At 70.7% G+C, this 56786-nt stretch carries 50 protein-coding genes and 1 riboswitch (2 of these 51 only partly in view); of the genes, 34 read left to right on the top strand and 16 right to left on the bottom strand.

The window, feature by feature from the left end:
• The 3 genes from ABZ725_RS23170 to ABZ725_RS23160 form a co-directional block, all read left to right on the top strand.
• A protein-coding gene (locus ABZ725_RS23170; RefSeq protein WP_358804468.1) for a FadR/GntR family transcriptional regulator crosses the window boundary here: on the top strand, positions 1-792 show its 3' portion. It extends 96 nt beyond the left edge of the window; only the last 792 of its 888 coding nucleotides appear in the window; the start codon falls outside the window, past its left edge; the stop codon is at positions 790-792.
• Positions 793-1219: 427 nt separating this feature from the next.
• Positions 1220-2764 carry an RNA polymerase sigma factor gene (locus ABZ725_RS23165; protein WP_351909555.1) on the top strand — a complete coding sequence of 515 codons (1545 nt, stop codon included), beginning with the start codon at positions 1220-1222 and terminating at the stop codon, positions 2762-2764.
• A 133-nt stretch (positions 2765-2897) separates the two neighbouring features.
• Entirely contained in the window at positions 2898-3764 is an 867-nt protein-coding gene (locus tag ABZ725_RS23160) for a serine protease (RefSeq protein ID WP_358804467.1), read from the top strand.
• Positions 3765-3902: 138 nt separating this feature from the next.
• Here ABZ725_RS23160 and ABZ725_RS23155 read toward each other — a convergent pair whose 3' ends face one another.
• A complete protein-coding gene (locus ABZ725_RS23155; RefSeq protein WP_328479314.1) occupies positions 3903-4133 on the bottom strand; it encodes a hypothetical protein in 231 nt (76 codons plus the stop codon).
• Between the two features lie 443 nt (positions 4134-4576).
• Here ABZ725_RS23155 and ABZ725_RS23150 point away from each other — a divergent pair, with 443 nt between their 5' ends.
• From ABZ725_RS23150 to ABZ725_RS23125, 6 genes are all read left to right on the top strand, one after another.
• The gene (locus ABZ725_RS23150) at positions 4577-6697 is read left to right on the top strand and encodes a DNA topoisomerase IV subunit B (protein ID WP_358804466.1); all 2121 of its coding nucleotides are present in this window, start codon (positions 4577-4579) and stop codon (positions 6695-6697) included.
• 492 nt (positions 6698-7189) lie between these two features.
• Positions 7190-7714, top strand: a complete 525-nt coding sequence (locus ABZ725_RS23145; protein WP_358804465.1) for a DUF1453 domain-containing protein — start codon at positions 7190-7192, stop codon at positions 7712-7714.
• Positions 7711-8862, top strand: coding sequence for a histidine kinase (locus tag ABZ725_RS23140; protein WP_358804464.1), 1152 nt, complete (start codon positions 7711-7713; stop codon positions 8860-8862). The genes ABZ725_RS23145 and ABZ725_RS23140 overlap by 4 nt, the downstream gene beginning before the upstream one ends.
• Positions 8859-9542, top strand: coding sequence for a response regulator transcription factor (locus ABZ725_RS23135; RefSeq protein ID WP_358804463.1), 684 nt, complete (start codon positions 8859-8861; stop codon positions 9540-9542). Before ABZ725_RS23140 ends, ABZ725_RS23135 begins: the two co-directional genes overlap by 4 nt.
• An 81-nt stretch (positions 9543-9623) precedes the next feature.
• Complete coding sequence (locus tag ABZ725_RS23130; protein WP_358804462.1) at positions 9624-10202, top strand: DUF485 domain-containing protein; 579 nt, start codon at positions 9624-9626, stop codon at positions 10200-10202.
• Positions 10199-11791 (top strand): cation acetate symporter, encoded by a 1593-nt coding sequence (locus ABZ725_RS23125; RefSeq protein WP_351909569.1) that lies wholly within the window; start codon positions 10199-10201, stop codon positions 11789-11791. Before ABZ725_RS23130 ends, ABZ725_RS23125 begins: the two co-directional genes overlap by 4 nt.
• Before the next feature lie 46 nt (positions 11792-11837).
• On the opposite strand, the gene ABZ725_RS23120 is transcribed toward ABZ725_RS23125, so the two are convergent.
• Positions 11838-12530, bottom strand: coding sequence for a response regulator (locus ABZ725_RS23120; protein WP_358804461.1), 693 nt, complete (start codon positions 12528-12530; stop codon positions 11838-11840).
• A 162-nt stretch (positions 12531-12692) separates the two neighbouring features.
• Between ABZ725_RS23120 and ABZ725_RS23115 the strand changes: the two genes are divergently transcribed.
• The 3 genes from ABZ725_RS23115 to ABZ725_RS23105 all read left to right on the top strand — a co-directional run bounded on the left by ABZ725_RS23115 (position 12693) and on the right by ABZ725_RS23105 (position 15490).
• Positions 12693-13508: an ABC transporter ATP-binding protein gene (locus ABZ725_RS23115; RefSeq protein WP_358804460.1), complete on the top strand. Its 816-nt coding sequence runs from the start codon at positions 12693-12695 to the stop codon at positions 13506-13508.
• Positions 13498-14361: an ABC transporter permease gene (locus tag ABZ725_RS23110; RefSeq protein WP_358804459.1), complete on the top strand. Its 864-nt coding sequence runs from the start codon at positions 13498-13500 to the stop codon at positions 14359-14361. The genes ABZ725_RS23115 and ABZ725_RS23110 overlap by 11 nt, the downstream gene beginning before the upstream one ends.
• Before the next feature lie 67 nt (positions 14362-14428).
• On the top strand, positions 14429-15490 hold the full coding sequence (locus tag ABZ725_RS23105; protein ID WP_358804458.1) for an ABC transporter substrate-binding protein: 1062 nt from the start codon (positions 14429-14431) through the stop codon (positions 15488-15490).
• 79 nt (positions 15491-15569) lie between these two features.
• Here ABZ725_RS23105 and ABZ725_RS23100 read toward each other — a convergent pair whose 3' ends face one another.
• The 6 genes from ABZ725_RS23100 to ABZ725_RS23075 all read right to left on the bottom strand — a co-directional run bounded on the left by ABZ725_RS23100 (position 15570) and on the right by ABZ725_RS23075 (position 21535).
• Positions 15570-16250 (bottom strand): response regulator, encoded by a 681-nt coding sequence (locus ABZ725_RS23100; protein ID WP_351909579.1) that lies wholly within the window; start codon positions 16248-16250, stop codon positions 15570-15572.
• The gene (locus ABZ725_RS23095; RefSeq protein WP_351909581.1) at positions 16247-17917 is read right to left on the bottom strand and encodes a sensor histidine kinase; all 1671 of its coding nucleotides are present in this window, start codon (positions 17915-17917) and stop codon (positions 16247-16249) included. Before ABZ725_RS23095 ends, ABZ725_RS23100 begins: the two co-directional genes overlap by 4 nt.
• A 129-nt stretch (positions 17918-18046) precedes the next feature.
• Positions 18047-18991 (bottom strand): sucrase ferredoxin, encoded by a 945-nt coding sequence (locus tag ABZ725_RS23090; protein ID WP_358804457.1) that lies wholly within the window; start codon positions 18989-18991, stop codon positions 18047-18049.
• 138 nt (positions 18992-19129) lie between these two features.
• Complete coding sequence (locus ABZ725_RS23085) at positions 19130-20386, bottom strand: citrate/2-methylcitrate synthase (protein ID WP_358804456.1); 1257 nt, start codon at positions 20384-20386, stop codon at positions 19130-19132.
• A 76-nt stretch (positions 20387-20462) separates the two neighbouring features.
• On the bottom strand, positions 20463-20702 hold the full coding sequence (locus ABZ725_RS23080; RefSeq protein WP_351909587.1) for a hypothetical protein: 240 nt from the start codon (positions 20700-20702) through the stop codon (positions 20463-20465).
• Between the two features lie 275 nt (positions 20703-20977).
• Positions 20978-21535, bottom strand: coding sequence for a DUF6082 family protein (locus tag ABZ725_RS23075; RefSeq protein WP_358804455.1), 558 nt, complete (start codon positions 21533-21535; stop codon positions 20978-20980).
• Between the two features lie 324 nt (positions 21536-21859).
• Between ABZ725_RS23075 and ABZ725_RS23070 the strand changes: the two genes are divergently transcribed.
• Positions 21860-22930: a GTP-binding protein gene (locus ABZ725_RS23070; RefSeq protein ID WP_358804454.1), complete on the top strand. Its 1071-nt coding sequence runs from the start codon at positions 21860-21862 to the stop codon at positions 22928-22930.
• Here ABZ725_RS23070 and ABZ725_RS23065 read toward each other — a convergent pair.
• Positions 22927-25383 carry a DNA topoisomerase IV subunit A gene (locus ABZ725_RS23065; RefSeq protein WP_358804453.1) on the bottom strand — a complete coding sequence of 819 codons (2457 nt, stop codon included), beginning with the start codon at positions 25381-25383 and terminating at the stop codon, positions 22927-22929. The genes ABZ725_RS23070 and ABZ725_RS23065 overlap by 4 nt on opposite strands.
• Before the next feature lie 277 nt (positions 25384-25660).
• Here ABZ725_RS23065 and ABZ725_RS23060 point away from each other — a divergent pair, with 277 nt between their 5' ends.
• From ABZ725_RS23060 to ABZ725_RS23045, 4 genes are all read left to right on the top strand, one after another.
• Complete coding sequence (locus tag ABZ725_RS23060; protein ID WP_358804452.1) at positions 25661-27004, top strand: pitrilysin family protein; 1344 nt, start codon at positions 25661-25663, stop codon at positions 27002-27004.
• A complete protein-coding gene (locus ABZ725_RS23055; RefSeq protein ID WP_358804451.1) occupies positions 27001-28389 on the top strand; it encodes a pitrilysin family protein in 1389 nt (462 codons plus the stop codon). The genes ABZ725_RS23060 and ABZ725_RS23055 overlap by 4 nt, the downstream gene beginning before the upstream one ends.
• Positions 28390-28613: 224 nt before the next feature.
• Positions 28614-28780, top strand: a riboswitch (cyclic di-AMP (ydaO/yuaA leader).
• Positions 28781-28791: 11 nt separating this feature from the next.
• Positions 28792-29535 (top strand): M23 family metallopeptidase, encoded by a 744-nt coding sequence (locus tag ABZ725_RS23050; RefSeq protein WP_351909599.1) that lies wholly within the window; start codon positions 28792-28794, stop codon positions 29533-29535.
• A gap of 188 nt (positions 29536-29723) precedes the next feature.
• On the top strand, positions 29724-30419 hold the full coding sequence (locus tag ABZ725_RS23045) for a GntR family transcriptional regulator (protein ID WP_351909601.1): 696 nt from the start codon (positions 29724-29726) through the stop codon (positions 30417-30419).
• Between the two features lie 149 nt (positions 30420-30568).
• Here ABZ725_RS23045 and ABZ725_RS23040 read toward each other — a convergent pair whose 3' ends face one another.
• Positions 30569-30850 (bottom strand): HPr family phosphocarrier protein, encoded by a 282-nt coding sequence (locus ABZ725_RS23040; protein ID WP_351909603.1) that lies wholly within the window; start codon positions 30848-30850, stop codon positions 30569-30571.
• 178 nt (positions 30851-31028) lie between these two features.
• Here ABZ725_RS23040 and ABZ725_RS23035 point away from each other — a divergent pair, with 178 nt between their 5' ends.
• From ABZ725_RS23035 to ABZ725_RS23020, 4 genes are all read left to right on the top strand, one after another.
• Positions 31029-33842, top strand: a complete 2814-nt coding sequence (locus tag ABZ725_RS23035) for a GNAT family N-acetyltransferase (protein WP_358804450.1) — start codon at positions 31029-31031, stop codon at positions 33840-33842.
• Positions 33843-34328: 486 nt separating this feature from the next.
• On the top strand, positions 34329-34925 hold the full coding sequence (locus tag ABZ725_RS23030; RefSeq protein ID WP_358804538.1) for a DUF5998 family protein: 597 nt from the start codon (positions 34329-34331) through the stop codon (positions 34923-34925).
• Positions 34925-36115: a nucleotide pyrophosphatase/phosphodiesterase family protein gene (locus ABZ725_RS23025; RefSeq protein WP_358804449.1), complete on the top strand. Its 1191-nt coding sequence runs from the start codon at positions 34925-34927 to the stop codon at positions 36113-36115. Before ABZ725_RS23030 ends, ABZ725_RS23025 begins: the two co-directional genes overlap by 1 nt.
• A gap of 106 nt (positions 36116-36221) precedes the next feature.
• Positions 36222-36869, top strand: coding sequence for a thymidine kinase (locus ABZ725_RS23020; protein ID WP_351909609.1), 648 nt, complete (start codon positions 36222-36224; stop codon positions 36867-36869).
• Between the two features lie 22 nt (positions 36870-36891).
• Here ABZ725_RS23020 and ABZ725_RS23015 read toward each other — a convergent pair whose 3' ends face one another.
• Positions 36892-37695 (bottom strand): VOC family protein, encoded by an 804-nt coding sequence (locus ABZ725_RS23015; protein WP_358804448.1) that lies wholly within the window; start codon positions 37693-37695, stop codon positions 36892-36894.
• Positions 37696-37915: 220 nt separating this feature from the next.
• Here ABZ725_RS23015 and ABZ725_RS23010 point away from each other — a divergent pair, with 220 nt between their 5' ends.
• Entirely contained in the window at positions 37916-38767 is an 852-nt protein-coding gene (locus ABZ725_RS23010) for a sulfurtransferase (protein WP_358804447.1), read from the top strand.
• A gap of 118 nt (positions 38768-38885) precedes the next feature.
• Here ABZ725_RS23010 and sepH read toward each other — a convergent pair whose 3' ends face one another.
• From sepH to ABZ725_RS22995, 3 genes are all read right to left on the bottom strand, one after another.
• Positions 38886-39923, bottom strand: a complete 1038-nt coding sequence (gene sepH, locus ABZ725_RS23005; protein ID WP_351909615.1) for a septation protein SepH — start codon at positions 39921-39923, stop codon at positions 38886-38888.
• A 469-nt stretch (positions 39924-40392) separates the two neighbouring features.
• Positions 40393-41712: a D-arabinono-1,4-lactone oxidase gene (locus ABZ725_RS23000; RefSeq protein WP_358804446.1), complete on the bottom strand. Its 1320-nt coding sequence runs from the start codon at positions 41710-41712 to the stop codon at positions 40393-40395.
• Positions 41672-42910 (bottom strand): MFS transporter, encoded by a 1239-nt coding sequence (locus ABZ725_RS22995; protein WP_358804445.1) that lies wholly within the window; start codon positions 42908-42910, stop codon positions 41672-41674. The genes ABZ725_RS23000 and ABZ725_RS22995 overlap by 41 nt, the downstream gene beginning before the upstream one ends.
• 272 nt (positions 42911-43182) lie before the next feature.
• On the opposite strand from ABZ725_RS22995, the gene ABZ725_RS22990 reads away from it, so the two are divergent.
• Positions 43183-44310, top strand: coding sequence for a ferrochelatase (locus tag ABZ725_RS22990; protein WP_358804444.1), 1128 nt, complete (start codon positions 43183-43185; stop codon positions 44308-44310).
• Positions 44311-44318: 8 nt separating this feature from the next.
• Positions 44319-45134, top strand: coding sequence for an inositol monophosphatase family protein (locus ABZ725_RS22985; RefSeq protein WP_351909623.1), 816 nt, complete (start codon positions 44319-44321; stop codon positions 45132-45134).
• 72 nt (positions 45135-45206) lie between these two features.
• Here the strand turns inward: ABZ725_RS22985 and ABZ725_RS22980 are convergent, their stop codons facing one another.
• On the bottom strand, positions 45207-45380 hold the full coding sequence (locus ABZ725_RS22980) for a hypothetical protein (RefSeq protein ID WP_351909625.1): 174 nt from the start codon (positions 45378-45380) through the stop codon (positions 45207-45209).
• A gap of 423 nt (positions 45381-45803) precedes the next feature.
• On the opposite strand from ABZ725_RS22980, the gene ABZ725_RS22975 reads away from it, so the two are divergent.
• The 4 genes from ABZ725_RS22975 (at position 45804) to ABZ725_RS22960 (ending at position 49386) form a co-directional block, all read left to right on the top strand.
• Positions 45804-46457, top strand: coding sequence for a response regulator transcription factor (locus tag ABZ725_RS22975; protein WP_003993508.1), 654 nt, complete (start codon positions 45804-45806; stop codon positions 46455-46457).
• A gap of 6 nt (positions 46458-46463) precedes the next feature.
• Positions 46464-47714, top strand: coding sequence for a HAMP domain-containing sensor histidine kinase (locus ABZ725_RS22970; RefSeq protein WP_351909627.1), 1251 nt, complete (start codon positions 46464-46466; stop codon positions 47712-47714).
• Between the two features lie 396 nt (positions 47715-48110).
• Positions 48111-48407, top strand: a complete 297-nt coding sequence (locus ABZ725_RS22965) for a DUF4193 domain-containing protein (RefSeq protein WP_003993510.1) — start codon at positions 48111-48113, stop codon at positions 48405-48407.
• A 13-nt stretch (positions 48408-48420) separates the two neighbouring features.
• Positions 48421-49386, top strand: coding sequence for a hypothetical protein (locus ABZ725_RS22960; RefSeq protein WP_358804443.1), 966 nt, complete (start codon positions 48421-48423; stop codon positions 49384-49386).
• A gap of 75 nt (positions 49387-49461) precedes the next feature.
• On the opposite strand, the gene ABZ725_RS22955 is transcribed toward ABZ725_RS22960, so the two are convergent.
• A complete protein-coding gene (locus ABZ725_RS22955; RefSeq protein ID WP_358804442.1) occupies positions 49462-49926 on the bottom strand; it encodes a DUF3093 domain-containing protein in 465 nt (154 codons plus the stop codon).
• 58 nt (positions 49927-49984) lie between these two features.
• Between ABZ725_RS22955 and ABZ725_RS22950 the strand changes: the two genes are divergently transcribed.
• The 6 genes from ABZ725_RS22950 to ABZ725_RS22925 all read left to right on the top strand — a co-directional run.
• The gene (locus ABZ725_RS22950; RefSeq protein ID WP_351909633.1) at positions 49985-50569 is read left to right on the top strand and encodes a PaaI family thioesterase; all 585 of its coding nucleotides are present in this window, start codon (positions 49985-49987) and stop codon (positions 50567-50569) included.
• Entirely contained in the window at positions 50566-51117 is a 552-nt protein-coding gene (dut, locus tag ABZ725_RS22945) for a dUTP diphosphatase (protein WP_358804441.1), read from the top strand. Before ABZ725_RS22950 ends, dut begins: the two co-directional genes overlap by 4 nt.
• Position 51118: 1 nt before the next feature.
• Entirely contained in the window at positions 51119-51895 is a 777-nt protein-coding gene (locus ABZ725_RS22940; protein WP_351909637.1) for a DUF3710 domain-containing protein, read from the top strand.
• Between the two features lie 267 nt (positions 51896-52162).
• A complete protein-coding gene (locus ABZ725_RS22935; RefSeq protein WP_358804440.1) occupies positions 52163-53341 on the top strand; it encodes an alginate lyase family protein in 1179 nt (392 codons plus the stop codon).
• 261 nt (positions 53342-53602) lie between these two features.
• Positions 53603-56155: an ATP-binding protein gene (locus ABZ725_RS22930; RefSeq protein ID WP_358804439.1), complete on the top strand. Its 2553-nt coding sequence runs from the start codon at positions 53603-53605 to the stop codon at positions 56153-56155.
• Positions 56149-56786, top strand: partial view of a response regulator gene (locus ABZ725_RS22925; protein ID WP_358804438.1) — the 5' portion only. Its footprint extends 79 nt past the window's final position; only the first 638 of its 717 coding nucleotides appear in the window; it begins with the start codon at positions 56149-56151; the stop codon falls past the right edge of the window. The genes ABZ725_RS22930 and ABZ725_RS22925 overlap by 7 nt, the downstream gene beginning before the upstream one ends.

Raw genomic sequence — 56786 nt, 5'->3', positions numbered from 1 at the left:
GCCCCGGCGGCCGACCGCGTAGGAGCCCCCGTCTGGGAGGCCGCGGACCCCGAGCTGGGCCGTGTGGGCCGCCGTGCCGCAGGCAGCCGCGGACGCGGACTGCACGGCCAACTCGTCCAGCAACTGGGTCAGATGATCGTCTCGGGCGACCTTGGCGCCGACCGGCCACTGGTTCCCGAGGAGATCGGCCAGCGGTTCGAGGTGTCCCGCACCGTCGTCCGTGAGTCGCTGCGTGTCCTTGAGGCCAAGGGCCTGGTCAGCGCCCGGCCGAACGTCGGCACGCGTGTGCGTCCCGTGAGCGACTGGAACCTGCTCGACCCGGACATCATCGAGTGGCGGGCCTTCGGTCCCCAGCGTGACGATCAGCGGCGCGAGCTGAGTGAGCTGCGCTGGACGATCGAGCCGCTCGCCGCCCGCCTCGCCGCCGGCCACGGGCGGGCCGACATCCAGCAGCGACTGTCCGACATGGTCGAGATCATGGCGCACGCCATGGGGCAGGGTGACGCGCTCACCTACTCCCGCGCCGATGCCGAGTTCCACTCGCTGCTGATCCAGCTCGCGGGCAACCGCATGCTGGAGCACCTTTCCGGGATCGTGTCGTCCGCCCTGCAGGTCTCCGGTGGCCCGGTCACGGGCTGTGACCGACCGAACGACGCGGCGCTGGGGCATCACGGCAGGATCGTCGACGCCCTCGCCGCGGGCGACGGCACGGCGGCCGAGACGGCCATGCGGCAGCTGCTCATCGTGCATCCCGAGGTGGAGCGCGTCGTGCCGGCGCCGCGCGAACACTGACCGCACCCCGTGGGGGGACGGTCCGGGGATGCCTTCCCCCTCCCGCGCCGTTCTCGGCCGTTTCGCCCGCACTCCCGTCGGACCCCGCAGCACCCGTCCCGGGTCTGCGGGGTCCGACGGTCGAAGTGGCGGGATTCGGTTGCGAAGGTCCGGGTAGGTGTCACGGGTGACCTCCTATGCTCGTGTCTGACCGTTTTTGGGCGCTTACGGGGTGTGACTCGGGCCACGAAGATTGGGCGTAACGCTTGTGGAAACAACGCGATGACCTAAGAGGTAACAGCCGCAGAGGGAATACGGACGCCGTTCAAGGCGCTGTGCATCCTCCCGGCCCCCGCCCGCGCCGTCGGCCCACCCCGAGGCCGGTGGTCGGCTCTCGTCCGCTTGGACGGGGCCGGAAGCCGTTTTCCAACGTTCCGAGAGGTTGTTCGTGTCGGCCAGCACATCCCGTACGCTCCCGCCGGAGATCGCCGAGTCCGTCTCTGTCATGGCGCTCATTGAGCGGGGAAAGGCTGAGGGGCAGATCGCCGGCGACGATGTGCGTCGGGCCTTCGAAGCTGACCAGATTCCGGCCACTCAGTGGAAGAACGTACTGCGCAGCCTCAACCAGATCCTCGAGGAAGAGGGTGTGACGCTGATGGTCAGTGCCGCGGAGCCCAAGCGCACCCGAAAGAGCGTCGCAGCGAAGAGTCCGGCCAAGCGCACCGCCACCAAGACGGTCGCCGCGAAGACGGTGACGACGAGGAAGGCCACCGCCACCACCACGGCCGCCCCTGCCGTACCCGCTGTGGACGACCCCGCAGACGAAGCCGCCCCCGCCAAGAAGGCTGCTGCCAAGAAGGCGACGACCGCCAAGAAGGCGGTTGCGAAGAAGACCGTCGCCACCAAGAAGACGGTGGCGGCCAAGAAGACCACCGCCAAGAAGGACGACGCCGAGCTGGTCGAGGAAGAGGCCCTCGAGGACGCTCCCAAGGGCGACGAGCCCGAGGGCACCGAGAGCGCCGGCTTCGTGCTGTCCGACGAGGACGAGGACGACGCGCCCGCGCAGCAGGTCGCCGCTGCCGGCGCCACCGCGGACCCGGTCAAGGACTACCTCAAGCAGATCGGCAAGGTCCCGCTGCTCAACGCCGAGCAGGAGGTCGAGCTCGCCAAGCGCATCGAGGCCGGTCTGTTCGCCGAGGACAAGCTGGCCAACGCCGACAAGCTCGCGCCGAAGCTCAAGCGCGAGCTGGAGATCATCGCCGAGGACGGTCGCCGTGCCAAGAACCACCTCCTGGAGGCCAACCTCCGTCTGGTGGTCTCCCTGGCCAAGCGCTACACCGGCCGCGGCATGCTCTTCCTGGACCTCATCCAGGAGGGCAACCTCGGTCTGATCCGCGCGGTCGAGAAGTTCGACTACACCAAGGGCTACAAGTTCTCCACGTACGCCACCTGGTGGATCCGTCAGGCGATCACCCGCGCGATGGCCGACCAGGCCCGCACCATCCGTATCCCGGTGCACATGGTCGAGGTCATCAACAAGCTCGCGCGCGTGCAGCGCCAGATGCTCCAGGACCTGGGCCGCGAGCCCACCCCGGAGGAGCTGGCCAAGGAACTCGACATGACCCCGGAGAAGGTCATCGAGGTCCAGAAGTACGGCCGCGAGCCCATCTCGCTGCACACCCCTCTGGGCGAGGACGGCGACAGCGAGTTCGGCGACCTCATCGAGGACTCCGAGGCCGTGGTCCCGGCCGACGCGGTCAGCTTCACGCTCCTCCAGGAGCAGCTGCACTCGGTCCTCGACACCCTGTCCGAGCGTGAGGCGGGCGTCGTCTCCATGCGGTTCGGTCTCACCGACGGTCAGCCGAAGACCCTCGACGAGATCGGCAAGGTGTACGGCGTGACGCGCGAGCGCATCCGCCAGATCGAGTCCAAGACCATGTCGAAGCTGCGCCACCCGTCCCGTTCGCAGGTGCTGCGCGACTACCTCGACTAGGTCGTAGCCGTACGACGCCGAAGGCCCGGCTTCCCGAGGGGAGCCGGGCCTTCGGCGTGGGCGCGCGGGTGCGGGGCATCGGACGCTGAATCACTCTGGGTGTTCATCGACCTCTCCAGAGTGAGGAGCGCGCATGCGTCGTCCCCTTGTCCGGGCCTTGTCCCGGCCGTTGATCCTGGTGGCCGCGTTGGTGGCCATACCGTTGGCCTCCGCCGCCCCGGCGGCCTCCGACGGCGTCGTCGTGGGCGGTTTCCCGGTCGACGTCTCCCAGAGCCCGTGGGCGGTCGCGCTGTCCAGCCGTGACCGGTTCGGAGGTATGCGCTCGGGGCAGTTCTGCGGAGGCGTGGCGGTCGGCCCGTCCACCGTGCTCACGGCGGCCCACTGCCTGGGCGAGGACGTCCTGGGAGGGCCGCCGGGGCAGGTGACCGACCTGAAGGTCGTCGCGGGCCGCACGGACCTGTACTCGGACGCGGGGCAGGAAGTCTCCGTGCGCAGTGTCTGGGTGAATCCGGGCTACGACAGTGCCAGCAATGCCGGGGACTTCGCCGTACTCACCCTTGCGGGGTCGCTTCCGGCGGCGGCGGTCATCGGCATGGCCGCGGAGGGCGATGCGGCCTACGAGCCGGGCGCGGACGCCGTCGTCTACGGCTGGGGGGACATCACAGGCTTCGGCGCGTACGCCCACAGCCTGAGGGCGGCTAGCGTTCATGTGCTGGCAGACGAGCTTTGCGAGCAGGCCTATCCCGCTTCGGCCGACGGCATGTACGTCGCGCGGAGCATGGTGTGCGCCGGAGAGATACGGGGCGGCCGCGACGCCTGCCAGGGGGACAGCGGGGGACCGCTGGTCGCGCAGGGCCGGCTCATCGGGCTGGTGTCGTGGGGCAGCGGCTGTGGGCGGCCGGGGAGCCCGGGTGTCTACACGCGGGTGTCCGATGCCGTACGGACGCTGAAGTGGGACGTCGCCACCCGAGGGTCCCGCCAGGCCCCTGGTGGTGCCTGAGCGGGTCTTCCCTCGGCGAGGCTGACGCCTTCAGTCGGGCCTTAGAGCCCGCAAGAGCGGGCGGCCGCCCCTTGGAAGCAGGGACGGCCGCCCGTGTACCGGCCTATGCCGGTTCTGGCTCGTCGTAGACGCGTCGGATCAGCGCTCTTCTTCGGACGAGGACGCCGGCACGGTCGTCAGCCGCTCCGTCTCGTCCTGTATCTCAGCGGCGATCTTCTTGAGTTCCGGCTCGAACTTGCGGCCGTGGTGGGCGCAGAAGAGCAGTTCTCCGCCGCTGAGCAGGACGACGCGCACGTACGCCTGGGCGCCGCAGCGGTCGCAGCGGTCAGCGGCCGTCAGCGGGCTCGCGGGGGTCAGAACAGTAGTCACGTCGCCTCTTCTCTAGCTCGACGAGCTGTCGTACCAGGGTCAACATCCAACCAGCCCCAAAACGTTCCCGCTCGTGGCTTCTCCTCGAAAAAATCTTTCCCGAGGTGGCCGTCTGCTGCCGGTTTGGCGGCGAATGTGCCGTATTGCGTGGTCTATGGCTTACGGTTTCGCGCTGTCGGTCATGGTTCGATCCTCCCGGCTGGATTGCCGGTTTGTTCATGAGGACGTGCCCGGAGCCTAAATGGTTCATGCCTCGAAGGGAACGTGATATGTACTTCACTCCATCGAGGGATCGAACATGCATGCGACGCTCGACTAGGGTGAGTTCAGACGAGGGTGGCGTTACAACGGCTCTACCAGGCCTCGGTACCCTCTTGGCGGCAACCCAAGCCGCGCCCTTACCCAGAAGGGCCCCAACTGAAATTCAGCGAGGAGCGAACCGCGTGACCGCCGAAACGTCCGTGCCGTCCACAGCGCTGCTGGCAGGAGCAGACCGGGACGGTTCCAACTACACCGCGCGGCACCTGCTCGTCCTCGAGGGCCTCGAGGCCGTGCGGAAGCGCCCGGGTATGTACATCGGCTCGACCGACAGCCGTGGTCTGATGCACTGCCTGTGGGAGATCATCGACAACTCAGTCGACGAGGCCCTGGGTGGTTACTGCGACCACATCGAGGTGATCCTCCACGACGACGCCTCGGTCGAGGTCCGTGACAACGGCCGTGGCATCCCCGTCGACGTCGAGCCCAAGACAGGCCTGTCCGGCGTCGAGGTCGTCATGACCAAACTGCACGCCGGCGGCAAGTTCGGCGGCGGGTCCTACGCCGCCTCCGGCGGTCTGCACGGCGTCGGCGCCTCCGTGGTCAACGCCCTGTCCGCCCGACTCGACGTCGAAGTGGACCGGAGCGGCAACACGCACGCGATCAGCTTCCGGCGAGGAGTCCCGGGCGCCTTCGCCGCGGACGGCCCCGACGCCAAGTTCGAGACGGGCGGCCTGCGGAAGATCAAGAGGATCGCCAAGAACCGCACCGGCACGCGCGTGCGGTACTGGGCCGATCGCCAGATCTTCCTCAAGGACGCCAAGCTCTCCCTGGAGCACCTCCACCAGCGCGCCCGCCAGACCGCGTTCCTGGTGCCCGGCCTGACCATCGTCGTCCGTGACGAGTACGGTCTCGGCGAGGGCGGCAGCAAGGGCGAGGAGTCCTTCCGCTTCGACGGCGGCATCAGCGAGTTCTGCGAGTACCTGGCCACCGACAAGCCCGTCTGCGACGTCCTCCGCTTCACCGGGCAGGGCACGTTCAAGGAGACGGTCCCGGTCCTGGACGACCACGGGCAGATGACCCCGACCGAGGTCACCCGTGAGCTCGGCGTCGACGTCGCCATGCGCTGGGGCACCGGCTACGACACGACCCTCCGGTCGTTCGTCAACATCATCGCCACGCCCAAGGGCGGCACGCACGTCGCGGGCTTCGAGCAGGCGGTCGCCAAGACGATGAACGAGGTGCTGCGCGCCAAGAAGATGCTGCGCGTCGCCGAGGACGACATCGTCAAGGACGACGCCCTGGAGGGCCTGACCGCCGTCGTCACCGTCCGGCTGGCCGAGCCCCAGTTCGAGGGCCAGACCAAGGAGGTCCTCGGCACCTCGGCGGCCCGGCGCATCGTGAACACCGTGATCTCCAAGGAGCTCAAGGCGTTCCTGACCTCCACCAAGCGCGATGACGCAGCTCAGGCGCGGGTCGTCATGGAGAAGGCGGTCGCCGCCGCACGCACGCGTATCGCGGCCCGGCAGCACAAGGACGCGCAGCGCCGCAAGACGGCACTGGAGTCCTCCTCCCTGCCCGCGAAGCTGGCCGACTGCCGCAGCGACGACGTCGAGCGCAGCGAGCTGTTCATCGTCGAGGGAGACTCGGCGCTCGGCACGGCGAAGCTCGCCCGGAACTCCGAGTTCCAGGCACTGCTGCCGATCCGGGGCAAGATCCTCAACGTCCAGAAGTCGTCCGTGACCGACATGCTCAAGAACGCCGAGTGCGGCGCGATCATCCAGGTCATAGGAGCCGGCTCGGGCCGGACCTTCGACATCGACGCGGCCCGCTACGGCAAGATCATCATGATGACCGACGCCGATGTGGACGGCTCCCACATCCGCACGCTGCTCCTGACGCTGTTCCACCGCTACATGCGGCCCATGGTCGAGGCCGGCCGGGTGTTCGCCGCGGTGCCGCCGCTGCACCGCATCGAGCTCGTCCAGCCCAAGAAGGGCCAGGACAAGTACGTGTACACGTACTCGGACCGCGAGCTGCGCGACAGGCTCATGGAGTTCAAGAGCAAGGGCATCCGGCACAAGGACTCGATCCAGCGCTACAAGGGTCTCGGCGAGATGGACGCCGACCAGCTGGCCGAGACGACGATGGACCCGCGCCACCGCACCCTGCGTCGCATCAACCTCTCCGACCTGGACTCCGCAGAGCAGGTCTTCGATCTGCTGATGGGCAACGACGTGGCGCCGCGCAAGGAGTTCATCTCCAACTCGGCGGCGACGCTGGACCGGTCCCGCATCGACGCGTAGCCGCTGCGCTCGGCCCGGACGGGGCGTCTGGGCCGAGGCTGGTGCTGGATCCGCAGGGTTCGACGAGAGCGTCGGTTCGGTGGAGCGGCCGGGGCGGCGGAATGGCCTGGGTGCGGAATGGCCCGGGTGACGGATGGGCCGGTCGACCGCGAGGCCGGGTCGTTACGTCTCCGGCGATCCGGCGATCCGGCGATCCGGCGATCCGGCGATCCGGCGATCCGGCGATCCGGCGATCCGGCGGCCGGCGGCCGGGCGAAGTGGGGCCCGGCGGCCTGGGTTTCCGGCCTCCGTCATCCGGTCGGCGGTCCCTCCGCAGGCCTGCGGGCAGTGGTGTTCGGCTGGGTTCTCCACCCGTGGGTGGAGAACCCCGGCCTGCGGAGATCCACCCATGATCCACCCCAGCTCCGATCTGCGGAGCGGCGCGTTTCCGTAGCGTCGAAGGCGTCGGCAGCGCTCGCTGTCGGCATCCCCTTCCCGCACACGGAGGCTGTGATGTCCGGGCTCGTCAACGCACTGGTGATCGTGGCCGTGGCCGGCCTTGTGATCGCGCGGCAGTTCCGTGCAAGCCGTATCGACACGGACCGGCGCTGGTGGCTCCTGCCCGGGATCCTGGCCGTCATAGCGCTGCGCGAGCCCGGCCTGCTCGACGCCCGTCACCACACCACGGCGGCCCTGGTCCTCGGTGCCGAACTGATCGTCGGCCTGGCCATGGGAGCCGCCTGGGCCTGGACCACCCGTATCTGGGTGGAGCCGGACGGCTCGGTGTGGAGCAAGAGCACCAAAGCGAGCGCGGCTGTCTGGGGCGCCGGCATCGGTGTGCGGCTGGGCCTCTTCGCGATCGGTGCGCTGCTGGGCATCCACCAGGACAGCTCGGCCCTGCTGCTTGCGCTCGCGGCCACCCTCCTGGTCCGCTCAGGTGTGCTGATCTGGCGTGCACAGTCCCTGTCCCAGGCTCCCGTCCACGCCACGGCGTACGGTGACCACGTGCCCCGGTCCACGTGGAAGGAGCACGTGTGACGCAGAACCTCTGGACCCGCTGGCCCTCACGGGAAGCGCTGGGGCCCAAAGAGCTCTCGCGGCCCAGGCGGCTGCTGGCCTGGGCCGTAAGGCTCCTGGTGCTGGGCGCGCTGCTGTGGGGCGCCTTCCACGACAGCCGCGTCCACGGGTGGGTCGCGCTCGCCGGGGCCGGCGGAGTGCTCGCGGCAGGCGGGCTGGCCTGGGCTTTGTTCCGGACCACGCTCGATCATCGGCTGTGGGCGTCGCTGGCACTCGCCCTCATGCTGCTGGCACTGGCGGCCGGGGTGGAGAGCGTCGGATTTCGCTCCGCAGCCATAGTCCTGTGGTGCGGGTGCGCCATCGCAGCACTGGAGCGACTGCCTCTGGGAGCGGCGGTGCCGACGGCCTCGGTCGGATTCGCCGCCTTCGCTGTGGTCAACGACGACCCGGGGCCGACCTCGGCCGCCATCATCGGAGGCATGGCGCTGGCCGGATACGCACTGCGCCTGGACGCCGAGGCCAGAGGCCACGCACAGCGGCTGCTCGCCCAGGAGCGGGCGGCGCGCGCGGCGGAGGCGGAGTCGGCCGCACTCGCGGAGCGTGCCCGCATCGCCCGGGAGATCCACGACGTCCTGGCCCACAGCCTCTCGGCGCAGCTCGTGCACCTGGAAGCGGCCCGGCTGCTGATCGAGCGGGGCGCGGGCCGAGAACAGGTCCTCGAACGCGTGGTGGCGGCACGCGGAATGGCCCGCGACGGTCTCGAGGAGACCAGACAGTCGCTGTCCGCGCTGCGCGGTGAACTGACGCCGCTGGAGGACTTCCTGACCGACCTCGTCCGTGCGTCCGAGGGTGCGGAGGTCACCGTGAAGGGTGAACGCAGACCGCTGCCGGTCGAGGCCTCGCAGGCAGTGCGCAGGGTCGCCCAGGAAGCCCTGACGAACGCCCGCAAGCACGCACCGGGTGCGAAGGTCTGCGTGCGACTGGAGTACAGCCCGCGTGAAGTCACCCTGGACGTGCGGGACTCGGGGGGTTCGCCGGGCGAACTCGCCGAGGCGGGAGGCGGGTACGGTCTGCTGGGCATGCGGGAGCGCGCCGAACTGCTGGGCGGATCGCTCGCTGCCGGACCGGAGGAGGAAGGCTTCGTGGTGACGCTGAAGGTGCCGCTGTGACGGAGGAGCCGGAGCAGAAGCCGGCCAGGGTGGTGGTCGCGGACGATCAGACGGTCGTCCGGGAAGGCATCGTGATGCTGCTCGGGCTCCTGCCGGGAGTCGAGGTCGTGGGAGCCGCAGGGGACGGGGACGAGGCGGTACGGCTGGTCGGCGAACTCGCTCCCGATGTGGTGCTGATGGACCTGCGCATGCCCCGCTGCGACGGAGTGGAGGCCACTCGGCGCATCCGTACGGAGCACCCCGGTACGCAGGTCGTGGTGCTCACGACCTACGCGGACGACGAGTCCCTGTTTCCGGCGTTGAAGGCGGGCGCGCGTGGATACCTCACCAAGGACGCGGGCGGGGAGGAGATCGTACGGGCGGTGCACAGCGTGCTGTCCGGGGACGCGGGGCTGTCGCCGAGCGTCCAGCGCAGGCTGCTGGAGCGTCTGTCGGCGCCCCAACCGGAGCCGGCAGAGCCTGCTGTGCCGCCCGACGGGCTGACGACACGGGAGGTGGAGGTACTGATCCTGATCGCCGACGGGCTCAGCAACCCGGAGATCGCGCGCCGGTTGAGCGTGTCCACCGCGACGGTGAAGACCCACATCAACAACATCTTCTCCAAGACGGGACTCAATGGCCGTGCCCAGGCGGTGCGTTACGCGTACGGGAAGGGGCTGGTACGGCCACCCAGGGGGTGAATCGGCCCGTCGGTCACCTGAAGGGGTGAAGCGTGCGGGGAACAAGAGTCGGGGATCTTCCCGTTCTGTCCATCCTTGGGCATGCAGTCAAGCAACGGTCGTGTCCGCGTCGACGGGGACGGCCCCGAGACCGGCGGCCCCACGCCACATGCCCGCCAATACCACCGAGGCCAGGGTCAGACGTTCCTCGACACACCAGGAGACGATCGCTACGAGGACCCGTGGTATGGTGCGCTCGCCTCGGGCTGGGGCGAGTCGGTCGGCGTAGGTGCGCCCGTGGCCGAGGTTCCGGAGGCACGTCGGGAGCGGGAGACCGGAGCCGTGGCGGCGGCACAGGTCTACCTCGAAGTGCAGCGCAGCGCCGCGTTCCAGGAGGTGCGCAGCCGGTACCGGCGGTTCGCGGTGCCCGCCGTCGCCGGGTTCTTCATCTGGTATGTGGCGTATGTCGTGACCGCCACGACCGCGCCCGACTTCATGGCGCGGCCGGTGGCGGGCGCGGTGAACGTGGCGTTGCTCGCCGGGCTCGGACAGTTCCTCAGCACGTTCCTGCTCACCTGGGCCTACGCCCGGCACGCACGGCTGCGCCGGGATCGCGCTGCGCTCGATCTGCGTTGGGACACCCAGGAGTTGACGCGTGAGGCGACGGGCGGTGCGTCATGACCGGCGACCACCAGACCCCGGCGTTGCTGCTGTTCAGTGTCTTCGTAGCGGTCACGTTGGGCATCACGACCTGGGTGAGCCGCAACCGGCACGGTTCGGAAGAGGAGTTCTATGTCGGCGGGCGGCTGTTCTCCCCGATGGAGAATGGTTTTGCCATCGCGGGCGACTACATGTCGGCCGCCTCCTTCCTCGGCATCTCCGGGCTCATCGCGCTCTTCGGGTACGACGGCCTGCTGTACTCGGTGGGCTTCCTTGTGGCCTGGCTGGTGGTGCTGTTCCTCGTCGCCGAACTGGTGCGCAACTGCGGGCGGTTCACACTCGCCGACGTGGTCGCCGCGCGGATGAGCGAACGGCCGGTACGGATCGCCGCGGGAACTTCCTCGGTCACCGTGTCCGTTCTCTATCTGGTGGCGCAGATGGTGGGTGCGGGCAGCCTGGTCGCGCTGCTCCTCGGGAACACGGGAGAGGCGGCGCAGTCCTGGGCGGTCATCGGGGTCGGCGCGCTCATGGTCATCTATGTGTCGTTGGGAGGGATGCGGGCCACCACATGGATTCAGATCGTCAAGGCGGTTCTGCTGCTGGGCGGCACCATCACGCTCACGGTGCTCGTCCTGGTGCGCTTCCACGGTGACTTCGACCAGTTGCTGCGCACGGCGGCCGAGCGCAGCGGGCACGGCGCCGCGTTCCTGGCGCCCGGGTTGAAGTACGGCGGGGACTGGACCGCACGCTTCGACTTCATGAGCCTGGGGCTCGCCCTGGTGCTGGGTACCGCAGGGCTGCCGCACATCCTGTCCCGCTTCTACACCGTGCCGACCGCGCAGGCCGCCCGGCGCTCGGTCGTCTGGTCGATCGGACTCATCGGCGGCTTCTACCTGATGACCATCGTCCTGGGCTTCGGCGCGGCGGCGATCGTCGGCCCGGAGGCCGTGCGCGGTTCGAACGCGGCCGGGAACACGGCGGTTCCACTCCTGGCACTCGACCTGGGGGGCGGCGCCGACTCCACGGGTGGAACGGTCTTGTTCGCGGTCGTGGCGGCCGTCGCCTTCGCCACCATCCTCGCCGTCGTCGCCGGAATCACGCTCGCCTCCTCGGCGTCGGTGGCACACGACCTGTATGCCTCCCTGCGTCGCCGCCAGGCCAAGCCCCGCAGCGAGGTCGCGGTGGCACGGGTCGCCGCCGTGGGCATCGGCGTGGTCGCGATCGCCCTCGGCCTGCTGGCCCGCGACCTCAACGTCGCCTTCCTCGTCGGGCTCGCTTTCGCCGTCGCCGCGTCCGCGAACCTGCCGGTCCTGCTGTACTCGCTGTTCTGGCGGGGCTTCACCACGCGGGGCGCGGTGTGGGCGGTGTACGGCGGGCTGCTCCCGGCCCTGGCGCTCGTCGTGCTGTCGCCGGTGGTGTCGGGCAGCCCAGAGTCGCTCTTCCCGGACGTGGACTTTCAGTACTTCCCGCTGCAGAACCCGGGCCTGGTCTCGATTCCGTTGGGCTTCCTGGCGGGCTGGCTCGGCACGGTCACCTCGGCCGAGGTCGCCGACGAGGCCAAGTACGCGGAGACCGAGGTGCGGTCACTGACGGGGGCGGGTGCCGCGTAGAAGTGTGGCTTCGCCGCCGTACTGCGCATCGGGTCCTGGCTCGCGGTTACGGCGCCACCCAGGCATAGCGGTGTTCCGGGCGGCCCGTGTCGCCGTACTTGAGGGAGAGGTGCAGGCGGCCGGCCTGTTCCAGGTGGCGGAGGTAGCGCTGGGCGGTGGAGCGGCTAAGGCCGGTCTCGGCGGCGACCTCATGGGCCGACAGCGGGTGGTTGGCTCGATGCAGGACGGTGCAGATCAGGTCCGTGGTCGGTTCCGAGTGGCCGCTCGGCAGGCCGGGCGAGGTCGCCGTCGGCGCGGTGCGCAGGGCGCCGAAGATGCGGTCGACCTGCTCCTGGCCGGCGATGCCGTGGCCGCCGACCCGGTCGACAGTGCGGCGCAGGGCGGCGTACGAGTCGAGACGCGTGCGCAGCGCCGCGAAGGTGAACGGTTTGACCAGGTAGTGCAGGGCGCCCAGCCGCATGGCGGTCTGCACCGTGGTGACGTCGCCGGCCGCTGTGATCATGATGACGTCGGTGCCGTGGCCCTGCTCCCTCATGCGGTGCACGAGTTCGAGGCCGGTCCCGTCGGGAAGGTAGTGGTCGAGCAGGACCAGGTCGATGTTCCCGCGCTGCACGGCGGCGAGCGCCTGGGCGGCACTGTGCGCGCGGGCGGCCACCCGGTAACCGGGAACCTTTCCCACGTACTTGGCGTTGATCTCGGCGACACGGAAGTCGTCGTCCACCACCAGGACGTCAATCATGGGGCCCTCTCTCCGTGGCGGCCAGGCGGGCGTTAAGCCTGTGTTTCGGCTTCGCTGTTGTAGCGCGCGCAGAACGAGCACAACAGGCTTTTGCAAGCAAAAGAAGCGCATGCGCCCACAAGACTGATGCTGTCTCGCCGGTCACCTCTACGGTCCCGGGCCATGAGCGCACACACCAGCCCCGCCATCGAGCTGCGGGGTGCGAGCAAGGTCTTCAAGACCCCGTCGGGAGCCCCGCACACCGCTGTGCGGGAACTCGACCTCACCGTCCGGCAGGGCGAGTTCGTGGCCGTCGTCGGACCGACCGGCTGCGGAAAGTCGACCACGTTGACCCTGGTCAGCGGATTGGAAGAGCCCACCCAGGGCGAGGTGCTGGTCGCCGGGCAGCCCGTGCGTGGCGTCGGCGACAAGGTCGGTTTCGTCTTCCAGCAGGACGCGACGTTCCCGTGGCGGACGGTCCTGTCCAACGTCATGGCGGGCCCCCGTTTCCGCGGTGTGCCCAAGGCGGAGGCGAGGCGCAGGGCCCGCGAATGGCTGGCCCGGGTCGGACTCACCGCGTTCGAGGACCGCTACCCGCATCAGCTCTCCGGCGGTCAGCGCAAACGCGTCGCGCTCGCCGCGACCTTCGTCAACGACCCCGAGATTCTGCTCATGGACGAGCCGTTCTCCGCGCTCGACGTGCAGACCAGGGCTCTGATGTCGGACGAACTCCTCGAACTGTGGGAGGGCACGGGCGCGTCCGTCGTCTTCGTCACCCACGACCTGGAGGAGTCCATCGCGCTGGCCGACAAGGTCGTCGTGATGACCGCCGGCCCCGCCACCGTGAAGCACGTCTTCGACATCGACCTGCCGCGGCCACGCAGGGTCGAGTCGGTGCGTCTGGAGCCGAGGTTCATCGAGATCTACCGCGAGATCTGGGAGTCCCTCGGTGAAGAGGTCCGCATCACCCGTGAAAGAGGTGCCGCCCATGTCGCCTGACGTTCTCGAGCCGCCGCTGGTCGACACGGTCAAGACGGCGGACCGCGCCCACTCACGCGCGCGTGCCGCACGCAAGCGCAAGGTCGTCGTCGCAGCGTCCCGCGTTCTGCTGCTGGTGGCCGTGCTCGCCCTGTGGGAGGCGCTCGCCCGAGCCAAGGTCATCGATCCGTTCAACTTCTCGATGCCCACGAAGATCTGGGACCAGATCTACACCTGGGTGACGCACGGGACCGCGCTCGGCTCCCTGGGCGAGCAGATCTGGTACACGCTCTACGAGGCGCTGCTCGGCTGGATCATCGGAGTGGTCACCGGTGTCGTGTGCGGTATCGCGCTCGGGCGGATCACCTTTCTCGCCGACATCCTTGGTCCATACATCAAGGTGCTCAACTCCATACCCAGGATCGTGCTGGCCCCGATCTTCGTGATCTGGTTCGGTCTCGGCCCGGCCTCGAAGGTCGCCTCGGCCGTCGTCCTGGTGTTCTTCCCGGTCTTCTTCAACGCCTTCCAGGGCGCCCGCGAGGTCGACCGCAACCTCGTCGCCAACGCCCGCATTCTCGGCGCGAGCGACCGCAGGGTGACGCTCCAGGTGGTCATCCCGTCCGCCACCTCCTGGATCTTCACCAGCCTCCACGTCAGCTTCGGCTTCGCCCTGATCGGCGCCATCGTCGGCGAGTACATCGGCGCGACCAAGGGCATCGGCCTGCTCGTCGCACAGTCGCAGGGCACGTTCAACGCGGCCGGCGTGTACGCCGCGATGGTCATCCTCGCCGTTGTCGCGCTGGCCGCCGAGGGGCTGCTGACCTTCGCCGAGCGCCGCATCTTCCGCTGGAAGCCGTCGGCCTCCGACAGCTGACCCGTCGTTGAACGATCCCCTCTCCTCCCCCTCCCCGCATCGCCTCTCACAAGGACGTGAACCCGCCATGCGCACAACCGTCAGATACACCGCCCTGGCAGCCGCCGGCCTGCTCGCCCTCGCCTCCCTCACCTCCTGCGCCAACGACGCGGCCAGTACCGCCTCCACCGGCTCCGACAGCAAGGGCGACGGCAAGGGCACGAAGGTCAAGATCATGGTCGGTGGCCTGGACAAGGTCATCTACCTGCCCGCCATGCTCACCCAGCGCCTCGGCTACTTCGACGCCGAGGGACTCGACGTCGAACTGTTGAGCGAACCGGCCGGTGTGCAGGCCGAGACCGCGCTCGTCTCCGGCCAGGTCCAGGGCGCCGTCGGCTTCTACGACCACACTCTCGACCTCCAGGTGAAGGGCAAGGAGGTGGAGTCCGTCGTCCAGTTCTCGCACGCGCCCGGCGAGGTGGAGATCGTCTCCACCAAGGCGGAGGGCGACATCGCCTCGCCCAAGGACTTCAAGGGGAAGAAGCTCGGCGTCACCGGGCTCGGCTCCTCGACCGACTTCCTCACCAAGTACCTCGCCGTGAAGAACGGCGTGAAGGTCAGCGAGTTCACCCCGGTCGCCGTCGGCGCGGGGCCGACCTTCATCGCGGCGCTCCAGCAGGGCGCCATCGACGGCGGTATGACGACCGACCCGACCGTGGCGACGATCCTGGACAAGAAGGCCGGCAAGATCCTCCTCGACATGCGGACCCCGAAGGGCTCCGAGGAGGCGCTCGGCGGACCGTATCCGTCGTCAAGTCTGTACATGCAGACGGACTGGGTCAACGGTCACAAGGACACCGTCCAGAAGTTGGCCAATGCATTCGTCAAGACGCTCAAGTGGATGTCCACACACAGCGCGAGCGAGATCGCCGACAAGATGCCGGCCGACTACTCGCAGGGCAACAGCATGCTGTACTCGGTGGCCATCCAGAACACCCTGCCCATGTTCACCAAGGACGGCGTGATGCCCCAGAACGGCCCCGAGACCGTCGAGAAGGTCCTCAAGGCGTTCAACCCGAACATCCAGAACGCGGACGTCGACCTGAGCAAGACCTACACGACCGAGTTCGTGGACAAGGCGACGGGCTGACGGTCGAGTAGGCGGCGGCCCCGCATCCGTATCCAAGGAAGGGGCACGGTTCCTTCCCCCGCCCCCAAGAACCGTGCCCTCAGGCGCGGGTCGCCCACACGTAACGGTGTTCCGGGCGGCCCGCGTCGCCGTATTTCAGGGTCAGGCGGGCCCGTCCCGTGCGCTCCAGGAGCTTCAGATAGCGCTGGGCGGTCTGGCGGCTCACCCCGGTCCGGTCGGCGATCTCCTGGGCCGACAGCGGCCCCTCGGCGTTCATCAGGGACTGCCGCACGAGTTCGGCGGTGGTGGGGGAGTGCCCTTTGGGCAGACCGGGCTCCGAGGAGGCGGACAGCGCGCCGAAGATGCGGTCGACGTCGGCCTGTTCGGCCTCGCCGCCGCCGTCGAGGGTGCGGCGCAGATCGGCGTACGCCTCCAGCTTGGCGCGCAGCCCGGCGAAGGCGAACGGTTTCACCAGGTACTGCAGGGCGCCCTGGCGCATCGCGGCCTGCACGGTCGAGACGTCCCGGGCGGCGGTCACCATGATCACGTCGGTCTGGTGGCCGCGCCGGCGCATCTCCTGGACCATCTCCAGGCCCGTCTCGTCGGGCAGGTAGTGGTCCAGCAGGACGAGGTCCAGGTGCGGCAGCAGCTCCAGCTGGCGCAGCGCGTCGGCGGCGTTGTGGGCCTCGCCGGCGACGTGGAAGCCGGGCACCTTTCCGACGTAGGCGGCGTTGACCCGGGCGACCCTGGTGTCGTCGTCCACGACCAGGACCTCGATCATCGGGACTCCTCCTCGACGGCGCTCTTCGCCGGTGCGGCGAGGGCGGGTTCCAGTTCGGGCTCCGTCAGCGCCTCGGGCAGGACGACGGTGAACTCGGCGCCTCCGCCGGCGGCCTCGCCGACCGTGGCGCTGCCGCCCTGCCGCTCGGCGAGCCTGCGCACCAGGGAGAGCCCGATGCCGCGCTTGCCGTGCGCGGGCGGCTTCTTCGTGGACCAGCCCTCGGTGAAGACCAGCTCGCGCTGCTCGGCCGGGATGCCGGGGCCGGTGTCCCACACCCGCAGTACCGCGGCCCGGCCGTCCGCACGCAATTCGATCTCCACGCGTGCGTGCGGTGTGCCCGCGACGGCGTCGAGCGCGTTGTCCACCAGGTTGCCGACGACCGTGACCAGCCCGCGCGGGTCGATCAGACGGTCGGGCAGCCGGGTCCGGTCGGAGACCCAGAGGGCGACCCCGCGCTCCGCCGCGACGGTCGCCTTGCCGACCAGCAGGGCGGCGAGCAGCGGGTCCTCGATCTTCTCGGTCACCTGCTCCGAGGTGGCCCGGTGATCGCCGACCACCTCCCCGACGAACTCCACGGCGTCGTCGTACATCTCCAGTTCGAGCAGCCCCAGCAGCGTGTGCATGCGGTTGGCGTGCTCGTGGTCCTGGGCGCGCAGCGCGTCGATGAGTCCGCGCGTCGAGTCGAGTTCGCGGCCGAGCTGTTCCAGTTCCGTGCGGTCGCGCAGGGTGGCCACGGCGCCGCCGTCGTCGGTCGGCATGCGGTTGACGACGAGGACCCGCTGTCCGCGGACGGCGATCAGGTCGGTGCCGGTCACCCGGCCGGCCAGGACGTCGGCCGTGCGTCCCTCGCCGAGCGCCTGGTCGGGCGCCTCGCCCACCACCTCGTTCCCGATGCCGAGCAGGCGCTGGGCCTCGTCGTTGAGCAGCCGGACGCGGCCCGCGCGGTCCAGGGCGACCACCCCCTCGCGGATGCCGTGCAGCATCGCCTCGCGCTCGGCGAGCAGCGCGGAGATGTCGGAGAACGCCAGGTCGCGGGTCTGGCGCTGGACTCGCCGGGAGATCAGCCAGGCGGCCAGCGCGCCCACGGCGAGGGCGCCTCCGGCGTAGGCGAACAGCCCGGGGATCGCGTGGATGAGGCGGGCCCGCACGCTGTCGTACTCGATGCCGACCGAGACGGCTCCGATGATCTTGTCGTCGGCGTCGCGCAGGGGCACCTTGCCGCGGGCCGAGCGGCCCAGTGTGCCGCTGTCGATCTCCATGACCTCCTCGCCGGCCAGGGCCTGGCTCGGGTCTGTAGAGACATGGCCGCCGACCTGCGCGGTGTCGGTGTGCGACCAGCGAGTGCCGTGCAGGTCCATCACCACGACGTACTCGGCGCCGCTGGCCTTGCGGATCCGCTCGGCCTCCCGCTGCACGGGTCCGTCGACCGACGGCTGCGTGCTCTGGAGGTCCTCGGCGATCTGCGGCACCGCCGCGGTGGTCTGCGCGATGGCGAGCGCACGGCGCATCGCCTGGTCGTCCAGCTGAGCGCTGAGCGGCGCGAGGAACAGCCCGGTCGCGAGCACCACGACTCCCGCGGCGATCGCCAGCTGCATGAGCAGGAGCTGCGAGAACATGCGCCTCGGCATTCCGAGACGCAGGCGACGGGCGGGGGGAGTGGGGCTCATACCCAAGAAGGTACGTGGGTGGGCGGGCGCAGCCGTAGGGGTGGGTGAGGTGGATCTCTTGACCGACTCAAGAGGAAACGGTTCGGCCGTGTCCGCGCGGGGCGTGATCGAACCGTGTGCGAGGGCGGCTCAGCCCGCCGCTGCCGAGCCCGCCAGTTCGTGCAGGGCCACCACGTCCATCCGCGCGGGTGAACCGAGCACCGACGTGCCGCAGCTTTCCGGCCGGGGCGGCTGCGCGGCGCCCTGGGCCACGACGACCTGCCAGTGACGTCCGTCCGTGTGCGCGACGGTCACCTCCCAGCGCGGAGCGCCGCCGGTGGTCCGCACGATGCTCAGCACCTCCGCCGCGTCCTCGCCGGTCGCCGCCCGCACGGCCAGCTCCGCCGCCTGGCCGGGCCGTTCCCAGGCCGAGCTCCCGCGGCACCCCTCCACGACGATCCGCCCCTCCTGGACCCCGTGCAGGACCTCCTTGACGGTGTGGGCCTCGGCGCGGCCGTACGCGTATCCGTGCGGCAGGACGAGCAGGGTGGGAGAGAAACGATGACCCCCCAGATGGGTGACCTCCCAGGCGCCCTGTACCCCCGAGGCGGCGAGCTCCGCGGCCAGCGGACGGCCGAGGAGCGCGCAGCAGCGGTCGCGCTTGCCGTTGGTGCAGACGAGGGCCAGGGGGTCGCCGGTGTGGGCCCGGCCCCGGAGGGCGCTGTCGAAGGTGTGGTGCTCGCCCCGGCCGAGGGCGGCCATGTCGAGGTCGAGCAGCCGTCCGGGGTCGGTGGTCGTGGCGCTGTGCAGCCAGATGTTGCCCGGCGTGGTGTGGGCCGCGTACACGTGCCGTACGGGCGGCGGCATGCCCGGGTCGGCGTGCCGGCCGGGGCGGCGGATGAGCGCGATACGCACCCCCGTGTCCTTCGCCGCCGCCTCCAGGGCACGGCCCAGCGCCGGGTCGAGGTGGCTCGAAGTGAGTGCATCGGCTCCCCACGGACCGGGCTGCTCCAGCAGGAGCCAGGTCCTGGCGGTGGCCGCGGTGCCGGAAATGGGCTCGTCGAGGTTCCGCGAGACGGTCGCGCACGTACTCACAGAGGTGAGCCTAACCTGACTTGACGGCCGGCGACTTCCTATCGCGCCTGTGGAACGCTGTGGAGTCGCCGGGCCCGGGCTGTGCGTGCCGGCCGCACCCGAGGTCACACCGCGCGCGGTCCGGCCACCGCAGGATGCCTACTCCGGCAAGGGCTGTGGTGGCTTAGGGCCCACGTAGTGGCCGCTGGGCCGCATCCGCAGGGGGCGCTCGCCGTACTCCTCCAGGGCGTGGGCGATCCAGCCCGCCGTACGGGCGACGGCGAAGATCGTCTCGCCGGCCGAGGACTCCATGCCGCAGGACGCGGTGAGGACGGCGAGCGCCAGGTCCACATTGGCGTGCAGCGGTGCATGGCGGGCGGTCGTGGCGACGACGTCCCGGGCGGCGGCGAGGGCGGGTGCGGCTTCGGGAATGTCCTCCAAGAGGGCGAAGAGGGCACGCGCGCGTGGGTCCTCGCCGGGGTAGAGCGGGTGGCCGAGACCGGGAACGCGACGGCCGGCCCGCAGTTCCTCCGCGATCACCGGGACCGCGCTGCCGAGGTCGAGCACGTCGAGGAGCATCCGGTGGGCGAGCCCGCTCGCCGCGCCGTGCAGGGGCCCCTCGAGCACGCCGAGCCCGGCGGAGACGGCCGCGTAGGCGTGTGCGCGGGCCGACGCGGCGACGCGCACCGCGAGCGTCGAGGCGGCCAGGTCGTGGTCGACGAGCAGGCCGAGCGCCGTGTCGAGGACGCGCAGTTGCGCCGGTTCGGCTGGGCGTCCGCTGAGCCGGCCCCACAGGCGCAGGGCGAGGGAGCCCTCGTCGCGGTGGGTGGGCCGCTTCGGGGGCAGGGCGGCGACGAGGGTGGGGATCAGGATGCGAGCGGTGCCGAGGACCGCGTCCTCGGACAGGTCGAACCGCAGGGGGTCGACGGCCGCCGCGGCGACGGCGGCGACCCGCAACCGGTCGGTGGGGCCGGTGTGTTCGGGCAGCGCCTCGACGACACGGCGGGCGGCCGACACGGACGCCTCGGGCGCGGTGAACGTGACCCCGGGGCGCAGCCGGCCCGTCCAGAGCCACTCGGCGACCTCTTCGTAGGAGTGCCCGGAGACCAGGTCGACCGCGTCCACGCCTCGGAAGTAGTAGCGGTCCTTGTCGATGAACGTGACGTGTGTGCGTACCGACAGCTCCGCCCCGGACCCCGGACTCCCGCTGCTCTCCCGCCTGTTGCGGCGCGCCAGCGCGCCGACCTCCTGGGGGTCGAACGTGCTGCCCCGCCCGCCGGGCGTGCGCCTGCTGCTCAACTGGCCGCGGCTGACGTACGCGTACACGGTCTCGGGTTTCACCCCGAGCGCCTCGGCGGCCTCCTTGGTGCTCAGCCGTCGTTCGGGGTGGCCGGGGCCGGGTTCTTGATCGCGCATGGGGGTCACCGTATCCACCCGTACGAGGAAGGCCCGGCGTCGCGACGGGGCGAGCCGGGCCGGTTTCTCGGGAGGGCTAGAGGTCCGGAATATCGGCCTTTGCGCGCAGGAGGGTCTCGCGCGTGATGACGACAATGCGCTCGTGCTCACCGCGTGAGGCGTCGGAGGGAAGGCCGGGGTCCAGTGAATCCGTGGCATCCGTGCCGATAACTGCGAAATTGCCGTCGGCAAGTTCAAAAATATCGGGGCAATTCGCTCCGCTCGTGCTTCCCCGAGCGTGCGGAGATGCACCGATCCGACGGATGATCTGACTCACTGTTGCTTCCCTTGGGTCCGTTGGCTTTCGCACGACGACTACGCGGTGCAAGGCGGGCCCTGTGGGGTGCGCTCGTCATCCGGCGGCGTAGGCGACGATCTGGTGGGGTCCTCTACGCGATCAAGCGCGAGTCAACTCCCTGACGTCCCACTCAACTCTCAACTTCATCGGTTCGTTATGGGCCGTGGGTGTGAACTCCGGAAGCGGGGAGCGCGGCCGCGCGCGTGAGCCCTCGGCCTCCGAAGTGCGCCGAGTGCGTCGGGGCCGCGCTGCTTTCACGGAGTCGGCGGCTCGCCCACGACCCACCATTCGTCGGTGTCCGACTCCTCGAGTTGTGTCAGGAGTTCGTCCACCATACGGCCGAGTTCCGCTTCGTCCGAGCCGTCCGCAATGGTGGCCCGTTGATGTCTGGTCGCGTACCAGTACTCCCGTACGACGGGATTCTGCAGAATGCCCCGGATGTACCCGAAGAACTCTTCGCGGGAAATATTGCCGATCCGGTAATAAAACAGCGTGTTCGTGTAGAGGGCGTTGGCGTAGATGTACTGGCGCCGCTGCTTGGTGGAAACGGGTGCCTCGAAGAGGTCCAGCACCTCTGCCAGTTCGGGGTCGTCGATGGCTTTGCTCAGCAATTCCCAGTGCAGGCGTTGCTGGTTGGCCAGGTTGGTGTGCTGCTGGGAGTGGGCGGTGCGTTCCAGGTGTTCCAGTCGCACGCGGAGTGCCTCCAGCGCATGGCGTTGTGCCGCCATGGTGATCAGAGCACCGGCGGCCATGCCGACGGCCGCCGCGGCGGCTGCACCGAGTCCGCGTACCCCAAACCTCTGTGTGGCCATGTCAAGAACTCCCGATCGGGCGGCCGTGCGCCGGTCGTCGGGGTGCAGGTGGACGTGACGGGGACCGGCGAGCGGTGGGCGGCGCTTGCCGCCTCCCAGAGTGCCGAGCGGCTCTGATCGGCGGGGGAGGCGGAGGGGAGGCGCACAGAGGGAAGCGAGGGTCGCACGCCAGGGCGCCTTGCCACAGGTCTGCCCCGCAAATGCTGCTAACAAGCGTTCACTTCGCGGGGTTTCCTCCGGCTCGTATCCTGGGACCGCATTCATTCCTCGCACGCGCGCCCGGCCGCGAGCCGGTGCACGCGCGGCGTGTCAGAGAGGTCGCACGTGTCGCACAGCCGCAGTCCGCAGCAGATCCCGGTCGTCGTGCTCGCCGGATTCCTGGGCTCCGGCAAGACGACCCTGCTCAACCATCTCCTGCACCGCAGCGGAGGCAGCCGCATCGGGGCGATCGTGAACGACTTCGGCGCCATCGAGATCGACGCCATGGCCGTGGCCGGCGCGCTCGGCGACTCCACCGTCTCCCTCGGCAACGGCTGCCTGTGCTGCGCCGTCGACGCCAGTGAACTCGACGTCTACCTCGAACGGCTGGCCAGGCCTTCCGCCGGCATCGACGTCATCGTCATCGAGGCCAGCGGCCTCGCCGAGCCTCAGGAACTCGTGCGGATGGTCCTGGCCAGCGACCACCAGGGGATCGTCTACGGCGGGCTCGTCGAGGTCGTCGACGCCGCCGAGTTCGACGAGACCCGCGCGAAGCACCCCGAGATCGACCGGCACCTCGCCCTCGCCGACCTCGTCGTGGTGAACAAGCTCGACCGCGCGCCCGACGCCGACCGCGTCCTCGCGCTGGTCCGCTCCCTCACCGACCGGGCCGCCGTCGTACCCGCCACCTACGGCCGTATCGACGCCGAACTCCTCTTCGACTGCCGGCCGAGCGAGGAGCGCGTCGGGCAGCTCTCCTTCGACGACCTGCACGACCATGCCGGGGACGGTCACGCCGACCATCTCCACACCGCCTACGACAGCCTCTCCTTCCGCTCCGAAGTCCCCCTCGACCCGCGCCGGTCGATGGAGTTCCTCGACAGCAGGCCCGAGGGGCTCTACCGGATCAAGGGGTACGTCGACTTCGGCCCGCACGACCCGGCCAACCGGTACGCCGTGCACGCCGTCGGGCCCTTTCTGCGCTTCTACCCGGAGCCCTGGGCGGCCGCCGACGCCCGTCTCACCCAGCTCGTCCTCATCGGCTCCGGCATCGACACCGCCGCCCTCGCCAAGGAACTCGACGCGTGCACGAGCGACGCCCCGCACGCCGACGAGCACGGCATGTGGGGCGTCCTGCGCTACGTACAGGCTCCCGTCGAGGACGGGGACCTGCTGGATCCTCCGGACGAGGCCTAGACCGGCCCGGCCACCACCGACACCGTCTTCGCCAGCGACACGCCCGAACCGTCACGGCGTGGGTCCATCTCCGGGAGGTCGGCCGGCAGGCCGTTCTTCTGCGCCGCCTTGGCCGGGACGGGGCCCGCCCAGGCCAGCGACAGGCAGTCCTCGCCCTTGAGGAACCGCTGACAGCGCACACCGCCGGTGGCGCGCCCCTTGCGCGGATACTGGTCGAAGGGGGTGAGCTTGGCGGTCGTCTGGACGGAGTCGTCCAGGGTTCCGCGTGAGCCCGCGATGGTGAAGACCACCGCGTCCACCGCGGGGTCCACGGCCGTGAACGAGATCACCTTCGCGCCCTCGATCAGCTTGATGCCCGCCATACCGCCCGCCGGACGGCCCTGCGGGCGCACCTGCGCGGCCTGGAAGCGCAGCAGTTGGGCGTCGTCGGTGATGAAGACCAGATCCTCCTCACCGGTGCGCAGCTCGACGGCGCCGACGATCCGGTCGCCGTCCTTGAGGGCGATGACCTCCAGCTCGTCCTTGTTGGTCGGGTAGTCGGGCACGACCCGCTTGACCACACCCTGTTCCGTGCCCAGCGCCAGACCCGGGGACGACTCGTCCAGCGTGGTCAGACAGACCACCGTCTCGTCGCCCTCCAGGGAGACGAACTCCGCCAGCGGGGCGCCGCCCGAGAGGTTCGGCGCCGACGCCGTGTCCGGGAGCTGCGGCAGGTCGACGACGTTGATCCGCAGCAGCCGGCCCGAGGACGTGACCGCGCCGATCTCCCCGCGCGCGGTGGCCGGCACCGCCGAGACGATCACATCGTGCTTGGTGCGCCGGTCGTCCTCGTCCTGCGCGAAGGGCTCGCCGTTCGCCGTGCGGGCCAGCAGGCCCGTGGAGGACAGCAGGACGCGGCAGGGGTCGTCCGCGACCTGCAGGGGCACGGCGGTGGCCGTGGAGCCCGAGGACTCCAGCAGGACCGTACGGCGCTCGGTGCCGAACTTCTTCGCCACCGCGGCGAGTTCCGCCGAGACCAGCTTGCGCAGCTCCGCGTCCGAGTCCAGGATCCGGGTCAGCTCCGCGATCTCCGCGTTGAGCCTCTCCTTCTCCGCCTCCAGCTCGATGCGGTCGAACTTGGTGAGCCGGCGCAGCGGGGTGTCCAGGATGTACTGCGTCTGGATCTCCGACAGCGAGAAGCGCTCCATCAGGCGCTCCTTCGCCTGCGCGCTGTTCTCGCTGGAGCGGATCAGCCGGATGACCTCGTCGATGTCGACGAGCGCCGTCAGCAGGCCCTCCACCAGGTGCAGCCGGTCACGGCGCTTGGTACGCCGGAACTCGCTGCGGCGGCGCACCACGTTGAAGCGGTGGTCGAGGTAGACCTCCAGGAGCTCCTTGAGGCCCAGCGTGAGCGGCTGGCCGTCGACCAGCGCCACGTTGTTGATGCCGAAGGACTCCTCCATGGGCGTCAGCTTGTACAACTGCTCCAGGACCGCCTCCGGCACGAAGCCGTTCTTGATCTCGATGACCAGGCGCAGGCCGTGCGCGCGGTCGGTGAGGTCCTTGACGTCGGCGATGCCCTGGATCTTCTTCGAGCCGACCAGGTCCTTGATCTTGGCGATGACCTTCTCGGGGCCGACGGTGAACGGCAGTTCGGTGATGACCAGACCCTTGCGGCGGGCCGTCACCGTCTCCACCGCGACCGTGGCGCGGATCTTGAAGGTGCCGCGGCCGTTCTCGTAGGCGTCCCGGATGCCGGAGAGGCCGACGATCCGGCCGCCGGTCGGCAGGTCGGGTCCCGGGACGAACTTCATCAGGGCGTCCAGATCCGCGCCGGGGTAGCGGATCAGATGGCGGGCGGCCGCGATGACCTCGCCCAGGTTGTGCGGCGGCATGTTCGTGGCCATGCCGACCGCGATCCCTGACGCGCCGTTGACCAGCAGGTTCGGGAAGGCGGCGGGCAGCGCCACCGGCTCCTGCTCCTGGCCGTCGTAGTTGGGCGTGAAGTCGACCGTGTCCTCGTCGATCGACTCCGTCATCAGGCTCGTCGCCTGGGCCTGGCGGCACTCGGTGTACCGCATGGCGGCCGGCGGGTCGTCGTTGCCGAGCGAGCCGAAGTTGCCGTGGCCGTCGACCAGCGGCACGCGCATGGAGAAGGGCTGGGCCATGCGCACCAGGGCGTCGTAGATCGACGCGTCGCCGTGCGGGTGCAGCTTGCCCATGACCTCGCCGACGACACGGGCGCACTTCACATAGCCGCGCTCCGGGCGCAGGCCCATCTCGTTCATCTGGTAGACGATGCGGCGATGCACCGGCTTGAGGCCGTCACGGGCGTCCGGTAGGGCGCGGGAGTAGATGACCGAGTACGCGTACTCGAGGAAGGAGCCCTGCATCTCGTCGACGACGTCGATGTCGAGGATCCGCTCCTCGTACGAGTCGTCGGGCGGCGGGGTCTTCGTGCTGCGGCGGGCCATCGCTGCCGGCTCCTTGCTGGGGCGTGTGACGGGATCTGACGCGGACCATTGTGGACCGTGGCACTGACAGCGCGGGCGTGGACCCGGCGTGGGCGGTCCGGCCCCGCACGCAGAGGCACCTCCTCCACGGCTGCCCGCAGGCTACGCGATCTCGCTCTCGGCGTATGTCGCCCGGGAACTTCGCGGACCGTCCGCACGCTTGCATACAGTGGCAGGACCGGCAGGAAAACCGCGGTTTCGACGACCGCGTCCGCGATCGGAAGGGACGTACATGCCCATGGGTCACACCGCCACAGCCCAGGCAGGCTCCGGGGGCCTGACAGCGACCGAGCACCGCCTGGCCAACGGCCTGCGCGTGGTGCTCTCGGAGGACCACCTGACCCCCGTCGCGGCGGTGTGCCTCTGGTACGACGTGGGCTCGCGCCACGAAGTCAAGGGGCGTACCGGCCTTGCTCACCTTTTCGAGCACCTGATGTTCCAGGGCTCCGGCCAGGTCAAGGGCAACGGCCACTTCGAACTGGTCCAGGGCGCGGGCGGCTCGCTCAACGGCACCACCAGCTTCGAGCGCACCAACTACTTCGAGACCATGCCCACCCACCAGCTGGAGCTCGCTCTCTGGCTGGAGGCCGACCGCATGGGCTCCCTGCTCACCGCGCTCGACGACGAGTCGATGGAGAACCAGCGCGACGTCGTCAAGAACGAGCGCCGCCAGCGCTACGACAACGTCCCCTACGGCACCGCGTTCGAGAAGCTGACCGCTCTCGCCTACCCGGACGGCCACCCCTACCACCACACGCCGATCGGCTCCATGGCCGATCTGGACGCGGCGACCCTGGAGGACGCGCGGGCGTTCTTCCGCACGTACTACGCGCCCAACAACGCGGTCCTGTCCGTGGTCGGCGACATCGACCCGGCGCAGACCCTCGCCTGGGTCGAGAAGTACTTCGGCTCCATCCCCGGCCACGACGGCAAGCCCGCTCCGCGCGACGGCTCGCTGCCCGAGGTCATCGGCGAGCAGCTGCGCGAGATCGTCGAGGAGGAGGTGCCGGCCCGCGCCCTGATGGCCGCCTACCGACTGCCGCAGGACGGCACGCGTGCGTGCGACGCCGTCGACCTGGCGCTCACCGTCCTCGGCGGCGGCGAGTCCTCCCGGCTCTACAACCGCCTCGTGCGCCGTGACCGTACGGCTGTGGCGGCCGGGTTCGGCCTGTTGCGGCTCGCTGGGGCCCCCTCCCTGGGCTGGCTGGACGTGAAGACGTCCGGGGATGTCGAGGTGCCCGTCATCGAGGCGGCCATCGACGAGGAGCTCGCCCGGTTCGCCGCGGAGGGCCCCACGGACGAGGAAATGGAACGCGCCCAGGCCCAGTTGGAGCGCGAGTGGCTCGACCGGCTCGGCACGGTCGCCGGCCGCGCCGACGAACTGTGCCGGTTCGCCGTCCTGTTCGGCGACCCGCAGCTCGCCCTGACCGCAGTCCAGCGGGTGCTGGACGTGACGCCCGAGGAGGTGCAGGAGGTCGCCAAGGCCCGTCTGCGCCCCGACAACCGCGCGGTGCTCGTCTACGAGCCGACCGCCGCCGAAGCCCCCGCCGACCAGGACGAGAACGAGGAGGCGGCCCGGTGACCGAGCTCGCCACGATGGACTTCCACCCCCAGCCCCGGGCCGGCGAGGCCAAGCCGTGGGCGTTCCCGGCGCCCGAGCGCGCCGCGCTCGCCAACGGTCTGACGGTCCTGCACTGCCACCGCCCCGGCCAGCAGGTCGTCGCCGTCGAGATCCTCCTCGACGCGCCGCTGGACGCCGAACCGGCCGACCTCGACGGCGTCGCCACGATCATGGCGCGCGCGTTCTCCGAGGGCACCGACAAGCACTCCGCCGAGGAGTTCGCCGCCGAGCTGGAGCGCTGCGGCGCCACCCTGGACGCGCACGCCGATCACCCCGGCGTCCGGCTCAGCCTCGAAGTGCCGGCCTCGCGCCTGCCCAAGGGCCTCGGCCTCCTCGCCGACGCCCTGAGGGCGCCCGCGTTCGCCGACAGCGAGGTCGAGCGCCTCGTCCGCAACCGGCTGGACGAGATCCCGCACGAGCTGGCCAACCCCTCCCGGCGCGCCGCCAAGGAGCTCTCCAAGGAGCTGTTCCCGGCCACCGCGCGCATGTCCCGCCCGCGCCAGGGCACGGCGGAGACGGTCGAGAAGATCGACTCCGCGGCGGTGCGCGGCTTCTACGAGAAGCACGTCCGCCCCGCCACGGCCACCGCCGTGGTCGTCGGCGACCTCACCGGCGTCGACCTGGACGCGTTGCTGAGCGACACCCTGGGCGCCTGGACGGGCTCCTCGGCCCAGCCGCGGCCGGTGCCGCCGGTGACCGCCGACGACACCGGCCGGGTCGTCATCGTGGACCGTCCCGGCGCCGTCCAGACGCAGCTGCTGCTCGGCCGTATCGGCGCCGACCGGCACGACCGCGTGTGGCCCGCGCAGGTGCTCGGCACGTACTGCCTCGGCGGCACCCTCACCTCCCGCCTGGACCGCGTCCTGCGCGAGGAGAAGGGCTACACGTACGGCGTCCGCGCCTTCGGGCAGGTCCTGCGGTCCGCCCCGGACGGCTCCGGCGCCGCGATGCTCGCCATCAGCGGCTCCGTGGACACCCCGAACACCGGTCCCGCCCTCGAGGACCTCTGGAAGGTGCTGCGCACCCTCGCCGCCGAGGGGCTGACCGACGCCGAGCGTGACGTCGCCGTGCAGAACCTGGTCGGGGTGGCGCCGCTGAAGTTCGAGACCGCGGCGGCCGTCGCGGGCACGCTGGCCGACCAGGTCGAGCAGCACCTGCCCGACGACTTCCAGGCGACGCTGTACCAGCAGCTCGCCGCGACCGGCACGGTGGAGGCCACCGCGGCGGCCGTGAACGCCTTCCCGGTGGACCGGTTGGTGACCGTTCTGGTGGGCGACGCGGCCCAGATCAAGGCGCCGGTCGAGGCCCTCGGCATCGGCGAGGTGAAGGTCGTGTCCGCGGAGTAGGCCGCGGAGCAGTCACGGAGCGGACCCGGCAACGGCACGCGCGTGTAGGGGCCCTGGTCGACGGAAGCGTCACCAGGGCCGCTAGATGTCCGAATTGGGGCGGAGGTTGCCTGTCTGCCCTGTGGGATGCGCTACAAAAACCGGGATTCGTTTGAGGATTGAAACCGGCCCCGCTTAGCTTCGTGCGGGCTGTTCGTCAGGCAGTGCGCCGCAGCCGCGGCACCGGACAGTCATCGCCGAGTCCCCGTACGGCGCGAGCCAGGGGAGCCGGGGACCCACTTGTGAAGTCCCTGGGGTGAATCGGACGCCCGCGTGAACGCGAGGGGGTCCGTAGGAGACCTTCCTGCTCCGAACCCGTCAGCTAACCCGGTAGGCGAGAGGGAAGGAAAGGACACCCCTGTCTTGGCGATCACCTACGCCACCGGGAAGCACCGTCGGCCCAGCCGGATGCAGCGGACCACTGTTCGCGCGGCGGGTGTCGCGGCGCTCACCACCACCGGTGTCATGGCCACCGTCGCCTCCACTCCGGCCCTCGCCGCCGAGCCCACGCCCGAGCAGACCGGGCTGATCCCCGTCGTCACGGTCGGCGAGTCCGTCGCCGAGCAGCTCGACGACCAGGTCGCCGTGCAGAAGCACGCAGCCTTCGAGCAGGCCGCCCGCGAGGCCGCCGCCAAGAAGGCGGTGGAGGAGCGCGAGGCACGCGTGCGTGCCGCCCGCGAGGCCGAGCGCAAGCGCCTCAACGCCTTCGTGCTGCCGATCACCGGCTCCTACGTGTCCACCGGCTACCAGGCCAGCAGCTCCCTGTGGTCCTCCGGCAGCCACACCGGCATCGACTTCCACGCGGCCAGCGGCACCACCGTGCACGCGGTCGGCCTGGGCACCGTCGTCGAGGCCGGCTGGGGCGGGTCGTACGGCTACGAGGTCGTGATCAAGATGAACGACGGGACGTACACCCAGTACGGTCACCTGTCGTCCATCGAGGTGTCGGTGGGGCAGCAGGTCACCCCGGGCCAGCGGATCGCCCTGTCCGGCGCGACCGGCAACGTCACCGGCCCGCATCTGCACTTCGAGGCCCGCACCACCGCCGAGTACGGCTCGGACATCGACCCGGTCGCCTACCTTCGCAAGCACGGCGTGAACGTCTGACGACGCACGGCGACAGATCGTTCGGCCCCGGCCCTCCCGGCCGGGGCTTTCGTCGTTTTCGAGATCCTGTTGTCCAAAAAATATGCACGGATTCCAGTCCGCCATCGGAAATTCCCGCTGATTGCAATAGAGTCACGGAACACACGTCAATCGTCGACGTTTCACGGGGATTAAGGCGGAGGTCCGTCATGCGTATTCCGGCGCACTCGGTGTGCACGGCCATCCGGGACGACATCGTCGCGGGTGTCTACGAGCGCGGCAGCCGCCTCACGGAGGAACTCCTCGCCCGCCGCTACGGCGTTTCCCGTGTGCCCGTCCGGGAGGCGCTGCGCACGCTGGAGGCGGAGGGCTTCGTGGTCACGCGGCGGCACGCGGGCGCGTGCGTCGCCGAGCCGACCGAGCAGGAGGCTGCGGACCTGCTGGAGATGCGCATGCTGCTGGAGCCGCTCGGCGCCTCCCGGGCCGCCCAGCGGCGCACCGAGGCCCATCTGAAGGTGCTGCGCGGTCTCGTCCGGCTGGGCCAGGAGCGGGCCAGGAGGGGCAACAGCGAGGATCTGCGCTCCCTGGGGGGCTGGTTCCACGAGACGCTCGCCCAGGCCTCCGGAAGCCAGGCCCTGACCTCGATGCTCACCCAGCTGCGCCACAAGATCGCCTGGATGTACGTGGTGGACGCTCCGGCCGACCCGGTGGAGTCCTGGGGGGAGCACGGCGCGATCGTGGACGCGGTGGCGCGCGGCGACGGGGAGCGCGCGCGTGCGGTCACGGCGCTGCACACCGAGCGCGCGACGGCCGTGCACCGGCTGCGCTTTTCCGGCGGAGTGGAGCGCGTCGACCGTGTGAGGACTTCGCAACCTCCCGTAAACATGACGGGTCTGCGGCATTAACACGGGGGCCGTATACAAAGAGGAGTTAATTCGTGGGGCGCTATTTCTGCTGCCCATAAGCGGGAAATTCAAAGGGCTCGCCCGACAATTCGGACGAGCCCTTCGGTGTTGCGGGACGACGACTTTAAGGCAGCGCGCCGTCAGGGTTTTCAGACGGTCTCGGGGAGCTCCTCGAGACCCTCGGCGACCAGCTTCGCGAGCCGGTCGAGGGCAGCGTCCGCGCCCTCGGCCTCGGACGCGAGGACGATCTCCTCGCCGCCCTTGGCGCCCAGGCCGAGAACGGCCAGCATGGAGGCCGCGTTGACGGGGTTGCCGTCGGCCTTGGCGATCGTCACGGGGATACCTGCGGCCGTGGCGGCCCGGACGAAGATGGAAGCGGGGCGGGCGTGAAGGCCCTCGGCCCAGCCGACGTTGACGCGGCGCTCAGCCATGTGATGCTGCCCTTCAGTGTCTCAGGTTGTCTAGACCAGTGTTCCACACGTGAAGCGTGGGAGGGACGGTCCATGCGTCCCGTCCCGACGTGGTCGTCGGATCGCGGCCTCGATCCGACGTGCGTCCTCCACAGACTGCCTCGCGCCGTTGTCGTACGCGAGCCGTACTCTGGGCCCCATGCAGAGCGCGTCGGACCGGCACGAGTACCCCGCCCACTGGGAGGCCGACGTGGTGCTGCGCGACGGCGGCACCGCACGCATCCGCCCCATCACCGTTGATGACGCCGAGCGCCTGGTCAGCTTCTACGAGCAGGTCTCGGACGAGTCGAAGTACTACCGCTTCTTCGCGCCCTACCCGCGCCTGTCCGCAAAGGACGTCCACCGCTTCACGCACCACGACTTTGTGGACAGGGTGGGACTCGCGGCCACCATCGGCGGCGAGTTCATCGCAACCGTACGCTATGACCGGATTGGTGCCGACGGCATGGCTGCCTCCGCGCCCGCCGACGAGGCCGAGGTCGCCTTCCTCGTGCAGGACGCCCATCAGGGGCGCGGTGTCGCCTCCGCGCTCCTCGAACACATCGCGGCCGTGGCACGCGAGCGTGACATCCGCCGCTTCGCCGCCGAGGTGCTCCCCGCCAACACCAAGATGATCAAGGTGTTCACGGACGCCGGCTACACCCAGCAGCGCCATTTCGAGGACGGCGTCGTCCGCCTGGAGTTCGACCTCGAACCCACCGAGCGCTCCGTCGCCGTGCAGCGCGCGCGGGAGCAGCGTGCCGAGGCCCACTCCGTGCGACGACTGCTGACGCCCGGCTCGGTGGCCGTCGTCGGCGCCGGCCGCACCCCGGGCGGCGTCGGCCGGAGCGTCCTCGGCAACCTCCGGGAAGCCGGCTTCACCGGCCGCCTGTACGCCGTGAACAAGGCCTTCCCCGAGGACCTGAAGGAACTCGACTCGGTGCCCGCGCACCGCTCGGTGCGCGACATAGCCGAACCCGTCGACCTCGCGGTCGTCGCCGTCCCGGCCGAGCAGGTGCCCGAGGCCGTCGCCGAGTGCGGCGAACACGGCGTGCAGGGACTCGTCGTCCTCTCCGCCGGTTATGCGGAGAGCGGTCCCGAAGGGCGCGAGCGCCAGCGCGAACTCGTCCGGCACGCGCGCGCGTACGGCATGCGGATCATCGGCCCCAACGCGTTCGGGGTGATCAACACCTCCCCTCAGGTGAAGCTCAACGCCTCACTCGCCCCGGAGATGCCGAGGCCCGGCCGGATCGGCCTGTTCGCCCAGTCCGGGGCCATCGGCATCGCCCTGCTCTCCCGGCTCCACCGGCGCGGCGGCGGCGTCACCGGAGTCACCGGCGTGTCGACCTTCGTCTCCTCCGGCAATCGCGCGGACGTCTCCGGCAACGACGTCCTCCAGTACTGGTACGACGATCCCGACACCGACGTCGCCCTGATGTACCTGGAGTCCATCGGCAACCCGCGCAAGTTCACCCGCCTCGCACGACGCACGGCGGCCGCCAAGCCCCTGGTGGTCGTCCAGGGCGCCGGTTCCGCCCCCCAGGGGCACACCGTGCGGGCGACGCGGCTGCCCCACGCGACGGTGTCGGCGCTTCTGCGGCAGGCCGGCGTGATCCGGGTGGACACCATCACCGAACTGGTCGACGCCGGCCTGCTGCTGGCCCGCCAGCCGCTGCCGACGGGACCGCGGGTCGCGATCTTCGGCAACTCCGAATCGCTGGGGCAACTGACGTACGACGCCTGCCTCTCCGAGGGGCTGCGTCCGCTGCCCCCGCTGGACCTGACGACGGAGGCGTCGGCGGAGGACTTCCACGCCGCACTGGCGCGGGCGCTGGCCGACGAGACGTGCGACGCGGTGGTCGTGACGGCGATCCCGGCGATCGGCGAGGCGACGCCCGGGGACGGGGAACTCGCCCAGGCCCTTCGCTCGGCCGCGGCCGCGGCGCCCGCCAAACCGGTGCTCGTCGTGCACGTGGAACTCGGCGGCCTCGCGGCGGCGCTGTCCGCCGCGACGAGCACCGCACCGCGCACGGAGACGACCCCACGCGCGCGCGGGGCGACGCAGGACGCCGGGACACCGCAGCCCGCCGCCGTCGAGGCGCCCGAGGGAGCACACCTCATCCCCGCCTACCCCGCCGCCGAACGCGCCGTCCGCGCCCTCGCCGAAGCCGTGAAGTACGCCCAGTGGCGGCGCGAGGCGGCCGACCCCGGCAAGGTGCCCGAGTACGAGGACATCGACGAGAAGGGCGCCGCCGAACTGATCGGCGGGCTCCTCGCGCGCGGGCAGGGCCTCACCCTCGGCACCGAGGAGACCTGCGAGCTGCTCGGCCGCTACGGCATCCGCACCCGCCGGGCGATCCCCGCGCCCACCCCCGACGGGGCCGCGCGGGCCGCAGACGCCCTGGGCTACCCCGTCGCCCTCAAGGCGACCGCCCCGCACCTGCGCCACCGCGCCGACCTGGGCGGCGTCCGCCTCGACCTCGCCGACGAGGAGCAACTGCGCAGGGCGTACGCCGAGTTGACCGAGCTCTTCGGCAGTCCGGAGGAGCTCCGCCCGGTCGTCCAGGCGATGGCGCCGCGCGGGGTCGACACGGTCCTCCGCGCGGTCATCGACCCGGCGGCCGGCGCCGTGCTCTCCTTCGGGCTCGCCGGGGCCGCCTCGCAGCTGCTCGGGGACATGGCGCACCGGCTGGTCCCGGTCACCGACCGCGACGCGGCCTCGTTGATCCGCTCGATCCGGACCGCCCCGCTCCTCTTCGGCTGGCGCGGCTCGACGCCCGTCGACACCCCCGCCCTGGAGGAGCTGCTGCTGCGGGTGTCCCGGCTGGTCGACGACCACCCCGAGGTCGTCGCGGTCACACTGGAGCCGGTCGTCGTCGCCCCGCACGGACTGAGCGTCCTGGGCGCGTCCATACGCCTCGCGCCCCCGCCCGCGCGCGACGACCTCGGACCGAGGACCCTGCCGACGTACTGAGGCGAGCGTTCGGGTCGGCGGCCCGGGCCGCCGACCTCGCCTTCCAGGGGAGCCTGATCGCGCTGTGCCGGCGTCCGGCGTCCCCGGCGGCCACCTCCTTCCTCCCCTCTGCGCTGCTCGGCGCCTTCTTCGCTTCCCGTGCTCCGGGAGCCCCCGCCCGACGGGCTGTCGCGGCTGGACCGGCTCCCCGGCAAAGGTGCCCCGGCAAAGGCCCCCCGGAAACGCCCCCGGCGAACGCCCTTCCGTAGTGGTCGAGTTCGAGGCGGACACGGGCGGGCCGGAACCCGTCTCCTGCCTCGTGCCGGCCGACCGGCCGGAGATCGTCCGGGAGCTCGTTCTCCGGCACGCGCGCGGGGGCCCGGAGCCCGGGCAGCGTGTCGCACCGCGGGCGCGGCCTCCACAGCGGTGACGGATGGGCCCGAGGACGCCGCCGGCCCACCGAAGCGGTCGTGGACCGGTGCCTCGCAGTCAGTGGGTCCCCGTAGGATGGAGGGCATGGCCAAGACCAGTACGACGACCCAGGGGCTGCGCGCGGCGATCGAGCGCAGCGGCTACTACCCGGCCCTCGTGGCCGAGGCGGTGGAGGCCGCCGTGGGCGGCGAGCCGATCCGGTCGTACCTGGTCCACCAGGAGACCACGTTCGACCAGAACGAGGTGCGCCGGCATGTGACCGTGCTGGTCCTCACCGGCAACCGCTTCATCGTCAGCCACACCGACGAGCAGGCCGCCGACACCACCTCCCCGACGCCGTACGCCACGACGTCCACCGAGTCGGTGAAGCTCGGCCGGATCTCCTCGGTCGTCCTCAGCCGCGTGGTCGCCAACCCGGAGTCGTACGCGCCGGGCACCCTGCCGCGCGAGGTCGTGCTGACCATCGGCTGGGGCGCCGTCTCCCGCATCGACCTGGAACCGGCCGCCTGCGGCGACCCGAACTGCGACGCCGATCACGGCTACACCGGCAACTCGACGGCGGACGACCTCAGCCTGCGCGTCAGCGAGGCGGGGGACGGCCCGGAGACGGTGCGCCAGACGCTCGTCTTCGCACAGTCGCTCTCCGAGGCCACCGCGGACGTAACCCGCTGATGGCGCAGTCCACCCACTGGGACTTCCCCGAACCCCTCGCCGTCGGCTCCGCCCCCGTCCCCGAGTACGGCTCCGGCTCCCTCGCCGACCTGCTGCCCACGCTGGCCGCGGGCATGGGCGTACCCGGCACGACCGCGGCGATCGGCGAGCTGGCCCCGGCCGACCGCAACTGCGTCTTCCTGATCGACGGCCTCGGCTGGGAGCAGATCAAGGACCACCCCGAAGAGGCGCCGTATCTGCACGCGCTCCTCGGCAGCTCGCGCGGCGGCACCGGACGTCCGCTCACCGCCGGCTACCCGGCGACCACCGCGACCTCCCTCGCCTCCGTCGGCACCGGACTCCCGCCCGGCGCGCACGGCCTGCCGGGCTACACCGTGCGCAACCCGGACACCGGCGCGCTGATGAACCAGCTCCGCTGGCAGCCGTGGACCTCGCCGACCGACTGGCAGCCGTATCCCACGGTCTTCCAGCTCGCCCACGAGGCGGGTGTGCACGCCGCCCAGGTGTCGTCCCCCACGTTCCAGAACACCCCGCTGACCAAGGTCGCGCTCAGCGGCGGAACGTTTCACGGGCGGCTGACCGGCGAGGAGCGCATGGACCTCGCCGCCGAGCAGCTCGCCGCGGGCGACCGCTCCCTCGTCTACACGTACTACGCCGAACTCGACGGCGCCGGGCACCGCTACGGCGTCGCCTCCGACACCTGGCGCGGTCAGCTCATGTACGTCGACCGGCTCGTCCAGCGCCTCGCCGAGCAACTGCCGTCGCGCAGCGCGCTCTATGTCACCGCCGACCACGGCATGGTCGACGTGCCCTTCGACGACGAGCACCGCATCGACTTCGACGCGGACTGGGAACTGCGCGCCGGGGTCGCCCTGCTGGGCGGCGAGGGCCGCGCCCGCCATGTCTACGCCGTGCCGGGCGCCGAGAACGACGTCCTGACCTGCTGGCGCGAGGTGCTCGGCGAACAGTTCTGGGTGGCCTCCCGGGACGAGGCGATCGCCGCGGGCTGGTTCGGACCCCAGGTCGACGAGCGGGTGCACGCCCGCCTCGGCGATGTGATCGCGGCCGCCCGGGACGACGTCCTGATCATCGCTTCCGAGCGGGAGCCCAAGGAGTCGGCGATGGTCGGCAACCACGGTTCGATGACCCCTGCCGAGCAGCTGGTGCCCCTGCTCGAAGTACGCTCCTGAGGTCCCGGAACCCTCCCAGAACCGTTTCTGCTCCACCGCTGTCCCACCCCTGCTCCGCCCCTGCTCCGCCCTTGATCCACCTTCACCGAAAGGCGTTCGACTCCCCATGCCCGAGCTCGTGTTCTTCTCCGGAACCATGGACTGCGGGAAGTCGACGCTGGCTCTCCAGATAGAGCACAACCGCTCCGCGCGCGGGCTGCAGGGCATGATCTTCACCCGCGACGACCGGGCGGGCGAGGGCAAGCTGTCCTCCCGGCTCGGCCTGGTCACCGACGCGGTCGAGGTCGAGGACGGTCAGGACCTGTACGCCTCCCTCGTCGACCACCTCTCGCAGGGCGGCCGCGCGGACTATGTGATCGCGGACGAGGCGCAGTTCCTCGCCGAGGAGCAGATCGACCAGCTCGCGCGCGTGGTCGACGACCTGGACATCGACGTCTACGCCTTCGGTATCACCACCGACTTCCGCTCCAAGCTGTTCCCCGGCTCCCAGCGGCTCGTCGAGCTCGCCGACCGCGTGGAGGTCCTCCAGGTCGAGGCCCTGTGCTGGTGCGGCGCCCGAGCCACGCACAACGCACGCACGGTGGGCGGGGTGATGGTCGTCGAGGGCGCGCAGGTCGTCGTCGGCGACGTCGACCAGGCGGACACGGTCGGCTACGAGGTGCTGTGCCGACGCCACCACCGGCGTCGTATGACCTCGGCGTCGGCCCGGGCGGCAGCCCTGTCGCCGGACGTGCTGCCGGTGCAGCAGGTCTAGGACCGGCTCCGGGAACCGCCCCTCACCGCACTCCCTGGAGCAGGGAGAACCGGGCCCCCTCGGGGTCGGCCACGGTCGCCACGCGCCCGTGCGCGCTGTCCCGGGCCGGCTCTAGGACGTGCCCCCCGAGGCCGACGACCTGGGCGAGCGCCGCGTCCGTGTCGGCCACCTCGAAGTACGTCGTCCAGTGCGGCCCCTGGTCCCGGGGCAGTGCGGGCCCCACGCCGTGGATGCCGGCGACCGGGCGGCCGGCGACGTTCAGCGTCACGTAGTCGAAGTCGGCGGACACGGCCGCCTCCTCGTCGTAGCCGAACACCGTCTCGTAGAACTTGCGGACGCCCGCGGTCTCGAAGGTCGTCAGCTCGTACCAGGCGGGGGTGCCGGGCACGCCGGTGATGCCGGTGCCGATGTGGGCCGCGGCCTGCCAGACGCCGAAGACGGCGCCGGAGGGGTCGGAGCCGATCGCCAGGCGTCCGGCGGCGGAGGCGTCCAAGGGGCCGACCCCGATCGTGCCGCCGCACAGCCGGACCGTTTCGGCGGTCGTGTCCACGTCGTCCGAGGCGAGATAGGGCGTCCAGGCGACGGGCAGATGGCGGTCCGGGGCCAGTTGACCGATCCCGGCCACCTCCTGTCCGTCGAGCAGCGCCCGCATGTAGGGGCCGAGCTGATGCGGACCGGGCTGGAACTCCCAACCGAACAGCCCACCGTAGAAGTCCTGCGTCGCGGTCAACCCGTGCGCCATGAGACTCACCCAGCAGGGTGTACCGGGTGCATACCGAGCGTGTGCTGCGCCGAACGGGCCGGTCGACCCGCCTGCCTCGGTCATCGTCACTCTCTCCTCGGCCACTCCTGGTGGCCGCTTCGCTTCCGCCCTCGGAGGATGCCTGATGGGGGGTTTCTCAACGGTTTACGCGCGGTTGTCGCTGTATGTCGATCGCATGTACGGCATGTGCTCGACTCCGCACGCCTCGTGATCGGGCCGGTCCGGCCGAGCAGAGTAGCCGGACATGAGCGACGGGGCCACCCCGTGCGCCAGGATGGTGGGCATGAACGCCATCATCACCGCATCGGAACTGGCCGGCGACCTGGCGGGGGACCGCCCGCCTGTCGTCCTCGACGTCCGCTGGCAGCTCAGCGTGGCCAAGGCGACGGGGGAGCCGCCGTTCGACGGCCGGGCCGCCTACGGGGCCGGACATGTGCCGGGCGCTGCCTACGTGGACCTGGACCGGGAGCTCGCGGGAGCGTCCGGCGGGGGTGGCCGGCACCCGCTGCCGGACCTCGCGGAGTTCGGCGCGGCGATGCGCCGGGCGGGTGTCTCGGCCGGCCGTCCGGTGGTCGTGTACGACGGCGGACAGGGCTGGGCGGCGGCACGCGCGTGGTGGCTGCTGCGCTGGACGGGTCACCCGGACGTGCGGGTCCTCGACGGTGGGTTGCCGTCGTGGCAGGGCGACCTCTCGGTCGACGTCCACGCGCGCGTGGAGGGCGACTTCGAGCCGGCGCCGGGCGCCGCGGGCCTCCTCGACGCGGACGGGGCCGCGGCCCTCGCCCGTTCCGGAGTGCTGTTCGACGCCCGCGCGGGGGAGCGGTACCGGGGTGAGGTCGAGCCGATCGACCGGGTCGGCGGGCACATCCCGGGCGCCGTGTCCGCGCCCACGAACGACAATGTGGGCCCGGACGGCCGCTTTCTGCCCGTCGAGGACCTGAGGGACCGCTTCAAGGCCCTGGGGGCGTCGGACGGCACCGAGGTCGGCGTGTACTGCGGCTCGGGCGTCTCCGGCGCCCACGAGGTGCTGGCGCTGGCGGTCGCGGGGATCCCGGCGGCCCTGTACGTCGGGTCCTGGTCGGAGTGGTCCTCGGACCCGTCCCGGCCGGTCGCCGTAGGCCCCGACCCCCAGTGACCCGACACGTAAGGGAGGGCCGCACCGAACAGGTGCGGCCCTCCCTTACGTATGTACCGTCGTGCGAACCGAAACCCGCGAACCGGCGGACGCCCCGGGCGAGTTGCCCGAGGGCCGCTTACTCCTGCTTCTTCCGCCGGGTGCCGAACACGATCTCGTCCCAGCTCGGCACCGCGGCCCGGCGGCCCGGACGGACGCCGTCCGCCTCGGCCTGGCGGTCGGTGGCGCCGATGAGACGGTCGCGATGGCTTCCGACGGAACGCGGCATGAGGACGTCCGCGTAGGCGGAACCGGCGGAGGCGGCGGGCGCCGGGGGCTCCTCGGCGACGGGCTCCTGCTCGTCGGGCTCCTCCGTGACGGGCTCGGCCGGGCGCTCCGGGACGACCATGTCGCCCCGGAAACTCGGCACCGCCTCCAACAGACTGGTCAGCGAGTCGCGTTCCCGCTCGGCCGCGCTCTCCTCGGTCGGCTCGGACGGCTGGGCGGGCAGGCTCGGCCGGTCGAGGGTGCGGTCCAGCGGACGGTCACGGGGCAACCGCGCGATACGCGGGACGAAGGGAAAGCTGGGCTCGGGGGCGGCCAGGTCGTCGGACTCGCCGATGAGCGAGCGCGCCTCGTCGTCGACGGCCTGGACGAGCCGCCGGGGCGGGTCGTACGTCCAGCTCGCCGAGTGGGGTTCGCCCGCGACCAGGTAGACCAGCAGGACCTCCCAGGTGCCGTCGTCGCGGCGCCACGAGTCCCACTGGACGGTGTCCTTCTCGGCGCCGCGGAGCAACAGCCGCTCCTGGACGGCCTCGCCGAGCTGTGGCCCGGCGTTCTCTCCGGGCCGACGGACCGGAGTCTTCCGGGCCCGCTCGGCCATGAAGGCACGCTCGGCCAGCACGGGGCCCTCGAAGCGGCGCACACGGTCGACAGGGATGCCGGCCATCTGCGCGACTTCTTCCGCGGTCGCACCGGCACGTATACGTGCCTGGATGTCGCGGGGGCGGAGATGGCTCTCCACCTCGATCTCGATCTGGCCGAGGCGGGGACGGTCGCCGCGTACGGCGGCGCGCAGACGCTCGTCGATCGGCAGCGTGTACTCCGTGCTGTCCGCAGCCTTCAGCACCAGCCGTGTGCCGTCATTCGAGACGGCCACGACACGCAGTTCGGGCATGGGGACCTCCCGGGTGGTGCCTGCCGACGTCACGTGCGTCGCTGCTTCCGCTAGTCGAGTGTGGCCTGCCCGGGTGCAGCCTGCCACAACCTTGCCGAGTTGCCCGGCGTGTCGGGCACAGGCCCTGCCTCGCCGTTATGGCACGGTTACCTATTCGCCACGCTGAGTCACCAACACCATCACCCTGTGCAACTGACCCCCCTTCAGGTGGTCCGGCGAGGCTCCGGACATCCTGGCGGGAGACCGGGCCCAGGGCTCGCAACAGTACTCCATTTGGGCCACGTGCGTGGATTGGCGCGCCACTCAACTTCTGGCAAGAGGTGGGACTTGGCCGCCTCTTGCGGACTTTTTGCGATCTTGAAGGTGGTGTACTTCACGCAATCTCCCGAAGGTTCCCGATATGCGCGAATGGCCTGATTCGCGCGAAGTGACGGGTGCTGTCGGCCGCGGAGTCCGCTCCCGGAGTGCGCTACGCCCCCAGAACCCTCCGCAAGTAGTCGTTCTGGAACCGGCGGTCGGGATCCAGCCGGTCCCGCAGCGCCGTGAACTCGCCGAAGCGCGGGTAGACACCGGCGAAGTACTCCGCGTCCCGGGTGTTCACCTTGCCCCAGTGCGGCCGGCCCTCGTGCGCGGTGAAGATGCGCTCCGCGGCGGTGAAGTACCCCTGATACGGCGCGCCCTTGACCATGTGGACGGCGATGTACGCGCTGTCGCGGCCGGAGGCGGTGGACAGGGTGATGTCGTCGGCGGGCGCGGTGCGCACCTCCACGGGGAAGCTGACCCGCAGGCGCGAGCGTTCGACCATGGACTTGAGCTCGCGCAGCGTCTCGGTCACCGCCTCGCGCGGGATGGCGTACTCCATCTCCACGAACCGCACCCGGCGCGGAGAGGTGAAGACCTTGTAGGGGATGTCGGTGTAGGTGCGCGCGGAGAGGGCCTTGCTGGAGACCCGGGCGATCGTCGGGATCGTCGCGGGCGCCGCGCGCCCGACCCACTGGGCCACCTGGAAGACGCCGTTGGAGAGGAACTCGTCCTCGATCCAGCCCGCGACCTGGCTCACCGGCTTGCGTGGGCCGGCGCTGCGGTTGTTGCGCTTGGTGTTGGTGCTGCCGGTGTGCGGGAACCAGTAGAACTCGAAGTGCTCGTTCTCCGCCCACAGTTCGTCGAAGTCGGCGAGGACCTTGTCGAACGGCATCGGCTCCTCGCGCGCGGTGAGCAGGAAGATCGGCTCCACGGCGAAGGTGATGGCGGTGACGATGCCGAGCGCGCCCAGGCCGATCCGGGCGGCCGCGAAGACCTCGGGGTTCTCCTTCTCGGAGCAGGTGAGCACCGAGCCGTCGGCCGTGACCAGTTCCAGGCCCTTGATCTGGGCGGCGATCGACGCGGACTCGCGGCCCGTGCCGTGGGTGCCGGTGCTGGTGGCCCCGGAGACCGTCTGCTCCATGATGTCGCCCATGTTCGTGAGCGACAGGCCCTCGCGCGCGAGGGCCATGTTGAGTCTCTTGAGCGGCGTGCCGGCCTCCACCGTGACGGTCAGGTCGTCACGGTCGATGTTGCGGATGCCGGTCAACAGTTGAGGGCGGATCAACACGCCGTCCGTCGCGGCGATCGACGTGAAGGAGTGGCCGCTGCCGACGGCCTTCACCTTCAGCCCGTCCTCGGCGGCCCGGCGCACGGCCTCGGCCAGTTCGTCGACGGAGGCGGGCGTGACCTCCCGCGCGGGGCGTGCGGCGACGTTGCCGCCCCAGTTACGCCACGTGCCGTTCTTCCCGCTCGCTGTGCTGCCCAACGGTGCCTCCCCGACCCGGAGCCGGCCTGCTCAGCCGGCGGTACCCCAGGAAACCGACCGCGACCGCGACGGCTCCGGACACTGCCGGAACCCCGTACCCGGCTCGCGCCCCGGCCGCGTCGATGACCCAGCCGGCGATGGCGGAGCCGAGCGCGACCCCGACCGCGAGCCCGGTGCTGATCCAGGTCATGCCCTCGGTCAGTTGTGCACGTGGTACGTGCTCTTCGATGAGGGACATCGTGGTGATCATCGTGGGAGCGATGGCCAGGCCCGCAACGAACAGCGCCACGGCCAGAAACGGCAAGTTTCCGACCAGTAGGAGGGGGATCATACTCACGCCCATCATGAACACGCCCAGCAGCCAGCGACGTTCCGGGGCCCCCTTGAGGTGCAGCAGGCCGAACACGAGCCCGGCCACGCACGAACCGGCCGCGTACACCGCCAGGACGATGCTGGCGGCGCCCTTGTGGCCCTGCTCGTCGGCGAAGGCGATGGTGACCACGTCGACCGCCCCGAAGATCGTTCCGGTCGCCACGAAGGTGGCCACCAGGACCTGCAGGCCCGGCGAGCGCAGTGCCGAACCGTCGGCACGCTGCTCGCGCGGGTGCGGCTCGGGCTCGGTGGCCCGCTGGGCGGTCAGCCAGAAGACGCCGACGGCCAGGAAGCACCCCGCCAGCAGCGGTCCGGCCTCCGGGAACCAGACGGTGGACAGACCGATGGAGATGATCGGCCCGAAGATGAAGCACACCTCGTCCACCACGGACTCGAAGGAGTACGCCGTGTGCAGTTGCGGGGTGCCCCGGTACACGGCCGCCCAGCGGGCCCGGATCATGGCGCCGAGGCTGGGCACGGTGCCGATGCCGGCGGCGCACACGAACAGCGCCCAGTCCGGCCACTCGAAGCGCGCGGCCAGCAGCAGCCCGGCCGAGGCGGCGAGCGCGACCAGCGTCGCCGGGCGCAGCACCCTGCGCTGACCGTGCAGGTCCACCAGACGCGAGATCTGCGGTCCGAAGGCGGCGGCCGCCAGCGCGATGGTCGCCGACAGCGCACCCGCCAGCCCGTAGCGGCCCGTGAGCTGGGAGACCATCGTGACCACGCCGATGCCCATCATCGACAACGGCATCCTGCCGAGGAACCCCGCGGCGGAGAAGCCCTTGGAGCCGGGTGCGGCGAACAGGGCGCGGTACGGGCTGGGCACGGTGGTCTCCGGTGGTCCGGCTCACGCGCGCGTGGCGGCTCGGCGCGGTGTGAGGGAAGGCGGTTCGTCGGGACTCGGTGACGCGTGCGGTGAGTCCGGCGGAACCGGTAAGGCGTGAATACGGCTCATACAGCTTACGAACTTAGGCAACCCTAACGCACTGGTGTGCGAGATCGGCCCTCCCGTCTGCCCCTCCCGTCCGTCCTCCCGTCCATCCTCCGTCCGTCCCCCGCCGTTTTCCGGCTGTCGGAGGCGGGTGGCAGGATCGACTCATGCGAGACGTGCTCGACGCCACCCCCTACGACGCCCTGCTCCTGCTCTCCTTCGGCGGCCCGGAAGGCCCGGACGACGTGGTCCCGTTCCTGGAGAACGTGACGCGCGGGCGCGGCATCCCCAAGGAACGCCTCAAGGAAGTCGGGCAGCACTACTTCCTCTTCGGCGGGGTCAGCCCCATCAACGACCAGAACCGCGCCCTGCTGGACGCTCTGCGCAAGGACTTCGCCGACCACGGCCTGGACCTGCCGATCTACTGGGGCAACCGCAACTGGGCCCCGTACCTCACGGACACCCTGCGCGAGATGGTCGCCGACGGCCGCCGCCGCATCCTCGTCCTCGCCACCAGCGCGTACGCCTCGTACTCCGGCTGCCGTCAGTACCGCGAGAACCTCGCCGAATCGCTCGCGGCGCTGGAGGCCGAGGGCCTCGCACTGCCGAAGGTCGACAAGCTGCGGCACTACTTCAACCACCCCGGCTTCCTGGAACCCATGATCGAGGGCGTGCTGCGCTCGCTGGCCGACCTTCCCGAGGACGTCCGTGACGGCGCGCACCTCGCCTTCTCGACCCACTCGATCCCGAACGCGGCCGCGGACGCCTCCGGCCCCGTGGAGGACCACGGCGACGGCGGCGCGTACGTGAAGCAGCACCTGGACACCGCGCGGCTCGTCGCCGACGCCGTCCGCGAGCGCACGGGCGTCGACCACCCCTGGCGGCTCGTCTACCAGTCCCGCTCCGGCGCCCCGCACATCCCCTGGCTGGAGCCGGACATCTGCGACCACCTCGAGGAGCGGCACGCGGCCGGCGTCCCGGCCGTCGTGATGGCCCCCATCGGCTTCGTCTCCGACCACATGGAGGTCCTCTACGACCTCGACACGGAGGCCAAGGCCAAGGCGGAGGAGCTCGGCCTGCCGGTGCGCCGCTCGGCCACCGTCGGCGCCGATCCGCGCTTCGCCGCCGCGATCCGCGAGCTCGTCCTGGAACGCGCGCAGGCGGAGAGCGGCGTGAAGGTCACTCCGTGCGCCCTCGGAGAGCTCGGCGCGAGCCACAACCTGTGCCCGGTCGGCTGCTGCCCCGCCCGCGCTCCCAAGCCCGCCGCCGCGGGCGCCGACAGCCCCTACGCGTGAGGAACGGCGTGACCGACCCCCTGCACACGGAACTGCTCGAACTCGCCCGGGAAGCCGCCCGCCGGGCCGGTGAGCTGCTGCGGGACGGCCGTCCGGCCGATCTCGCGGTCGCCGCCACCAAGTCGAGCCCCATCGACGTGGTCACCGAGATGGACATCGCGGCCGAGAAACTGATCACGGGCCTGATCTCGGAACACCGTCCCGAGGACGGCTTCCTCGGCGAGGAGGGCGCCTCCAACGAGGGCACCAGCGGCATCCGCTGGGTGATCGACCCCCTCGACGGCACGGTCAACTACCTCTACGGCCTGCCCACCTGGGCCGTCTCCATCGCCGCCGAGCAGGACGGCGACACCGTCGTCGGGGTCGTCGAGATCCCGATGCGGGGCGAGACGTTCCACGCCGTGCGCGGCGGCGGGGCCCGGGGGAGAGGCGGCTGGGCGGGCGAGCGGGTCCTGTCCTGCCGTCCGACGGCGCCCCTCGAACAGGCACTGGTCTCCACCGGCTTCAACTACGTCACCGAGGTCCGCGTCCACCAGGCCGACGTCGCCCAGCGGCTGATCCCGCTGGTGCGCGACATCCGGCGCAGCGGCTCGGCCGCGGTCGACCTGTGCGACGTGGCCGCGGGCCGCCTCGACGGCTACTACGAGCGCGGGCTGCACCCCTGGGACCTCGCGGCGGGCGACCTGATCGCCCGGGAGGCGGGCGCGCTGACCGGTGGACGGCCCGGAGAGCGCCCCGCACACGACCTTGCGATCGCTGCCACCCCCGGCGTCTTCGAGCCCCTCCAGCGGCTGCTGGAGGACTTCGGCGCCTGGCACGACTGAGCCGCCCTCGCTCGGACACGCGAAGGGGCCCCGGCGCTGGATTCGCCGGGGCCCCTTCGTCATGCGAACTGCTCAGACGCTTGTCGCGCCGACCTCCACACCGTGCTCGGCGGCGAGGCGGCGCAGGTCGTCGAGCTCGGCCTGCTCCACCTCGACGAGGAAGTCGTCGCCCTCGTCGCGAGCCCGCGTCAGGTCGGACTCGGTCGCCCTTATGCGCTGCAGAAGTCCTGCGGTGAATGCGTCCATGCTGCGCCCCCTCGTCCTGGGTCGTGGGTCATGGGTCGATGGCACGGGGGTGTGCCGGGTTGGGAAGGGGCGATCACGTCTCCAACAGGTGCCCAGCGCTGCCCTGCCGGGCGGCGACGGTGCCGGACACCCACGCCCACTCTGCGGCAAGTGGATCGCAGCGTGCCGCATGGTGCTGCGGCACATGCAGAGCGTGATCGCGGGGTGTAAAGCCGTCCTCCCCCCGCTCCCTTCCACGGAAACCTCAACCCGACGAGAAAATCTCTCATTCCCGGGCTTCACACCCGTCCTTCATCTCCCTCCCACCGCCTTACCGCCGACTTATGGCCGAAAAGGGCAGGATGGAAGCCCACACTCACCAAGGCCCCTGCCCGCATGCGCTCACGGAGCGCTACGCGGGTGGACACAGGAAGGACAAGCGACGTGCGCGTACTCGTCGTCGAGGACGAGCAACTGCTCGCCGATGCGGTGGCCACCGGACTGCGCCGGGAGGCCATGGCCGTCGACGTCGTGTACGACGGTGCGGCCGCCCTGGAACGCATCGGCGTGAACGACTACGACGTGGTCGTCCTCGACCGCGACCTCCCCCTCGTGCACGGCGACGACGTCTGCCGCAAGATCGTCGAGCTCGGCATGCCCACGCGCGTGCTGATGCTCACCGCCTCCGGCGACGTCAGCGACCGTGTAGAGGGCCTGGAGATCGGCGCCGACGACTACCTCCCCAAGCCTTTCGCCTTCAGCGAGCTGATCGCACGCGTGCGTGCCCTCGGTCGGCGCACCAGCGTGCCGCTGCCGCCCGTCCTGGAACGCGCCGGCATCAAGCTCGACCCCAACCGTCGCGAGGTCTTCCGCGACGGCAAGGAGGTCCAGCTCGCGCCCAAGGAGTTCGCCGTCCTGGAGGTGCTGATGCGCAGCGAGGGAGCGGTGGTCTCCGCGGAGCAGCTTCTCGAGAAGGCCTGGGACGAGAACACCGATCCCTTCACCAACGTCGTCCGCGTGACCGTCATGACGCTGCGCCGCAAGCTGGGCGAACCTCCGGTGATCGTCACCGTGCCCGGTTCCGGCTACCGGATCTGATGCGACATGGCCGCGACACCCGCGCCGCCCAAGGCGCCCCCGAAACCCACGTGGGATCCCAGGGGCCCGCAGCCCGCGCTCCCGTGGCTGCGTCCGACCATCCGGATACGCCTCACACTGCTGTACGGCGGGATGTTCCTGATCGCGGGCATCCTGCTGCTGTCGATCATCTACCTGCTGGCCGCGCAGGCCATCAACACGGGCAACCAACCGCCGTTCAAGATCGTGGACGGCAACGAGGTCAGCATCACGAGCGCCTACTGCCCGGCCGTCAACAACGCGACCAACGTTCCGCTGGACACGTTCAACTCGGCGATCAGCAACTGCATCGACCACCGGCGCCAGGCGGCCCTGGACAACCTCCTCAGCCGCTCCCTGCTCGCTCTCCTCGGCCTCGCGATCATCGCCTTCGCCTTCGGCTACGCGATGGCGGGGCGCGTCCTGTCGCCGCTCGGCCGGATCACCCGCACCGCGCGCGCGGTGGCGGGCTCGGACCTGTCCCGCCGGATCGAGCTGGACGGCCCGGACGACGAGCTGAAGGAGCTGGCCGACACCTTCGACGACATGCTGGAGCGGCTGCAGCGCGCCTTCACCGCCCAGCAGCGCTTCGTGGGCAACGCCTCGCACGAGCTGCGGACGCCGCTCGCGATCAACCGCACCCTGCTCGAAGTGCACCTCTCCGACCCCGGTGCGCCGGTGGAGCTGCAGCAGCTCGGCAAGACGCTGCTGGCCACCAACGAGCGCAGCGAACAGCTCGTCGAGGGTCTGCTGCTGCTGGCCCGCAGCGACAACCAGATCGTCGAGCGCAAGCCGGTCGACCTGGCCGAGGTCGCCGAGCAGGCAATCGATCAGGTGCACGGGGAGGCGGCGGCCAAGGGAGTGGTGATCCGGGGCGAGCAGAAGCCCGCGGTCGTCCAGGGCAACGGCGTGCTGTTGGAGCGGATCGCCCTGAACCTCGTACAGAACGCCGTACGGTACAACGTGCCCGAGGGCGGCTGGGTCGAGGTGACCACCGAGGTCCAGCACGGCCAGGCAGTCCTGGTCGTGTCGAACACCGGGCCGGTTGTGCCGGCCTATGAGATCGATAATCTGTTCGAACCCTTCCGTCGGCTGCGTACGGAGCGGACGGGCAGCGACAAGGGCGTCGGGCTCGGCCTGTCCATCGTGCGGTCCGTGGCGCGGGCGCACGGCGGCCATATCGCGGCCCAGCCGCGTGAAGGGGGTGGGCTGGTGATGCGAGTCACCTTGCCTGTCTGAGATCATTGCGCCGACACCCGCGGGGATGTTCGCTTTGCGCGGAATTTTCTGGGCTCCTACTCGGCTTTCCCGTGTGTGATCGATCACAAGGGCGAATTTCCGGCCATCTACTCTCCGTGATCATGAATGTCGCCGTAAGGCCCGGAAAATCCGGGTTTTCGGGGGTCCTGATCACGGGAAGTACACGGTGAGACGCCTTTGAAGTGCGGCATTCGGACCGTGTACGGTCCCGATCGCCATCCACGCCGATCACTCGTGAGGAGTTCGGTTGGGTGTCGATTGAGTAACAGACCTTGATGTGAGGCAAAATCTCCGCCTCGAGGCGGGCACAAGTCCGGCCTCTCACGCGTTACGTGCGCTGGAGACACCGCAGACACCCAGAGGGGGAGAGGCGAAATGGCTACCGATTACGACACCCCACGCAAGACCGATGACGACGTGGATTCCGACAGCCTTGAAGAGCTGAAGGCCAGGCGGAACGACAAGTCCGCCTCCGCAGTCGACGTCGACGAGTTCGAGGCCGCGGAGGGGCTCGAGCTGCCCGGTGCAGACCTCTCCAATGAGGAGTTGGCTGTCCGGGTGCTGCCGAAGCAGCAGGACGAGTTCACCTGCATGAGCTGCTTCCTGGTGCACCACCGCAGCCAGCTGGCCCGGGAGAAGAACGGTCAGCCGATCTGCCGCGACTGCGACTGAGGACGGGTCGGCCGTGACTGGCTCGACCCCTCCTCGGAAGCGCCGCTTCCCCCCGTGGGGAACGGACAAAGGGCCCTCCCGTGGCCCTCACGGCGTGCGTGACGACGAGCGAGGCTCATCCGGTAAGGGAGCGATCCCTGCAGGATCGGCCTCGCTCGAACCCGCGACCGACCGGGGTGACCGCCCGGTGCCGACGCGGAATGCCGCCCCCGTCGCCAGGCGACGGGCGGCGGTCATCCGGGAGAAGGCCACCGGCCTGGCCCGGGAAGGCGTCCGCAAGGGCGGTGACCGCGCCAGGGCGGGGCTGGCGCACCTCGCCGACCGGATCATCGAGATCGCCCCGCGGATCCCCGTACGGGACCTTCAGACGCTCCGCAGACAGTTCCCGGGCCTCGGCCCCGAGCAACTCGCGGACAAGCTCGTGACGGGCGCGGCGAACGCCACGTCCACCGTCGGAGCGGGCATCGGGGCGGCGGCGATGCTTCCCGTGCCGCCCGCGATGCCGACCGAACTGGCCGCGGAGATCACCGGGGTCGCTGCGGTCGAGCTGAAACTGATCGCCGAACTCCACGAGGTCTACGGCGTGCGACCTCCTGGCAACCTCAAGGACCGCAGTACCGCGTACCTGCGCTCCTGGTCGGGCGAACGCGGGATCGACGTCATGAAGCCGGCGTCGGTCAATTCGGCGCTCGGCGGCCAGATGAAGCGCGAGCTGCGCCAGCAGATCATGAAGCGCATGGTCCGCGACCTGCCGAACCTCATGCCGTTCATGGTCGGCGCCGCCGTCGGAGCGGTCATGAACCGGCGGGACACCAGACGGGTGGCCGCGAAGGTCCGGGCCGACCTGAGGAAGATCCAGGTGCCGTGGGACGAGCTGCCCGAACTGCCGCCGCTGGAGAAGCCGGCGGATCCACTGGCCGTCGGGGAGATCCCCGAGAACCCCTTGAACCCCGAGAACCCCAGAGAGCTCGGGGGCTGACCGGCTTCCGGGGCTGAGGTCTGCCGAGGCCGACGCAGGTCTGCCGGGGCCGGCCGGCGACTCCGGGCGCTTCGGCTAGGCGGTCGTCTCCCGTGCCGCCTTCAGGGCCTGCGCCAGGCGCTCCGGCTCCCGCGTCGACAGGTACAGATACGGCGTGGGGTCGGCCGGGTCGGTGACCTCGACCTTCAGCGCCGTCGGGATGTAGGCGCGCAGCAGCAGGAAGGCCCGGGTGTCGGCCTTGTACGTGCGCCAGGCGCGCGCCTCCTCCGGGTCCAGGATCTCCGCCTCGCCCAGGGCCGTGACCGGGATCTTCGCCTCGCCCGCGATGAGGGAGTCGCCCACCACGCGGATGCGGAGGGAACCGTAGGAACTGGCCACGACCGCCGCGGCCGCGGTGCCGCCGACCAGGCCGCCGAGCAACGGCAGAGTGCCGAAGGGCAGCAGGATCAGGGCCATGGAGACGCCCACGAGGAACGAGACGAACCACCAGGAGCGGGGGGCGGTGAGGCGTTCTTCGTACGGGGTGGCGGAGAGCTGCATGAAGCCAAGCTTGGCACGGTGTCCGGATCCGCCGGACGCGCGGGTAAGGTCTGCGGCTGTGAGTGGTACTTCCCCAGCTCTTGAGCCTCCGGCCGATGCCGTGAAACCCGTTCGGCACCCCGACGCTCCGGCGCCCGGCGAGCTGCTCGGTGCCCACTACGAACACTGTTTCGGATGTGGCGGCGAGCAGACCCATGGGCTGCATCTGGAGGCGCGGGCCGGCGAGGGGGTGACCGTCACGGCCGAGTTCACCGTCCAGCCCGCCCACCAGGGCGCGCCCGGTCTCGCGCACGGCGGGATCCTGGCCACCGCCCTGGACGAGACGCTGGGCTCGCTGAACTGGCTGCTGCGGACGATCGCCGTGACCGGACGGCTGGAGACCGACTTCGTACGGCCCGTGCCCGTCGGCACCACGCTCCATCTGGAGGCCGAGGTGACCGCGGTGGCCAGGCGCAAGATCTACTCGACCGCCACCGGGCGGATCGGCGGCCCCGACGGTCCGGTCGCCGTCCGTGCCGACGCGCTCTTCGTCGAGGTCGCGGTGGAGCACTTCGTCAGCCACGGCCGCGAGCAGGAGATCCAGGCCGCCATGAGCGACCCGGACCAGATCAGGCGCAGCCGTGCCTTCGAGGTGAACCCGTGAGCCGTGACTCCCTGAACGTCCTGATCCGGCGCGTCGACCCCGATGTACCGCTTCCGACGTACGAGCACCCGGGGGACGCGGGGGCCGATCTGCGCACCACGGAGAGCCGGGAACTCGCGCCGGGCGAGCGGGCCGTTCTGCCCACGGGCGTGTGCATCGCCCTGCCGGAGGGGTACGCGGCCTTCGTGCACCCGCGTTCGGGGCTCGCCGCACGGTGCGGCGTCGCCCTCGTGAATGCCCCGGGGACGGTTGATGCCGGGTACCGTGGGGAGATCAAGGTGATCGTGGTGAATCTCGACCCGCGCGAGTCCGTGCGGTTCGAGCGCTTCGACCGGATTGCCCAACTGGTCGTCCAGCAGGTCGAGAGGGTCCGCTTCCAGGAGGTGGCGGAACTTCCCGACTCGGCGCGGGCCGCAGGGGGCTTCGGGTCCACCGGCGGGCATGCCGCCGTGGGCGACGCAAGCGGTACAAGCGGTTCGGCCGCCGAGGGCGGCGCGACGGGTGGGAATCGATACGCTTCGGTCGTATCCGACCGGGAAGGACAGTGACGTGTTCGGACGTCGCAAGAAGAAGGGTGCCGCCGAGGACGCGGCCGGCGAGGCCGAGCAGGTCGTCGACAGTGTCGACACTGAGGCGGACGACGTAGAGGGCGAGGACGAGGGCGCACGCGAGCGCGTGCGGCTCGAGCCCGAGCCGCGGCCGGACGGGCCCTGGGACGACTCGGAGGTGCGCGACCCGGCCGACGGCCGCGTGGACCTCGGCGGGATCTTCGTGCCCGGGGTCGACGGCATGGAACTGCGGGTCGAGGTCGCCGGTGACGCGATCGTCGCGGCGACCGTCGTGTTGCGCGACAGCGCCATCCAGCTGCAGGCCTTCGCCGCTCCCAAGCGCGAGGGCATCTGGGGCGAGGTGCGCGAGGAGATCGGCTCCGGCATCACCCAGCAGGGCGGCATCGTCGACGAGGTCGAGGGTCCGCTGGGCTGGGAGCTGCGGGCCCAGGTGCCGGTGCAGCTGCCGGACGGCAAGAGCGGCTTCCACGTCGTGCGGTTCGTCGGCGTGGACGGTCCCCGCTGGTTCCTGCGCGGGGTGATCTCGGGCCAGGGCGCGGTGCAGCCGCAGGCGGCCGGTCTGCTCGAGAACATCTTCCGGGACACGGTCGTGGTCCGTGGCGAGGGCCCGATGGCGCCCCGGGACCCGATCGTCCTCAAGCTGCCGAACGACGCGCAGATGGTGCCCGAGGGCGTCCAGCAGCAGGAGGAGGGCTCCCGCTTCTCCGGCGGCATGGGCCAGCTGCAGCGCGGACCGGAGATCACCGAGGTCCGATAGCCGGCTCGACCGGGCCGCCTGGTTCGACGGCGGACCGTACGACTGAAAGGGCCGTGCCCCTCATGGGGTGCGGCCCTTTGGCATGTCTCGTCCCATGTCCCGTTCCGTGTCTCGTTCCTCGTCTCGCGTCCCTTTCCGTGTCCGGTCGCCTCTCCTTCCCGCGCGAAGTCTTGACGGTCTATTGGTCTGGACCTACGGTCTCCGCTCAACGCCTGAGTTCATAAGGGCGCTCTGTGTTCATATACACGAACAAGAAACGGAGCCGCTGTGCGTCGAACCGCATTCCTTGTGACCGTCACCGCCCTCGTCCTGGGCGCTCTCGCGACCCCGAACGTCCCCCGGGCCCAAGCCGCGCCCGCCGCCTTCGCCCATCCCGGGGTCACCGTCTCCCGGGCGCAACTGGACTTCGTCCGGGGCAAGGTCGACTCCGCGGCCCAGCCCTGGAAAGGCGCCTTCGACCAGCTGCTGGCGAGCAAGTACGCCAACCTGAGCCGCACCCCCAAGCCCCGCGCGATCGTCGAGTGCGGGCCCTACTCCAACCCCAACAACGGCTGCACGGACGAGCGCGAGGACGCCCTCGCCGCCTACACCGACGCGCTCGCCTGGTACGTCACGCGGGACGAGCGGTACGCGAAGAAGGCCATCGAGCTGATGGACGCCTGGTCCGGCGTGATCAAGGACCACACCAACAGCAACGCGCCCCTGCAGACCGGCTGGGCGGGCTCGTCCTGGCCGCGGGCCGCCGAGATCATCAAGTACACGTACACCGGCGGCTGGGCCGGCTCGGGCCGCTTCGCGATCATGCTGCGGGACGTCTACCTGCCCGAGATCATCAACGGCTCCCACTCCAACGGGAACTGGGAGCTGTCGATGACGGAGGCCGCGCTCGGCATCTCCGTCTTCCTCGAGGACCGGGCGTCGTACGACAAGGCCATGGCGACGTTCCGCACCCGCACGGCCGCCTATGTCTACCTGGCGTCCGACGGCGAGCTGCCGAAGACCGTGCCGAGCCAGAACCTGAACACCCGGGACAAGATCGTCGCCTACTGGCAGGGGCAGGGCACCTTCGTCACCGGGCTGACCCAGGAGACCTGCCGGGACCTCACCCACACCGGCTACGGCATCTCCGCGATCTCGCACGTCGCCGAGACCAGCCGGATCCAGGGCCAGGACCTGTACGGCACCGACGTCGGCGAACGGCTGCGGCAGGCCCTCGGCTTCCAGGCCAAGTACCAGCTCGGCGCGGCCGTCCCGAGCTGGCTGTGCGGCGGCTCCCTGAACACGGGGCTCGGCCCGGTCACCGAGGTCGGATACAACGCGCTGCACAACCGGCTGGGCATCGCGATGACCAACACGCAGACGCTGACCCTGCAGAGCCGTCCGGCCGGCAGCAACAACCTCTTCGTCGCCTGGGAGACGCTGACCCACGGAGACAATCCAGCCTGAGTCGAAGCGCCAGAGCCGAAGCGCCAGAGCCGAAGTGCTTGAGCCGGAGTGCCTGAACCGATTCGCGTGACCGTTCGCGTGAACCGATTCGGGGGCTCGTCCGATGAAGGGATGAAGGGCTGAGGGGCGCGGGTGTTCGTCTCGCCGCGTCAGGGTTGTGTCAAAGGCACCCCGCGCCCCCTTGGCTCGTCCCTTATGTCGGAACTGTTGGCCGTAAGGTCGACGCTGCGTACGCAGCAGTTACTGGAAGACAATGAGGCCATGGCACGCGGCAAGCTTCGGATCTACCTCGGTGCGGCACCGGGCGTCGGCAAGACGTACGCGATGCTGTCCGAGGCGCACCGACGGGTGGAGCGCGGCACGGACTGCGTGGTGGCGTTCGTCGAACATCACCACCGGCCGCGCACCGAGGTGATGCTGCACGGCCTGGAACAGGTCCCGCGCCGGGAGCTGCAGTACCGGGGCGGCGTCTTCACCGAGATGGACGTGGACGCGGTCCTCTCCCGTGCCCCGCAGGTCGCCCTGGTGGACGAACTCGCCCACACCAACGTCCCGGGCTCGCGCAACGCCAAGCGCTGGCAGGACGTGGAGGAGCTGCTCGCCGCCGGCGTCGACGTGGTCTCCACGGTCAACATCCAGCACCTGGAGTCCCTCGGCGACGTCGTGGAGTCGATCACGGGCGTACGGCAGCAGGAGACGGTGCCCGACGAGTTCGTCCGGCGTGCCGACCAGATCGAGCTGGTCGACATGTCACCGCAGGCGCTGCGACGACGCATGGCGCACGGCAACATCTACAAGCCGGACAAGGTCGACGCGGCCCTGTCCAACTACTTCCGGCCCGGCAACCTCACCGCCCTGCGGGAGCTGGCCCTGCTCTGGGTGGCCGACCGGGTCGACGAGTACCTGAAGCAGTACCGCAGCGAGCACCGGGTGTCGGCGATCTGGGGTTCGCGCGAGCGGATCGTGGTCGGGCTCACCGGCGGCCCGGAGGGGCGCACTCTGATCCGGCGGGCGGCGCGGCTGGCGGAGAAGGGCGCCGGCGGCGAGGTGAGCGCCGTGTACATCGCGCGCAGCGACGGGCTGACCTCGGCCTCGCCGAAGGAGCTGGCGGTCCAGCGCACCCTGGTCGAGGACCTGGGCGGCACCTTCCACCATGTGGTCGGCGACGACATACCGGCCGCGTTGCTCGACTTCGCCCGCGGGGTCAACGCCACGCAGATCGTGCTCGGCTCCTCCCGCCGCAAGGCCTGGCAGTACGTCTTCGGGCCCGGGGTCGGCGCGACGGTCGCCCGGGAGTCGGGGTCCGACCTCGACGTGCACATCGTCACCCACGACGAGGTCGCCAGGGGGCGTGGGCTGCCGGTGGCCCGGGGTGCCCGGCTCGGGCGGGCCCGGATCATCTGGGGCTGGCTGGTCGGGGTGGTGGGCCCGGTGCTGCTGGCGCTGCTGCTGAACACCGTCCATCTCGGCCTCGCCAACGACATGCTGCTGTTCCTGTCGGTGACCGTCGCGGCGGCGCTGCTCGGCGGGCTGCTGCCCGCGCTGGCCTCGGCGGCCGTGGGCTCGCTCCTGCTGAACTACTTCTACACACCGCCCCTGCACAGATGGACGATCGCCGACCCGAAGAACATCGTCGCCATCGTGATCTTCGTCGGGGTGGGCGTCTCGGTGGCGTCGGTGGTGGACCTGGCGGCCCGGCGCACGCACCAGGCTGCCCGGCTGCGGGCCGAGTCGGAGATCCTGTCCTATCTGGCGGGCAACGTGCTGCGGGGCGAGACCAGCCTGGAGGCGCTGCTGGAACGGGTGCGCGAGACCTTCGGCATGGAGTCGGCGGCGCTGCTGGAGCGGGCGGACGACAGATCGCCGTGGACCCGCGCGGGCCACGTCGGCTTCGGACGCACGGTCGAGCGGCCCGAGGACGCGGACGTGGACGTGCCGGTCGGCGACCACCTGGCGCTGGCGCTCACCGGGCGGGTGCTGCCCGCGGAGGACCGGCGGGTGCTGGCCGCGTTCGCCGCGCAGGCCGTCGTCGTGCTGGACCGGCGGCGGTTGCAGGAGGAGGCCGAGCAGGCCCGGGCGCTGGCCGAGGGCAACCGCATCCGCACGGCCCTGCTGGCCGCCGTCAGCCACGATCTGCGGACCCCGCTGGCCGGCATCAAGGCTGCGGTGTCGAGCCTCAGGTCCGACGACGTGGCCTGGTCCGAGGAGGACCGGGCGGAGCTGCTGGAGGGCATCGAGGACGGCGCGGACCGCCTCGACCACCTGGTGGGCAACCTGCTGGACATGTCCCGCCTCCAGACCGGTACGGTCACGCCGATCATCCGGGAGATCGACCTCGACGAGGTGGTGCCGATGGCGCTCGGCGGGGTCCCGGATCCGGCGGAGAGCGTGGAGCTGGACATCCCGGAGACGCTGCCCATGGTCGCCGTGGACGCGGGACTGCTGGAGCGGTCGGTGGCCAATCTCGTGGAGAACGCCGTCAAGTACAGTCCGGTCGGCGAGCCCGTGCTGGTGTCGGCGAGCGCGATGTCCGACCGGGTCGAGGTACGGGTCGTGGACCGCGGGCCGGGCGTCCCCGACGAGGCCAAGGAACGGATATTCGCGCCCTTCCAACGCCATGGCGACGCCCCGCGCGGGGCCGGGGTGGGGCTCGGCCTCGCGGTCGCGCGTGGCTTCGCCGAGGCCATGGGCGGCACCCTGAACGCCGAGGACACCCCCGGCGGCGGCCTGACCATGGTGCTCACCGTCCGCGCGGCGGCGGGACCGCGCCCCGAACTGCAGACCGTACGACCCGAGAGGCAGGCCTCATGCTGAGCCCGGCTGGGGGGACACCCCAGACCCCCACGAGGGTGCTCGTGATCGATGACGAGCCGCAGATCGTGCGCGCCCTTGTGATCAACCTCAAGGCCCGCAAGTACGAGGTGGACGCGGCGCACGACGGCGCCACCGCCCTCCGGCTCGCCGCCGCACGCCACCCGGACGTGATCGTCCTCGACCTGGGGCTGCCGGACATGGACGGCGTGGAGGTGATCAAGGGGCTGCGCGGCTGGACCAGGGTGCCGATCCTGGTGCTGTCCGCCCGGCACTCCTCGGACGAGAAGGTCGAGGCGCTCGACGCGGGCGCCGACGACTACGTCACCAAGCCGTTCGGCATGGACGAGCTGCTGGCCCGGCTCCGGGCCGCCGTCCGCCGGGCCGAACCCGCCGGCACCGGTGAGGACGAGGTGCTGGTGGAGACCGACGGGTTCACCGTCGACCTGGCCGCGAAGAAGGTCAACCGGGCCGGGAAGGACGTCCGGCTGACGCCCACGGAGTGGCATCTGCTGGAGGTGCTGGTGCGCAACGCCGGCCGGCTGGTCAGCCAGAAACAGCTGTTGCAGGAGGTGTGGGGGCCGTCGTACGGGACGGAGACGAACTACCTGCGGGTGTACATGGCGCAGCTGAG

The sequence above is a fragment of the Streptomyces sp. NPDC006872 genome, assembly GCF_040635845.1.
Lineage (GTDB): Bacteria > Actinomycetota > Actinomycetes > Streptomycetales > Streptomycetaceae > Streptomyces.
This window is presented reverse-complemented; position numbering and strand designations above follow the sequence as displayed.

Coding starts and splice junctions, on each gene's coding strand:
- ABZ725_RS23160 (WP_358804467.1), top strand. CDS start 2,898: ATGCGTCGTCCCCTTGTCCGGGCCTTGTCCCGGCCGTTGATCCTGGTG.
- ABZ725_RS23145 (WP_358804465.1), top strand. CDS start 7,190: ATGTCCGGGCTCGTCAACGCACTGGTGATCGTGGCCGTGGCCGGCCTT.
- ABZ725_RS23130 (WP_358804462.1), top strand. CDS start 9,624: ATGCAGTCAAGCAACGGTCGTGTCCGCGTCGACGGGGACGGCCCCGAG.
- ABZ725_RS23125 (WP_351909569.1), top strand. CDS start 10,199: ATGACCGGCGACCACCAGACCCCGGCGTTGCTGCTGTTCAGTGTCTTC.
- ABZ725_RS23120 (WP_358804461.1), bottom strand. CDS start 12,530: ATGATTGACGTCCTGGTGGTGGACGACGACTTCCGTGTCGCCGAGATC.
- ABZ725_RS23115 (WP_358804460.1), top strand. CDS start 12,693: ATGAGCGCACACACCAGCCCCGCCATCGAGCTGCGGGGTGCGAGCAAG.
- ABZ725_RS23110 (WP_358804459.1), top strand. CDS start 13,498: ATGTCGCCTGACGTTCTCGAGCCGCCGCTGGTCGACACGGTCAAGACG.
- ABZ725_RS23105 (WP_358804458.1), top strand. CDS start 14,429: ATGCGCACAACCGTCAGATACACCGCCCTGGCAGCCGCCGGCCTGCTC.
- ABZ725_RS23100 (WP_351909579.1), bottom strand. CDS start 16,250: ATGATCGAGGTCCTGGTCGTGGACGACGACACCAGGGTCGCCCGGGTC.
- ABZ725_RS23095 (WP_351909581.1), bottom strand. CDS start 17,917: ATGAGCCCCACTCCCCCCGCCCGTCGCCTGCGTCTCGGAATGCCGAGG.
- ABZ725_RS23085 (WP_358804456.1), bottom strand. CDS start 20,386: ATGCGCGATCAAGAACCCGGCCCCGGCCACCCCGAACGACGGCTGAGC.
- ABZ725_RS23075 (WP_358804455.1), bottom strand. CDS start 21,535: ATGGCCACACAGAGGTTTGGGGTACGCGGACTCGGTGCAGCCGCCGCG.
- ABZ725_RS23065 (WP_358804453.1), bottom strand. CDS start 25,383: ATGGCCCGCCGCAGCACGAAGACCCCGCCGCCCGACGACTCGTACGAG.
- ABZ725_RS23060 (WP_358804452.1), top strand. CDS start 25,661: ATGGGTCACACCGCCACAGCCCAGGCAGGCTCCGGGGGCCTGACAGCG.
- ABZ725_RS23045 (WP_351909601.1), top strand. CDS start 29,724: ATGCGTATTCCGGCGCACTCGGTGTGCACGGCCATCCGGGACGACATC.
- ABZ725_RS23040 (WP_351909603.1), bottom strand. CDS start 30,850: ATGGCTGAGCGCCGCGTCAACGTCGGCTGGGCCGAGGGCCTTCACGCC.
- ABZ725_RS23035 (WP_358804450.1), top strand. CDS start 31,029: ATGCAGAGCGCGTCGGACCGGCACGAGTACCCCGCCCACTGGGAGGCC.
- ABZ725_RS23030 (WP_358804538.1), top strand. CDS start 34,329: ATGGAGGGCATGGCCAAGACCAGTACGACGACCCAGGGGCTGCGCGCG.
- ABZ725_RS23025 (WP_358804449.1), top strand. CDS start 34,925: ATGGCGCAGTCCACCCACTGGGACTTCCCCGAACCCCTCGCCGTCGGC.
- ABZ725_RS23020 (WP_351909609.1), top strand. CDS start 36,222: ATGCCCGAGCTCGTGTTCTTCTCCGGAACCATGGACTGCGGGAAGTCG.
- ABZ725_RS23015 (WP_358804448.1), bottom strand. CDS start 37,695: ATGACCGAGGCAGGCGGGTCGACCGGCCCGTTCGGCGCAGCACACGCT.
- ABZ725_RS23010 (WP_358804447.1), top strand. CDS start 37,916: ATGAACGCCATCATCACCGCATCGGAACTGGCCGGCGACCTGGCGGGG.
- sepH (WP_351909615.1), bottom strand. CDS start 39,923: ATGCCCGAACTGCGTGTCGTGGCCGTCTCGAATGACGGCACACGGCTG.
- ABZ725_RS22990 (WP_358804444.1), top strand. CDS start 43,183: ATGCGAGACGTGCTCGACGCCACCCCCTACGACGCCCTGCTCCTGCTC.
- ABZ725_RS22980 (WP_351909625.1), bottom strand. CDS start 45,380: ATGGACGCATTCACCGCAGGACTTCTGCAGCGCATAAGGGCGACCGAG.
- ABZ725_RS22970 (WP_351909627.1), top strand. CDS start 46,464: ATGGCCGCGACACCCGCGCCGCCCAAGGCGCCCCCGAAACCCACGTGG.
- ABZ725_RS22965 (WP_003993510.1), top strand. CDS start 48,111: ATGGCTACCGATTACGACACCCCACGCAAGACCGATGACGACGTGGAT.
- ABZ725_RS22955 (WP_358804442.1), bottom strand. CDS start 49,926: ATGCAGCTCTCCGCCACCCCGTACGAAGAACGCCTCACCGCCCCCCGC.
- ABZ725_RS22930 (WP_358804439.1), top strand. CDS start 53,603: ATGGCACGCGGCAAGCTTCGGATCTACCTCGGTGCGGCACCGGGCGTC.